The following is a 45,847-nucleotide window of genomic DNA, read 5'->3' on the forward strand; positions in this document are numbered from 1 at the left end:
CGCCCTCGTCAGTGACCGGGTTATAGGCGAACACCCTTTTCCAAGTCAACACCCCTTTTCAAAAATCTGTCACTTTTCTCAAAGGCAAACGCGACACCCTTGTGCGGCAGGGGTTTGGGCATGAAATTTTCGAAGAAAGAGCGTTTCACCAAACGCAACCACATATCACCTCACGCGAAACCGGGGCGCACAAACACGCCCCGGCAGCAGAACGACACTCATCGGCTCCCTTATTTCTGCCAGCTCTTCACCAGCTCGTCGTAATTGACGGTGATCGGCTTTTCCTTCTCGTTCTCGATCTTCAGCTGCGGCGCAAGATTGCCCTTCGAGACGGCATCCTTGTTCCAGTATTCGAGATCGTGTTCCTCAGCGAGTTTTGGCCCCATCTCGCCCTGGACGCCTGCACGCTCCAGACGTTGCAGCACCTTCTCCTGTTCGGCGCAAAGCGAATCCATTGCCTCTTGCGCCGTCTTGGCGCCCGATGACGCATCACCGATCGCCTGCCACCACAACTGCGCCAGTTTTGGATAGTCAGGAATATTGGTGCCGGTCGGCGACCACTGCACGCGCGCCGGCGAGCGGTAGAACTCGATGAGACCGCCAAGGTTTGGCGCACGCTCGGTAAAACTCTTGTGGTTGATCGAGCTGTCACGGATCAGCGTCAGACCGACATGGCTCTTTTTGACATCCACCGTCTTCGACACCACGAACTGCGCATAAAGCCACGCGGCCTTGGCGCGATCGTCCGGCGTCGACTTGAGCAAGGTCCAGGACCCGACGTCCTGATAACCGAGTTTCATGCCTTCCTTCCAATAGACGCCGTGCGGGCTCGGCGCGAAACGCCATTTCGGCGTGCCATCGTCGTTGACCACTGGCAGGCCCTTTTTCACGAAGTCGGCGGTGAAGGCCGTATAGGTGAACATCTGCTGGGCAACTTCGCCCTGTCCCGGCACAGGGCCGGATTCGGAAAAGGTCATGCCATTAGCGGCGGCTGGCGCATAGGCCTTCATCCAGTCGAGATATTTCTGGATGGAATAAACGGCAGCCGGGCCATTGGTATCACCGCCGCGGGCGACGCAGGAACCGACCGGCTGTGATTTCTCGTTGACCTTGATGCCCCATTCATCGACCGGCAGACCGTTCGGCAGGCCCTTGTCGCCGTTGCCGGCCATGGAAAGCCAGGCATCGGTAAAGCGCCAGCCGAGCGACGGGTCCTTTTTGCCATAGTCCATATGGCCATAGACTTTTTTACCGTTCACTTCGCGGCCGGTGAAGAACTCGGCAATATCCTCGTAAGCCGACCAGTTGACCGGCACGCCGAGGTCGTAGCCATATTTGGCCTTGAAATCGGCCTTGTTCTTTTCGTCGTTGAACCAGTCGTAACGGAACCAGTAGAGGTTGGCGAACTGCTGGTCGGGCAGCTGGTAGAGATCGCCATCCGGGGCGGTGGTGAATTTCAGGCCGATGAAATCATCGAGATCGAGGCCTGGATTGGTGACATCCTTGCCCTCGTTCGCCATCCACTTGGTCAGCGAGCGAGCCTGCTGGTAACGCCAATGGGTGCCGATCAGGTCACTATCGTTGACATAGGCGTCATAGACGTTTTCGCCCGACTGCATCTGCGTCTGCAGCTTTTCGACGACGTCGCCTTCGCCGATCAGGTCATGGGTGAGCTTGATGCCGGTGATTTCGGAGAAGGCCTTGGCCAGAACCTTGGATTCGTATTCATGCGTGGTGATGGTTTCCGATACCACCTTGATGTCCATGCCGGCAAAGGGCTTTGCCGCATCGATGAACCACTGCATTTCCTTTTCCTGCTCGGCGCGGGAAAGCGACGACTGGTCGCCGATTTCCGCATCGAGAAACTTTTTCGCCGCGTCCATATCGGCGAATGCCGAGCCGGTCATGGCCAGCAGCATGGCTGCCGTCGTTGTCATAAGATGCCGTCGCATATCAAAGTCCTCCCGGTTGATGCGATGCAGTCACGAACGTCTGGCGGCTGGACCTCCTCCCGCCGCCGGATTTTGAAAGAGCCTCAGACGAAGCGGAATACGCCGATCGCGTAGACCACCGACAGTGCCAAAGCCCACCACAGGCTGGGGCCGCCAAGACCCAGCCATGCGAGATGAATGAAGGCGGCGCCAAGCAGCGAAACGAACAGGCGGTCGCCCCGCGTCGTCTCGAACCGCAGGATGCCGACCCGCGGGCCACCGCCCGGCGAGAAAAATTCCCACACACCCATCGCCGCGATCAGCAGAAAAATGGTGAAGAAGAACAGCGCCGTTGGCAGCGTCCAGGCCATCCATGAGAAGTTCATGACGTCTCTCCGTTCTCACACACGGCCAAGGGCAAAACCCTTGGCAATGTAGTTGCGGACAAAATAGATGACGAGCGCGCCCGGAATGATGGTGAGCACACCGGCGGCCGCGAGCACGCCCCAGTCCATGCCGGAGGCGGAGACCGTGCGCGTCATGGTCGCGGCAATCGGCTTGGCATCCGTCGTCGTCAGCGTGCGGGCGATCAGCAGCTCGACCCATGAGAACATGAAGCAGAAGAAGGCAGCAACGCCGATGCCCGATGCGATCAGCGGCATGAAGATTTTCACGAAAAACCGCGGGAAGGAATAACCGTCGATATAGGCGGTTTCATCGATCTCCTTCGCTACGCCGGACATGAAACCCTCGAGAATCCACACTGCCAGCGGCACGTTGAATAGGCAATGGGCGATGGCAACCGCGATATGGGTGTCGATCAGGCCGAAGGCGGAATAGAGCTGGAAAAAAGGCAGAGCGAAAACCGCTGGCGGCGCCATACGGTTGGTGAGTAGCCAGAAAAACAGGTGCTTGTCGCCCAAGAAACGGTATCGCGAAAAAGCGTAGGCTGCCGGCAGTGCCACCAGAACCGAGATGACGGTGTTCATCACCACATAGGTGATCGAGTTGATATAACCGTTATACCAGGCCGGATCGGTGAAGATGACCGCATAGTTTCGAAGCGTCGGGTTCTGCGGAAAGAGCGTCAGCTGTCCCAAAATCTCGCTATTGGTCTTGAAGCTCATGTTGACCAGCCAGTAGATCGGCAGGGCAAGGAAGATGATGTAAATCGTCGGGATCAGGAAACCGTAACGGGCGCCGCTGCTATTATTGGTCAGATTGCTGTTCATGGCCGGATCCCCTTCACGTCTGCTCGGCATCGCTCTGGGTCATGACAGTGTAGAACACCCATGACAGCAGAAGGATGATCAGGAAGTAGATGATCGACATGGCCGCGGCCGGCCCGAGGTCGAACTGGCCGATCGCCATTTTTACCAGATCGATGGACAGGAAGGTGGTGGAGTTGCCGGGGCCACCGCCGGTGACGACAAAAGGTTCGGTATAGATCATGAAACTGTCCATGAAGCGCAGGAGCACCGCGATCAGCAACACGCGCTTCATTTTCGGCAGCTGGATATGGCGGAAGACCGACCAGCGCGAGGCGCCATCGATGCGGGCGGCCTGATAATAGGCATCGGGAATGGAGACGAGGCCAGCGTAGCACAATAGCACGACGAGACTCGTCCAGTGCCAGACATCCATGACAATGACGGTCGCCCAGGCATGGGCCGTATTCTGAGTATAATTGTAGGAAATGCCGAGCGCATTGAGGACATAGCCAAGCAGGCCGATATCGACGCGGCCGAAGACCTGCCAGATCGTGCCGACCACGTTCCAAGGAATGAGCAGTGGCAAGGCCATCAGCACGAGGCAGACCGGCACGCCGAAACCATCTTTGGGCATGTTGAGCGCGATCAGGATGCCGAGCGGCACTTCGATGGCGAGGATGACGGCGGAGAAGATCAGGTTGCGCCAGAGCGCATCCCAGAAACGCGGCGAGGTGAGGATTTCGACGAACCAGTCGGTGCCGGCCCAGAAGAACTGATTGTTTCCGAACGTGTCCTGAACCGAATAATTCACCACCGTCATCAGCGGAATGACGGCTGAAAAGGCGACCAGAACCAGAACCGGCAGGACCAGAAACCAGGCCTTGTTGTTCCACGTCTTTTCCATGGGTTTAGCCCTCCTGCCCCAAAGTCTGTTTATCGACGCGCCAGCTATCGGCAAAAATGCCGATGGCCTGTTTTTCGAAAGTGACCTTGGCGTCGGTAGGGATTTCGTCGTCTTCCGGCACCACGATGGAGATCGGCTGGCCGCAGAAACTGGCACGCACGATTTTCTGGCGGCCGATGTCCTCGACCTTGTTGACCGTCACCGGCATGCCTTGGCGCCCGAGCTTTACGAATTCCGGGCGGATGCCGAGTTCGATCCTGCCCTCACTCTTTAACAGTGGCGCGTTCGCGAGCGCGATCATCTGGTCGCCGACACGGGCCGTTACTCCCTCCACCGAGGCCGGCATGAAATTCATGCCCGGCGAGCCGATGAAATAACCCACGAATGTGTGGCTTGGCCGTTCGAACAATTCCGCTGGTGTGCCGATCTGCACGATCTGGCCGTCGTGCATCACCACCACCTTGTCGGCAAAAGTCAAAGCCTCGGTCTGATCGTGGGTGACATAGACCATGGTAAAACGCGATTGCCGGTGCAGCCGCTTGAGCTGCGAACGCAACACCCATTTCATGTGCGGGTCGATGACCGTCAGCGGTTCGTCGAACAGAATGGCGTTGACGTTTGCGCGCACCAGTCCACGGCCGAGCGAAATCTTCTGTTTCTGGTCGGCGGTCAGCCGCTGTGCACGGCGATTGGCCATGCCGGCGAGATCGGTCATTTCGAGGATTTCGTTGACGCGTTTTTCGACTTCGGATTCCGGCACCTTTCTGTTGCGCAAGGGGAAGGCGAGATTATCGAACACCGTCATCGTGTCGTAGACGACCGGAAACTGAAAGACCTGCGCGATATTGCGCTCCTCAGTCGAAAGCTCCGTTACATCCTTTCCGTCGAACAGGATACGGCCATCCGATGGCGTGAGCAGGCCGGAAATGATGTTGAGCAACGTGGTCTTGCCGCAGCCGGAAGGGCCGAGCAGCGCATAGGCCCCGCCATCCTCCCATTCGTGATGCACTTCCTTCAGCGCATAGTCTCCGGCGGCCTTCGCGCGCGGGCTATAGGCGTGGCGAATATGTTCGAGCGAGATGCGAGCCATATCGTCCCCTCCCTCACGCCGCGACGGCCGGCGGGGCGACAAGCGCCTTGCCGGTCGATTGGTGGAATGCCATCAGATGGCGGCTGTCGAGATGCACCTCGATCTCTCGGTCCTGCTCGATATCGTGGATGCCGTGCGCCAGCATCACCCAGCGATGACCGGCAAAATCGAGATGGATGAAACTTTCCGAACCGGCGATTTCCGAAACCAGCGTGCGCGCCTTCAACGGCGTGGTGTGGCCATTGGCGGGATGGAGAAACAGGTGGTGCGGCTGGAAGGCCAGCACGACCGGGCCTTGCGCCACTGAAGCAAGCTGCGGCGGCACCGACATGACCGGTTCTCCATTCAGGACAAAACTGTTGCTCGTGCGGACAAGCGAAATCGTGTTGAGCGGCGGATCGGCGAAGGTTTTTGCGGTAACGAGATCGGCAGGCTGACGGTACACGTCCACCGTCCTGCCGAACTGCGTCACGGCTCCCTCGTGCAGGGTCGCGGTATAACCGCCGAGCAGCAGCGCTTCCGACGGTTCGGTCGTGGCGTAGACGAAGATTGCACCGGAGGCAGCGAAGAGTTTTGGCAGTTCCTCGCGCAGTTCCTCGCGCAGCTTGTAATCGAGATTGGCAAGCGGCTCGTCGAGCAACACGAGATTGGCGTTCTTGACGATGGCGCGCGCCAAGGCGGTGCGCTGCTGCTGACCGCCGGACAGATTGAGCGGCGTGCGATCCAGATAAGGCGTCAGCTTCAGAAGCTCGGCCGCCTTCTTCACCTCGCGGTCGATCGTGGCTGTATCCTTGCCGGCAATGCGCATCGGCGAGGCGATGTTTTCATAAACTGTCAGAGCCGGGTAATTGATGAACTGCTGGTAGACCATCGCGACATTGCGCTTCTGCACCGGCACATTGGTCACATCGGCACCGTCGAAAAACACAGAGCCTTCGGTCGGCTTGTCGAGACCGGCCATGAGCCGCATCAGCGACGTCTTGCCGGCAAGCGTCGGCCCGAGCAGGACATTCAGCGTGCCCCGCTTTAATGTCAGGTCGGTCGGGCGGATATGATAATCCCCCGCCACCGTCTTCGACACGTTGCGCAATTCCAGCATACGAACCTAGGGCCTCCCAACCCTCGGATACAAGCGGCAATATCGACGGCCTCAAGCGGCCCGGCGAACTCCCGCCATGTAGTCCTCCAGTTCCGCGGCCTCCTCCGCCGTCAGAAACAATCCCTGCTTGGTGCGGCGCCACAGAACATCTTCTGCCGTGACCGCCCATTCGGTTTCGATAAGCCAGCGGACTTCCGCCTCATAAAGCGTGCCGCCGAAATGCCGGCCAAGCCCCTCGAGGGTCTTGGCGTCGGCAAGCATCACCCTTGCATCGGTACCGTAACACTTGATCAGCCTGTTGGCATGCCGTTTGGAGAGAAACGGATAGGCGGACAGCAGCTTTCGCTCTTCCCCTGCCGCACCCGTTACGGCAAAGTCACCGCCGGGCAGCCTGCTTCCTGCCGTCCACGGCGCGCCCTTGTTGCCGATCGCCTCACCGATCTTTTCCAGCGCATGTTCCGAAAGCCGGCGGTAGGTGGTCAACTTCCCGCCGAACACATTGAGAAGCGGCGCTCCATCGGCATCGACTTTCAGCACGTAATCGCGCGTCGCTTCCTGCGCTTTGGAAGCACCATCGTCATAGAGCGGGCGCACGGCCGAATAGGTCCAGACGATATCTTCCGGCTTTACCGGCTCGGCGAAATAGTCGCTGGCGGCATTGCAGAGATAACCGATTTCCTCCTCGCTGACGCGAACATCCTTCGGATCGGCGGAATAATCGCGATCCGTCGTCCCGATCAGGGTAAAGTCATTTTCGTAAGGGATGGCGAAAAAGATGCGGTTGTCCGGGTTCTGGAAGAAATAGGCGCGCGTATCGTCGAACTTCTTCTTCACGATAATATGGCTGCCTTGGACGAGACGGACATTGTGGACATTGTTGCGTCCGATCGTGCCCGACAGAACCTGATCGACCCAGGGTCCGCCGGCATTGACCAACATGCGTGCCCGGTAATGCGTGGTCACGCCCGCTTGCTCGTCGCGCACTTCGATCTGCCACAGACCGGCTTCGCGTCGGGCGGACAGGACTTTCGCGCGGCTCATGATCTTCGCGCCACGATTGGCAGCGTCGCGGGCGTTGAGCACAACCATGCGGGCATCATCCACCCAGCCGTCCGAATATTCGAAGGCCTTGCCGAACACCGGCTTCAGCGGGCGGCCGGCGGGATCGCTCCTCAGGTTCAGCGTCCTTGTCGCCGGCAGCAGCTTGCGACCGCCTAGATGATCATAAAGGAAAAGCCCGAGCCGGATCAGCCAGGCTGGCCGCACGCCGCCCTTCTGGTAGGGCAATACGAAACGCAGCGGCCAGATGACATGCGGCGCCATGGCCCACAGCACTTCGCGCTCCATCAGGGCCTCGCGCACCAGCCGAAACTCATAATGCTCAAGATAACGCAGGCCGCCGTGAATGAGCTTTGTCGCGCCCGAAGAGGTACCGGAGGCGAAATCCTTCATCTCTGCCAGGGCGACGGAATAGCCACGGCCCGCCGCGTCGCGTGCGATGCCACAGCCGTTTATCCCGCCGCCAATCACAAAGAGATCGAAAACCCTGTCGCTCGACATCGCCCACCGAACCTGCCCACCGTCGCATCGCCGCATATGCCGACAGAGCGCACCTCCTCAACTGTAAAGCGAAAGCAAAACGAATGTCAAATGACGATTATCGATCGCACCAACCGTCAACCGGTTTCCACCAGGCGGATATCGCCTTCCTGGCACATGCGGCGGATTTCCGGTGAGGGACAGCGGTCGGTAATGAATGTATGAACCTGCGATACATGCCCGATGCGGACCGGCGCGGTCCGTTCGAATTTCGACGCATCGGTGACGAGGATGACATGGCGGGCATTGGCGATGATCGCCTGCGCCACCTTGACTTCGCGGAAATCGAAATCGAGAAGAGCCCCATCCGCGTCGATGGCGGATACGCCGATGACCGCGTAATCGACCTTGAACTGGCGGATGAAATCTACCGCCGCTTCTCCGACTATGCCCCCATCCGAGCCACGCACGACGCCGCCGGCAATGATGACCTCTATTGCCGAGAAGACCCTTAAGCGGTTGGCAACGTTGAGATTGTTGGTGATCACCATCAGTTCGTGATGATCAACCAGCGCCTCCCCGACAGCTTCGGTTGTCGTGCCGATATTGATGAAGAGGGAGGAGTTGTCCGGAATGATGTCGGCGGCGGCCTTGCCGATGGCCTGCTTCTGCGTGGCAGCCATCAAACGGCGCGCGTCGTATTTGACATTCTCGTTTCCGCTGGGAAAGACGGCGCCGCCGTGAATGCGGTTCAAGGCCTTCTCGTCGCACAGATCGTTGAGATCCTTGCGAATGGTCTGCGGCGTTACCTGGAAAAGCGCCGCCAGTTCATCGACCAGCACCCTGCCCTTTGCCCTGGCGATCGCCAATATCTCTTCCTGTCGGGACGATAGATGCATTCCCCACCCTTTCGCTATTTTCATTCTAGGAGAAAACGAAACCACGGCAATAGATTTCGTGTGGTCGCTCTCAGAACACCTACCATGTCGAGGCGCGTCACACCGGCGGCAGGTCCGACAACCGTTCCGCGCCAGGTCACCCAGGAATCTTTTGCAGAATGGCCATTGACACGCACGGGAATCAGGCGCAATGCTCCGCCCATGATCACGAACGTATCCACCGCCCGCTCGTATTTTTGGTCCTACCTGTAACAGGCGGCCAGACAGATCATATTGTCACAAAAGCCGCCGTCAGGCGGCTTTTTGATGAAAACAGCGTCCTGACGGCAAATCTCCTACACAAAGCCAGGACCGACACCATGCCAACCCTTACAAATGTCCTACCCGATCCGCTGAAATCGCCGCAGGCCATGCCGACCGGCCAGATTGCCCTTGCCGACACGCCGCCGGCGCGACCATCCGTCATTGCCATTCGGGCTGCGCGTCGCGCCGACCTGCCGCAACTCGGCGAAATGATTGCCGCACTTGCCACCCAACACAATGACGCCTCGGCCATCACGCCGGACATTCTCGAACGCGACCTTTTCGGCTCCGTGCCATGGATCACGGCACTCGTGGCAGATGGCGGCGAGAACCTTATCGGCTACGCCATTCTCGTGCCGCTATACCGCGCCCAGGAAGGCAAACGGGGCATGGACCTGCACCATCTCTTCGTGCGCGAGGGCCATCGCGGCCATGGCATCGGCCATCATTTGGTGACCCGCGCCCGCGATCTCGCTCGCCACGCCGGCTGCGATTATCTTTCCGTGGGCGCAGCCACCGGCAATTTCGCCGCCCACCGCTTTTACGAGCATATGGATTTCAAGCCTCGGCCGGTGACGGGCATGCGTTATACGCAGGCGCTGGTCTGACGAGAGAGCACGCGGCAATCCATCCTGGCGGATTGCCGCGAAGCGCAGAGGCGTTCCAGGTCCCTAGCGTCTCATCCGTCGACTGGTCAGAACGTGACAGTGCTTCGCCTGCTGATTGTTCTCATCGAGACCAATCCTGCCGAGCGTGCGCCGGATATCGCGGCTATTGAGATGGAGGCTGCGGCCGGCCGGGATCGACTGACGCAGGATTTTTCGACACGCGCGACAATGTGGAAGTCAACCGCATGGCGTTCATAGAAGGACAGGCAATCTACTTTTTGCGGATTGCTGCCGATCAAGACACGAAAGGCGCGACGATGCACGAGGCAGGCCGCGCCAAGGTGTCAAGCGCTACGTGCCCGGCACGGCTTGCAGATAGGCGGCGATCGCTTCCAGATCGCTGCGCGGCAGATGGGACAAATTCTTCTGGACCTCCACCATCGACCCACCGACGCTGTCGAAATTGGGCGTGAACCCGGTTTCGAGATAGGTTGCGATCTCATCCGTGCTCCATGTGCTGATGCCTTCCGAGGTGGAATTGATGCCCGGGATGCGACCGTCGCCTTCCGGGTTCGGCCCGCCGGCAAGCCAGTCGCCGGCCTTGAAGCCGCCGAGGGCATCGCGCGGCGTGTGGCATTCGCCGCAATGGCCAGGCCCTTCAACGAGATACTGGCCGCGCTTCACCTGATCGGAAGCATCGACAAGCGTCACACGCGGCGCATCGTTGAAATACAGCCATTTCCACCCGCCGATGGCGAGACGGATGTTGAACGGAAATGGCAGCTCGTGGGCAGGTGCGACATTGCCACTTTTCGGCAAGGTCTTCAGGTAGCCGAACAGATCGTTGACGTCAGTACGGGATAAACGCGCATAGGAACCGTAGGGAAAGGACGGATAGAGATGTTCGCCATTCGGCCCGACACCGCGCGTCATGGCATTGCCAAACTGTGCGAGCGTCCAACTGCCGATCCCCGCCTGCGGGTCGGGCGAGATATTGGGAATATGGAATGTGCCGAAATCGCTTGGCAGGGCGCGCCCGCCGGACATGATTTTCAACGCATCCCCTTCTGCGCCGGCGGCGGCATGACATCCGGCGCAGCCGCCAGCCCAAAACACCTGTTCGCCATGCGCGAGATCCGGACTGCCGAGATCGGCCCAGTGGCCTTCCGGCTGCGGGTCTGGCACGGTCAAAATATATGCGCCGCCCGCAACCACCGCCGCAAGGACGAGCGCTGCGCTCACGATTTTCGCGATGGTCGATGCCATGGCCTTCTCCGGGGCAAGATGTGGCGGCAGCCCGGCAAATACAAATGCGGGCTGCCGCGCGCGATCAACGCTTCAGGCGATAGGTCTGGTGACATTGGCCGCATTCGGCGCCGAGGGTCTTCATGGCGGTGGCCACGGCCGCGACATCCGTGGGCGCGGACGCTAGAACGGCATCGGCATCGGCGGAGAGTTTCAGCGCCTTGGCGCGGAAATCCGATGGATTTTCCCAGATCTTGGGCGAGGCCTCCGTATCGTGACCGCTTTCGCTGCCGACCGGGAACTGGTCCGGGAAAGCCTTGGCGGCGTTACTGATCGTGGTCAGCGCCGTCTTCACCGCCTCGGCATCGAACGGCTTCTGTTCCTTGGCCATGGCCGCGAGCGTGCCCATGGCACCGCCGATCGCCTTCATGCCGGCTTGGCGCTCGACCTGCGGTTCGGCCGCAAGGGCCGCGCTGAAGCCAAGACAGAGCGCGATGGAGGCAGGGGCAAGAGTTTTGATACGCATGTGAAATCTCCCGGTTTGTCGGCCGTCATCGCAGCCGAAGATCTGCTTACGGAGAATGACAAGGCGATGCGACGGAAAGAAGTCACGTTTTTGTCAGAGGATGCAGGAAATGCCGCCTCCCCCCGGACACGCATCGTTCGAGTTGCGGATCCGCTATTGCCGCAGGCGGCTCACGCCCCGAAAACGCCTTCCCGCAGGGTCAGCAGCGAGACAGCCAACAGCATCGATCCGGCGACGCGACCGGTCCAGATGGTTGCTGCCGGGTTCCCGACCAGCGCCGCACGTGCCCGGCCTGCCGCCACTGCAAGCCCACCATAGACCAGGAGTTGGGTCGCCGCCGTCATTGCTGCCATGACGGCTGCCTGCGGCACCAGCGGACCGAAATCCGGCCTCAGGAACTGCGGATAGACAGCAAGCATGAAAAGATAGGCTTTCGGGTTCATCAGGCAGGTCACGGCACCGCGACGGAACGCCTGCCAATGCGAGCGGCTGTCGGCAGGCCCGACGTGATCGACGGTGATGGCGCTGCGGATCAGCACAATGCCGATCCATGCCATGTAGAGCGCACCGGCAACCAGCAGCGGCCGGAAGAGGACCGGCATCAAGGCTGTCAGGAGGCCGACGCCGAGCGCACCGTAAAGAGAGTGAACGAGCCCGCCGAGCATGATGCCGGCGGTTGCAGCCATGCCGGCGGTACGACCGCGACCGAGCGCGTTGGCGAGGACGAAGATCATGTCCATGCCCGGCACGATGATGATGCCGAACAGAAGCGTGAAGAACAGCCAGAGATTTTCGGTATAGGTCATGGAATGGGTCTCCCTGTCGCGGCGAACGTTTGCCGACGGAAATCTTGCATTCCCGGCCGGGTTGACCCTCTATACAACCATGCTCCTGACAGCGTTCTGTCAGGAGCATGGTCGGGGGGACGGAAAATGCGCAAGGCTTCGCGGCTGTTCGAGATCATCCAGATCCTGCGTCTGGCCCGCGGACCGGTAACTGCAGCGTCCATTGGTGGTCAGCTAGAGGTAACCGTGCGCTCGATCTATCGGGATATCGCCGCCTTGCAGGCCATGCGCGTGCCGATCGAGGGCGGGCGCGGCATCGGCTATATCCTTCGGCCCGGATTCACCCTTCCGCCGCTGATGCTGTCGGTCGAGGAAACAGAGGCGATCGTAGTGGCGTTGGCGCTTCTGGAGCGGACCGGCGACAGCGGCCTGAAACAGGCGGCCAAGCAGGTCAGGCGCAAGATTTCGGCCGTGGTGCCCTCGCCACTTGCCGGCACGTTTTCCAGCGACGCGCTGCATGCCTGGGGCAGCGCTATCCCGGCCCCCGATGGGATCGACCTTGGCCTGCTGCGCAAAGCCATTCGCGACGAGCAGAAACTGGCTCTGACCTATCAGGACGAACAGGGGCATCGAAGCGAGCGGACGGTCCGGCCGATCGCCCTGATCTATTATTCGCAAACCGCCAACATCGTCGCATGGTGCGAATTGCGCGCCGCGATCCGCAATTTTCGCTGCGACCGCATCGCGGCATGCCTCCCGCTTGATGCCTTCTTCGTCGGCGAGGGGGAGCGCCTGCGAAGGCTTTGGGTCGAGGGCTGGCAGCCCCGATCATCCTGACGGTCCGGTAGGCATGGAGCGATCGGGATCGAATGCGTCACGGCGATGTCCCGCTTCACCCGAAGGCAAACCGTCAGAGCTGCAGGCTGCGGCTGTCTTCGCGGCCGTAGCCGAGGATCTCGATGCGATCCTCATAGATTTCGACAATCGCAAACGCGTTCTCGTCGCGCGTATCCACCATGCCCTTGAAATTCACGAACCAGGTTTTCCCCAGTTGACCGAGATTACCCCGGTGCTGATGACCGTTCAGATACGCAATGACATTGCTGTAGGACGCAATGAGGGCAGCCACTTCGGCACTGTCCCACAGATTGTGGTCGCCATCGGGATAAAGCGGGTAATGGCCCATCACTACCACCTTTTCGCCGTCCCAGGAGGCGCGATCGAGCACGTCGCGTATCCATTCAAACTGGGTGGCGCTGATGCCGGCATTCCAGTCCTTCGCGTTGACGGCGCCCTTGGCTTCAAGGCCAGCGAGACGGCGCCGGACATGGGCGTGGCGGTCCGCGTTGCCGACCGTTGCAAACACGCTTTCCTCGCAGCCGTCGATGATGACGAAGCGGATGCCGTTGCGCGCGAAATGATGATAGGGCGCCGGCATGCCGAGGACAGCATGAATATGCGGCAGGTGTTCGTTGGCAACGAGGAAGTCATGATTGCCGGGCAGGAACAGACACTCATGGCGGCTTGCGGCAAACAGCGGCAGGATCTTTTCGAAATTCTCGAAGCCCCGATCGATCAGATCGCCGAGCGTTACTACGAAGGCAAGATCCTCATGCTCGAGCCGGGCAAGCGCGGCTGCCACCTTGTCGAGGCTTGCAGAATAGTGACGGTCGCTGGCGGCATTGAACGGCAAGGGAGCGTATTGCGGATCGGCAAGAACGCCAAAGCGAATGAGCGGTATCAGGCGGGACATGCGCGGGACATAGGAGCCGAGCATTACAAGCGTGTGACGGCCGCCGCGCTGTCACCTCCCAAAATGACAAAACCCGGTGCCTTTCGGCACCGGGTCTAGTCAGATCGGAAAAACCCTTGAAATTACTTTGTCGCAGCTTCGTAGCGCTCCAGCACGTAGTCCCAGTTGATCAGGCTGTCGACGAAAGCCTCCAGATATTTCGGGCGGGCGTTACGATAGTCGATATAGTAGGAATGTTCCCACACATCGACGCCCAGGATCGGCTCTGCGCCGTGAACCAGCGGGTTTTCGCCGTTCGGGGTCTTGGAGATTTCAAGCTTGCCGTCCTTGACGGACAGCCACGCCCAGCCGGAACCGAACTGCGTGGTGCCTGCAGCCACGAAATCCGACTTGAACTTGTCATAGCCGCCCAGATCCGAGGCGAAGGCGCTTTCCAGCTTGCCCGGCAGCTTGTTGCCGCCGCCGTCCTTCTTCATCCACTTCCAGAAATGAACGTGGTTGTAATGCTGGGCAGCATTGTTGAAGAGGCCGGCATTGGTGCCGTAGGACTTTTTCACAACCTCTTCCAGCGACAGATCCGCCATCCCGGCTTCAGCGGCAAGCTTGTTGCCGTTGTCGACATAGGCCTTGTGGTGCTTGTCGTGGTGATACTCGAGCGTTTCCTTGGACATGAATGGTTCGAGCGCCTGGTAATCGTAGGGAAGTTCGGGAAGTTCAAAAGCCATGATCTTACTCCTTGGGCCAATCAGCTCGGATAACGGTGAGCGCGAACATAGGAGGCTGGCGGCGCGGTGGCAACGTTTGGCAGCCAAAATTCGCGTGAATATCAACGATCCGCGAGGGCTCAAGGGCCAACCAGGGCTGCTGCGCGATCGGTCTCAACCTACCCACCACGAGCGCTGCATGCGATGTCCTGACAACATTCGGTCTGCAGCCAACCCCGGGGTAAGAGGCAGAGGCAAGAGGGCCGAATCAGGCCACGCTACCGATTTCTGGCCCTCGCCCGTTGATCGGCGTCATGATCCCCCAACTGGCAGGTCATACGCCAGTCGGCCTAACCGTGAGACGACCACAAAAAAGGATAATCAGTCAGCTTTGCGCAGGCTTGCGCGGTTACGACCACGGCAAACTATTTTTTAAGCAATCTATTCGGCTTGCCAAAGGTATTTTCGATGCAGAACCTCGTCCAGGAAAGCGCCCATAGACGGAGTGACACCCCCGGCGACCTGCTCGATGCCTTCCTTCGGGAGCTTCTGGCGCAGCAGTCGGAAGAGGTTCGCCCGGCCGTACCCCACGTCAGTGTTTGCCGGGTTTATGAGAAAGTACGTCAAGAGAGGACATCTGTCGCCAGGCCGGCCCCCGCCATTATGGCCCGCTGCACATCCATCCCCAACGATTGCGAAAACAATCTCAATCCGGTTGACCTTCCTGTCAGTGCAGAGGAACTGAGCGGCATACCGGGCTGCGACCTCCTCTCGCCGCTTCTCGACGCGCCGCCGCAAACCGTGACCGACGCCGGCTGCATTTATCGCGCAGCCGACCTTACCTTGTTCGAACGGCTGACCGGCTACCGGCTTTTGCAACAGGGTCGGGTCTGGCGATCCATCGATGGGGAAGGCAATCGCCCGCCGGCATCGGACCGATTGTTTACGGTTTTGGCCGAAGAAGCTTTCGGAATGGCCGACCGACGGCGCCGCGACCGGGGCCAACCCGATCTCGACCTTGCACCGGCAGACATCGCCACCGCGACCGGTTCGTTGCGCAGCATCGCCGCGCATCTTGATGCGCGTGTCCGCCGCGGATAGGCTGGAAATCGCGGTTCTGGCAGCGCTCGATCGGGATGGAGCTGCCTAGACTGTTCGCCGCGTGACGCAACAACGCGGCGCCCCCTCCCGCCGTCGCCAGTCGTTGCAGACCCGGCGGCGGGAACCTTTCCCCCCGCCGACGCTTGAATCCCCGCCGGAACGACCGGCCGGGAGATGGCGATGTTCGATTTCATGACCTCGGAATTCCTGATCTTTGTACTTATCGGCTTTTGCGCGCAGATCATCGATGGTGCGCTCGGCATGGCCTTTGGCGTATTGACGACAACAAGCCTGCTGGCCGTGGGCGTGCCACCCGCTGCGGCAAGCGCCATGACCCATGTGACGGAATGCTTCACGACCGCTGCCTCCGGCGCATCGCATCTTTATCACCGCAATATCGACTGGCGCCTCGTTCTGCGGCTGGCGCCGGCCGGAATGGTCGGCGGGGCGGTCGGCGCCTACCTCCTGTCGAATGTCGATGGCGAAGCGATCGAGCCGCTGGTGTCAGTCTATCTGATCTGCATCGGCTTTTTCGTTCTCTACAAGGCCTTCAGGCCCAAATGGGCCCGCGATGTCCATGACTGGATCATTCCCTATGTCGGCGGTACCGGCGGCCTGCTGGACGCCATGGGCGGAGGTGGCTGGGGCCCTATCGTTACAAGCACCCTGCTCGGCCGCGGTCACGAGCCGAAAAAGGTCATCGGATCCACCAACCTGACCGAATTCGCGGTCACCTTCGTCATTTCCCTGACCTTCATCCTCGCGCTGGGCTGGTCGGAACTGTCCTCGGCCACCGGTCTCATCCTCGGCGGCATTCTGGCTGCGCCGTTCGGCGCGCTGATCGTCCGGAAGATGCCAGTCAAGCCGTTGATGATCGCCGTTTCCATGATCATCATCGGCACGGCCGCTGTTCGCCTTGCGTAAGTCCGTATATTACGGTTATCTAAAATTTAGGTGATCCCCGTTAGACTTCCGGCACCCGGGAGATGGACAGACGGATGACCACGAGAAACGAGCGCGCGATCCAGATGATGAAGCTTGAAGCGATAAAGGCGGCGATGGACAATCTGCCGGTTGCCGTGGGAGTGGTCGATCTCGACGGCCGGCTCCTGTACGAAAACGCGGCCTTTCGCTCGCTGCACGATCTTGAAAGCAGCTGGGTTACGGGGGCGGAAACCTTCGGCGAACTGGCGGGTAGCAACAGGCTGTCGAACTGGAAAGAGGATCCTGTCGCCTATTTCGAGCGGTTGAAAACAACACTGATGGCGGTCGGGACATTCGAGACGCAGGTGGAGATTGGCGGCAAGATCATCGCCGTGCACGATATCCTGCTGGATGGCCAGTACATTCTCTCCACGCAGCAGGACATTACGGCGCGGATCACCGCCGAAAAGCGCGTTTCCTATCTCGCCCATCACGATCCCCTGACGGACCTTCCCAACCGCACCCATTTTTCGGGACGCCTTGCGAGCTTTATCGAGGAAAGCCGGGTGACACGCAGGCGCTTTGCGGTGATGAGTTTCGACGTCGACCGATTTAAGGACATCAACGATCTGTTCGGTCACAATGCCGGCGACGTGGTGCTGACGGAACTGGCACGTCGGCTGAAACGTCTGCTCGGCGAGCAGGATCTGGCCGCCCGGTTGGGCGGCGACGAGTTCACCGTTTTGAGCGTGGGCGAAAGCCAGCCGGAAGCCGTGACGCGTCTTGCCGAAAATCTGACCCAGGCGATGGAACAGGAGATCGATGTCGAAGGCCGCTCCCTGCGCGTCGGTCTCAGCATCGGCATCGCCATGTTTCCTCAGGATGGAAACGACGCGGCGAGCCTGCTTGCCAATGCCGATGCCGCCCTTTACCGTGCAAAGGCTGAAGGGCGCGGTCGCTTCTGCGCGTTCAATGCCGGCATGGATCGGCGCATGCACGACCGGCGCGTTCTGCAGCAGGATCTGCGCCATGCCATCGCGCGGCAGGAACTGGCGCTGCATTACCAGCCGCAGGCTTCCGTCTCGGGAGAAATTTTCGGCTTCGAAGCGCTGCTGCGCTGGCACCATCCGACGCGCGGTCTGATTGCGCCAGACCATTTCGTACCGCTGGCGGAGGAAACGGGCCTGATCGTCGAAATCGGCCGCTGGGTTCTGCGCGAGGCGTGCCGAGAAGCCGCCAGCTGGCCGAACCGCCTGAAGATCGCCATCAATGTCTCGCCCATCCAGTTTCGCCAGGAAAATCTCGTCGGCGATGTCCACGCGATCCTGTTGCAGACCGGTCTTTCTCCCGAGCGGCTGGAACTGGAAGTGACCGAAGGTGTGCTGGTGCAGGATTTTGCCCGGGCGCTGCAGATCCTGCGCGGGCTGAAGGCCCTCGGCATTCAGATTGCCATGGACGACTTCGGCACCGGCTATTCGTCCCTCTCTTACCTCCAGGCCTTTCCCTTCGACACGATCAAGATCGACAGGTCGTTTACCGCCAAGCTCAATGCCGATGCAAGCGCCGGCGAAATCGTGCGCGCTGTCATCGGCCTTGGTCGGGGCCTGAATATCCCGATCGTCGCGGAAGGTGTCGAGACCGAAGAGCAACGCGTTTTTCTGGAAGAAGCCCAGTGCCAGAACATTCAGGGCCATCTCATCGGCAAGGCGGAACCGATCTCCGAATATTCCGGCCTGACGGGAGCCGAGACAAAATCCGCGGCAGAGCTGTCGGACCAGCTGCAGGCGACGATCACCCATCTTCACCGGCGCTGATCCGTTTCTCGATCTGCCGTGGTCCTGAGCGACGCTCGTCTAAAAGCGTCACGCTCCATGCCTCGCTGGTACAATCACCGAGGCGGCGACGTCCGAAGACGCCGCCAGCCTTTCATGCGGAAGGATCAGGCCGCGGCGCGGCGTGTGCTATTGGCCCAGTCCATGTAGAGTTCCAGGGCCTTCGCGGCGACCGGACCCGGCTGCAATTCGCGCTCCTCGAACCGGTTGACCGGCCCGATTTTCGAATAGTTGCCGGAAGTAAAGATCTCGTCGGCAGTGGCAACATCTTCCACTGTCACGGTCGCTTCCCGCACATCGTAGCCTTCCTGCCGCAACAGGCCGATGATGCGCGACCGGGTGATGCCGGCAAGGAACGTGCCGTTGGCAATTGGCGTGAAGACGACACCGTCCTTGACGATGAAGATGTTGGAAGAGGCGGTTTCGGCAACATTGCCGTTCATGTCGCGCGCAAGGGCATTGTCGAAACCGCGGTTGCGCGCTTCGATGATCATGCGACCGCTATTGGGATAAAGACTGCCGGCTTTGGCAGCGGTCATGGCGACTTCCGGGCTCGGGCGTCGAAACGGCGAGACCGTCAGCGACGACGGTCGGGCCGTGTGCATGGGAGCCTCGAACAGGCAAAGGGCGAACCGTGTGGACTCCGCGTCAGGCGCAACGACGCTGTAGGAAGTTCCATGCTCGGTCCAGTACATCGGCTTGATATAGATGGCGGTCTTGCCATCGAATTTGGTGACGCCTTCGAGCGCCAGCGCCTCGATCTCTTCCGGCGTCTTGGTTGGCTTCATGCCCATGTTGACGGCCGAACGGTTGATGCGCTGGCAATGCAGATCAAGGTCAGGCGAAATGCCGTCGAACCAGCGCGCACCATCGAACACCGTCGAGCCGAGCCACATGGCGTGAGACGTGGGGCCGATCAGCTTCGGGTTGCCGGAAAGCCACTCGCCGTCCACGAAGGTCCAGGTTGTGCTTTTGGGGGAAGTATCGACAGACATGGCATGCTCCTTGAAGTTTGGTGCCCGGAGTGAATGCGCGCCTTGGCAGACAGGTCAAGGCCAATTTTCACGCTCGACGGCGGCGCCGCGCAGAAAATACGGCGCCGGTGCGATATCCGCCGCACCCATCTTTTTCATCGATGGATGCATCACGAGAAGCAATGGTTCGCTCGCGGCAAAAGGCCATCCTGCCGCAACGGGCGTCCTTGCTGCTATTGCGGTTGTGACGGTGAGGGCGACAAAGGATTGGCGGGCGCAGGTTGCGTCTGGCCGGGTTGCACGCTTGGCGGCGCCGGGATGCGGTTGTCGATCAGGAGAATGCTCATGACCATGGCAATCAGAACCGCCAGCAACAGAAACCACGTGAGCCGCATTTTCGAAAATCTCCGGTCTATACCGCCCGCGTTGCGACGGTCATTCCAATTCTCTTTATAAGGGGAAGAGACTTGGGCACCGTTGCGATAAAAAAAAGGAATGTGGCGCCTTCTTTATTAACGGATATGTCGTCCCCGGACCATGACAAAGCCCTACCTCAAAATCATGACCGCTCCCGGCGGATCGCCGGTAAGGGGATCCGCGCGTCCGCATCTTCTTGTGCGTCGCAACAATGGTCGCCGCCGATTGCAGCCCTATATCAGAGGCAGACAGCAGCCGGATGGGACGGAATGCAGAGCGTATTGAAAGAAGGCGAAACGTGCTGGCGGATCGCCACCGCTGAGCGAATGTCGATCATCGTCGACGCTGCCGATTTTTTCCGCGCCGCCAAAAGCGCGATGACCAAGGCGAAACGGAGCATTTTCCTGATCGGCTGGGACTTTGACACCCGTATTCGGCTCGACCCCGAGGGCGACGGGACCGACGACTGGCCCGATCAGCTCGGCTCATTTCTCAACGCGCTCGCCCGCCGCAAGGAAGAAATCGACATCCGCATCCTCAAATGGGATGTCGGCTTGTTGAACTCGATCACCCGAGGCGAGACACCCTTCTACATGCTGCAATGGGTCTTCGACAAACGCATTCATCTGAAACTCGATGGCGCGCATCCCGCCATGTCGGCGCATCATATGAAGCTTCTCGTCATCGACGACCAGGTGGCATTTTGTGGCGGCATAGACATGACGGTCGGGCGATGGGACACCCGTGCGCATGCCGAAAAGGCGCCAGGCCGGCGTTCTCCGATGGGATTTGCGCAGGATCCATGGCACGATGCGACGACATGCCTTTCCGGCCCCGCGGCAGCTGCCCTTGGCGATGTTGCGCGCCGGCGGTGGATGCTGGCGACAGAGGAGGAACTCAATCCGACGACCTGCGACGGCGATCCCTGGCCGGACGGGCTCGACGTCGGGTTTCGCGACGTCAATATCGGCATTGCCCGAACAGCCCCCGAATATCGCGACCGCCGACAGATCGTCGAGATCGAGACCGCAAAACTCGCCATCATTGCGGCGGCAAAGAAGACGCTTTACGTCGAAAGCCAGTATTTTGCCTCCCGCCGCGTGGCGCAGGCCATGGCCGAAAGGCTCAGGGAAGAGGACGGGCCGGAGATCGTGCTGATCAATCCGCAGACCTGCGAGGGCTATCTCGAAGCAAAGGCGATGGACAGTGCCCGTATCCGCCTGATGAAACTGGTGCAGGATGCCGACCGTTTCGGGCGGTTCCGCCTGTACTATCCGGTCAACGACGCGGAAACGCCGATCTATGTTCATGCCAAGATGATGTTTGCCGATGATCGCGTCATCAAGATCGGATCGGCCAATCTCAACAATCGCTCTATGGGCTATGACACGGAATGCGACGTGGTGATCGCCGCGCAGGAGAGTCAGACCGTGCTGCGCGAAAAGATTATCGCCACGCGCGACGACCTGTTGGCGGAACATCTCGGCCGTTCGGCACGAGAGGTGCAGGACGCGATGACGGCGAATGGCGGTTCGATCATTGCAGCGATCGAGGCACTGAACCCATCATCCGGGCGACGGCTGGTGCCGGTTCCGATGCGCGACCTGACACCGGACGAGGAGCTGTTTGCCGAAAGCGACCTGGCCGATCCGGAGCGGCCGGCCGGAAAACGCTATCGCGCCTCACGTTTCCTGAAACGGCATTTCGGCCACAAGCTGAAGAAAGCGCTCTGAAGCGGGTAGCTCTTGCCGTCCACGCGGACGGTGATAGGATCAAACCGGTTTGATCTTGCGTTCGGCTTGGGAATTGCAATGCGCCCCATCCTTTATTCGCATCCGTTTTCTTCCTACTGTCAGAAAGTGCTGATCGCGCTTTATGAAAACAATACGGATTTCGAGACGCGCACGCTTGGCGAAGACGACGGCGCCTATGAGGAACTTGTTGCTCTCTGGCCGGTGAAGCGATTTCCGATGCTGAAGGACGGCGGAAACGTCGTCCACGAGGCCACGACCATCATCGAATACCTGCAGGTGCATCATCCTGGGCCCGTTCGACTGATCCCCGGTGATGACGCTTTTGCCGTTACGGTCCGCATGCTTGACCGTTTCTTCGATAACTACATTTCCACGCCGCAGCAGAAAATCGTGTTCGACGCGTTGCGAGACCCGGATGTTCGCGATCCCTACGGCGTTCGCGAAGCACGCGACATGCTCGATGCCGCTTACGGCTGGCTGGATCGCCACATGGAAAGCCGGAACTGGGCGGCGGGCAACGTCTTTACGCTTGCCGACTGCGCGGCCGCGCCATCGCTGTTCTACGCTGACTGGTCCCATCCGCTTGGGGACCGCTTTGCCCATGTCACCGCCTATCGCGAGCGACTTCTGGCCCGGCCATCCTTTGCCCGCGCCGTCGATGAGGCACGACCTTACCGCAAAAATTTTCCGCTCGGCGCGCCCGACCGGGACTAGAACGTGGGCGGTGTGCAGGCGCTGATGACTTCGCATGGGACCGGACCGACACAGCGAAAACGATGCGGCCTGCGGCTTTCGAAATAATAGCAATCGCCGGGACCCAAAATGCGTCGCTCGTCCCCGACCGTGACTTCCAGCCGACCGCACAACACGATGCCGCCTTCCTCTCCCTCATGAACCAAGGGGACTTTTCCGGTATCGGCACCGGGCTGGTAGCACTCCTTGAGAATCTGTAGGCTGCGACCAAACAGGTTGTCGCCGACCTGTCTGTAGGAAATCGCACCCTTGCCGATCTCCACCAGGTCCTCGGCGGCGTAAAAAACCTGCCGCGACTGTTCAGGCTCGAAGGCGAAAAACTCGGCCATGCCGATCGGCAGCCCATCGAGGATCCGTTTGAGTGCCCCAACCGACGGATTTGCGGCATTGGATTCGATCAGCGAGATCGTCGAATTGGTCACCCCGACACGTTTCGCCAACGCGCGCTGGGAGAGATTGCGTGCCATGCGCAGCTGCCGCAGACGGCCTCCGATATCGAGCGACATGCGTTTCCCCGTTCTCGATGTTCGAAATATTGAAAATATCGCGCTGTTCGGCAATGAAACCGGCAGCTTGCAAGGTGTCAGAAAACGTCTTGTTCGGGAAGGGCAAACTGCCACACTTGCCCGTCATAACGGAGGCGGGCATGGACAATTTCAGCAACAGCAATAGCGTCAATCTCGAGAATTTCTGGATGCCGTTCACTGCCAATCGGCAGTTCAAGGCGGCTCCGCGGTTGCTGGCGGCTGCGGACGGCATGTATTACACCGATATCGACGGCAAGCGGGTCCTGGACGGCACCGCGGGCCTGTGGTGCTGTAATGCCGGCCACGGCCGCCGGAAGATCTCGCAGGCGGTGGAACGGCAGCTCGCCACCCTCGATTTCGCGCCGACCTTCCAGATGGGCCATCCCATTGCTTTCGATTTTGCCGAAAAGCTCGCGGAAAATGCGCCGGGTGGTCCCGCGGCGCAGCTAGATCGTGTTTTCTTCACCGGTTCCGGATCGGAATCTGTCGATACCGCCTTGAAGATCGCCATCGCCTATCAGCGCGCCATCGGCCAGGGCACCCGCACCCGGGTGATCGGGCGTGAGAAGGGCTACCACGGCGTGGGCTTCGGCGGCATTTCCGTAGGGGGCCTTGTCAACAACCGCCGTGTCTTTCCGCAGATCCCTGCCGATCACATGCGCCATACGCTGGATAGCGAGCGCAACGCATTCAGCAGGGGCCTGCCGGCGCACGGCGCGGAACTCGCGGACGATCTCGAGCGGCTGGTCGCGTTGCATGGAGCCGAAACCATTGCCGCCGTCATCGTCGAGCCCATGTCGGGTTCGGCCGGCGTCATCCTGCCGCCGAGGAATTATCTCGAAAGGCTGCGGACCATCGCCGATCGACACGGCATCCTGCTGATCTATGACGAGGTGATTACCGGCTTCGGCCGGCTCGGCACGCCCTTCGCGACAGATTACTTCGGCGTCGTGCCCGATCTCGTGACCACAGCCAAGGGCATTACCAATGGCACCATTCCGATGGGCGCCGTGTTTGCCCGCCGCACTGTCCATGACGCCCTGATGAGCGGTCCGGAAAACGCCATCGAACTGTTCCACGGCTACACCTATTCCGGCCATCCGGTGGCCTGCGCCGCGGGTCTGGCAACAATGGAAATCTACGCGGAGGAAGGGCTTTTGACCCGCGCCGCCGACCTGGCAGCAGATTGGGAAAACGCCCTGCATTCGCTCAAGGATGCGCCCCATGTCGTCGATATCCGCAATCTCGGCCTGGTGGGCGCGATTGAGCTCGCGCCGCAAGAGGGTGCAGCGGGAGCCCGCGCCTATGATGTGTTTGTCGATTGCTTCAACAGTGGGCTGCTGGTCCGCGTGACGGGCGACATCATAGCCCTGTCGCCGCCGCTGATTGTGGAGCGCGAGCAGATCGGCACGATCGTCTCGATCATCGGCGATGCGTTGCGGCGCGTGGCTTAAGCGCCGCCGCTGCAGACCGGATAGAGCCGCTATCGGCGTCACCTATGGTTTTCGCGGAAAACCCTGGACGGTTATGGCATCACGACCGCCCCTCGTCTAAGAATACCGCGAAACGCCTTATCGAAGTCCGAGGTCATGAACGATAACGTCATCAAATTCCGCCGGAAAGAAGCGCCGAAGCCACCGCGGCAGACACCGCCATGGATGCGCAAAGCATTGATTATTGGCGGTGCGGTCGCCGCCTTTGTAGCCGCTTTCGCCTATTTTTACGTGACCGGCGATCCGTCGAGCATGACCTCGGATCTCGCGCCCTTGCGGTAATCCGCCAGGTGACGCCGATTTGACCAACATTCCCCTGGTGCATCGTTGGTAACGCGTAAGGAAATTGCGGGTTATCTCGAGCGGCCGGCCCGCAGGCGAAAATCTTCCTCCATGCCGCCAGTTTCGATCGCAAAGGTCAGTCGACACCTGGCGCCGGAACGCGCCAGCACGTGGTCGATTCTGCCGTTCAATTGTCGTTCTACCAGCCGTTGGATCAGGCCGGCGCCTTGGCTCGGCAGGATGTTTTCGTGCACGGGCGGTCCGTCCAGTTCCGCCCAAAACAGGGTCAGTTCGTGATCCGCCAGCGACCAGGCGATCTCCACCCGGCCAGCCTTGACCGAAAGCGCGCCGTGCTTCAGCGCATTGGTCGCAAGTTCGTTGATGACGAGGCCGAGCGCGGTCGCTCGCATCGGCTGCAGCATCACGGTTGGACCGGTCAGCGAGAACGCCCGGCGCTCGGCCGTCATGTAGGGCTCCACTTCGATCTCGATCAGGCGGCGCAGATCGATGCTGGCATTATCCTTGGCCCCTCCGTCAAGCAGGTCATGAATCCGGGCAAGCGCACATATGCGCCCTGCCAGTTCGTCGCCGAGAGGGCGCGGCAGGGTCAGACGGGCAAGGCTCCGCACGCCCATATAGGCATTCTTGACGCGATGGCGCAGTTCGTCCCGCACGAGTTCGGCTTCGCAGACGGCCTGCGTCAACGCGGAGATCAGGCGGACGTTTTCAAGCGCCGTGGCGGCTGCGTCAGCCAGGGATTCAAGAAGCTCGATCTCGTCGTCGCTCGGGCGGTAGGTCGACGCCCAATAGGCGCCGATCGCCGCGATGGGGTCGTTACGGCGCACCGGCGTCATCAACACCGCCCGCACGAACGTATTCTCGTAAAGCTCGAAAGGAATACGCGGATCAAGCGCGATATCGGGAACGACGACGGTTTCGCGGTTGAGCATCGCCCAGCCGCTGATGCAGGCAGACATCGGGAATTTCTGCCCCTTCCACAAAGGACCGATCGCATCTTCCTCAAGGTAATGGCAAAGATCGCCCTCGCGACGGATGATTGCAATGCCCTCGCAACCCAGAAGGGCGCGCGCCGATGTGCGGACGGTTTCGACCACGTCGTCGACCGAGTTCGCACCGGCCAGACGGCCGATCGCCCGCGTCAGCTGTCCGAGAGGTGTGCATGCATGATTGCGATCGATGCCCTCGCCCATTGCTGGTCTCCCTGCCCGCCCGGTATAGGAAGCGGAAGGGTCGCACATCTGCGTCTATTAGCAAATCAAAACATTGCGTGATGCGTGCGGCCACCGGTATGAATGGTAAGCAGAGCCTTGCTGTCGGACTTGACCTCGCATATCTGCCGCGTTCTTGTTGCGCGACATGACGAAAGGATTCGGGAGGCCATGGCGATACAGCAACCATCCGAAAGGTTTCGGGCTCCCGTCATCGTGATGGGCGTCTCTGGAAGCGGCAAGAGTTCGGTCGGCATCCTTCTCGCCCGGATGCTCGACCTTCCCTATGTCGAAGGCGACGAACTGCATCCGAAAGCCAATGTAGAGAAAATGTCGAAAGGCATACCGCTGACGGACGAGGATCGCTGGCCGTGGCTGGATCTCATTGGCGAGCGATTGGCGCAAGGCGCTGCCGACGGTATCGTCATCACTTGCTCCGCCCTTAAGAAAAGCTACCGCGATCGATTGAGGGCCGCGGCCGGCGGTCGGCTGGCCTTCGTGTTTCTCGATGGAACGAAGGAATTGCTGGTCGACCGAATGGGGCACCGCACCGGCCATTTCATGCCGCTCAGCCTTCTGGACACGCAGCTGGCGACGCTGGAGCGGCCCGACAGGGAAGACCGCGTGGTGGTCGTTGATATCGACGCGACGCTCGAGACGATTGCTCAGGCTGCCGCCAAGGGCCTTGGCGCCCTGAATTGGGCGTGAAGTCGACACTGACCGGCGGTCGCTGCCGGTAATACGGCCCGTTCTGGAAGTTTATGTATGCCGTTTCGCTTCGTTCACACTGCCGATATCCACCTCGATTCGCCGTTGCGTTCGCTGGCGCTGCGAAACAGCGAACTTGCCGAACTGATCGGCAACGCGACCCGCAAGGCATTCGTCGCCATCGTCGATCTTTGTCTTGAAGAGCAGGTCAATGCACTGGTTATCGCCGGTGACCTTTACGACGGCGACCAGACATCGATGAAGACGGCACGGTTTCTCGCCGGGCAGATGGAGCGGCTGCATCAGGCCGGCATTGCCGTCTACACCATTCGTGGCAACCATGATGCGCTGTCGCGCATCACCCAGGAACTGATCTTGCCGCCGAGTGTAAAAATCTTCGGTGGGCGGGCGGAAGCCGTCGAACTCAAGGGCGATGGGCTGTCGGTTGCGATCCAAGGCCTGAGCTTTGCAAGACCCCAGGCGCCGGATCCGCTTTTGCCGAAATACCGGCCTCCGATCGCCGATGCGGTGAATATCGGCATCATGCATACCAGTCTCGCCGGCGCGCCCGGCCATGACGTATACGCGCCGTGCAGTGCCGCCGATCTGCACGCGGCCGGTTTCGATTACTGGGCGCTTGGCCACATTCACCAGCGCAGCCAGCATGTCGGTCCCCGCACGGTCATCATGCCGGGCATGCCGCAGGGCCGCGACATCAACGAGGCAGGGGAAAAGACCGTTTCGCTGGTCACGATTGCGGACGACCGCACGGTCACCGTGGAAGAACGGCTGACCAGCATCGCGCAATTCGAGCGCATCGGCGTCGATCTGACCGGGATCGACCAATGGCGCGATGCCGCCGCCGTCATAGAGGCGGCGCTTGCCACGCAGCGCGAGACAACTGCCTCCGCCCATCTTGTGGCGCGTCTTCGGCTGACGGGCGAAACATCGCTTTCCTTCCGGCTGCGGCGCGATATCGACCTGATGATGGCGGAGGCCGAGCAGCGCGCCGAACGGCTGGGCGATACCTGGATCGAAAAGCTGGAAATGGACGTGCGACCACCTGGCGTGACGCTGCAGACGACTGCCGACCCGGTGACGGAACTTGGCCAGTTGATTCGTGCGGAAGTCATTGCACGCGCCGGTTTTCGCGACGATATCACCGACATCGTACGCGACATGCTGGCCGACCTGCCGGCCGAAAGCCGCCACTTCGCCGGGGATGACGAAGCCGGCTTTGCCCGCTTCGTCGATAACCTTCTGGTGACGGGCGCCGACGACATTACCGCCCACCTGAGCGGTGCCGAACGGGACGATACCTGATGCGCCTCAACCGTCTGGACCTTACGCGTTACGGCAAGTTCACCGATCACGTGATCGATTTTGGCAAGGCCCAGCCCGGCCAGCCGGATCTGCATATCGTCTACGGACTGAACGAGGCCGGCAAATCCACCACGCTTGCGGCATATCTCGACCTTCTGTTCGGCATGCATCCGCAGACACCCTACAATTTCCTGCATCCCTATAGCGCAATGCGGATCGGCGCCCAGCTTGAGATCGACGGCGTGGCCCACGATCTGGCGCGGCTGAAGCAGCGAAACGGCAGCCTCATCGACGGTCGCGGTTCGCCGGTCAACGATGCACTGCTGGTCGGCGCGCTAGGCGGCGTGACACGGGACGCCTACCGGACGATGTTCTCGCTCGATGACACATCGCTCGAAGAAGGCGGCAACGCGATCATCCAGAGCAAGGGCGAATTGGGCGAACTGCTGTTTTCCGCCAGCTCCGGCCTTGCCGGCATCAGCAAGGCTCTGGCGGCGGCCGGCGAGGAAGCCGCCGGTCTGTACAAAAAGCGATCCTCGACCTCGAAGATGGCGGAACTGAAGCGCACGCTGGAGGCGCTGAAGACCGAGCGCAATGCGATCGACACGTTTGCGGCGGCCTATGCCAGCCTGAATGCCGGCCATGAACAGGCGAAATCAGCCTATGACGGCGCTGCCGTCGCGCTGGCCGCGGCTCGCACCCGCCACGCCGCCTTGACGCGGATCCTGACGGCATTGCCACTCTCCTTGCAGCTTGCCGGGCTCGATGCGGATCCCGCCAACGACACCGAATGGCAACGCCCGCCGGCGGAATGGTTCGTACTCCTGCCGCAGCTTGTCCGCGACGAGACCCGATTGCAGGCGCTGTTGCAGGAAAAGGATCGCGGCATCGAGCAGTTGCAGCGTGAGATCGACGCCATTGCCGAAGATGCGCAGGCGCAGCTGATTGCGCTCCAGGAGAAGACGCTGGTCGATGGTCTCGCCCGCTTTCGCGCGGCACAGGCGGATCTTCCCCGCCGCCGTCAATCGCTGGCCGAACAGGACGGCGCTTTGGCGCGCCTGCTCGCCGATCTCGAACGTCCGGCTGGTGACGATGCCGAAAGCCTGCTGCTGCCGGCCTCCACAACGGCAATCATTCGCGACCTGATCGAAAAACGTTCCGGTATCGATGCGCAGCTGACATCGGCGACACGCGAATTGAAGCGGAGCCGCGATGCGCTGGCGCGACTGCAGGATGCAGACGCCGCTCCCGGCGCGTCCTTCGAAGATATCGATGATGTGGCAATCGAGCGGCTTGAGGCGGCCCTTGGACGCCTGACCGGTTCCGATCTGCCGTCCCGGCTGTCGCTGGAGGAACGGGGCCGCACCCAGATGCGGCGCCGGCTGGAAAGCTGCGTCGCCGCGCTTGCGCCGTGGTCGGGCGATATGGCGTCGCTCGCCGCCATGCCGAGCGTCGATGCGCGCCAGATTGAGACGTGGCGCAGCCAGGCAATGGCCATCGAACGGCGGCTGAACGAACATCGCGGGCGCCTGCGCGAAACGGAGACCGAGCAGGTTTCCATGCAAGCGCGCCTTTCCGCCTTTCATGCTGGCGGCGCGATCGACGACGGCGAAGCGCAGGCTGCGCGCATCGCCCGCGACGCGGCGTGGCAGGCGCATCTGGCCGCCCTTGATGGCCGGACCGCGGCCCTGTTCGAAGAGGCGATGCACAAAGACGACGGCATTTCCGCCGGTCGCCTGGCGCGCGCGCATGACCTGGCGGAACTGCGGCAGCTGACGCGCAGAATAGCAGAAAACGACGCAGCCATCGCGCATCAGCGTCATCTGCTCGCCGAAGCGGAAGCGGAGCTGGCGGCACTCGCTGAAAGAATTGCCTCGCTTCTGCCCGAACAGGCCCTTGACGATCACGATGCGATGGCCCGCCTTGCGGCGCTCGAAATGTGGCTTGGCCGCCGAACGGAGGCGCTGTCAGCCTTCACGCAGCTGCAGCAGATCGAGGCGGATATCATCGACATTCGCGACGAACTGGACGCCATCAGCAACGCACTGCTGGCCGCGCTTGCCGAAGCTGGCGCGCACGGTCTTCAACAGTCGACGCCGACCGAGCTTGCCCGCAATGCGGCCGATTTCGTCGCCCGTATCCGCTCAGGCGCGCATACGAGGGCGGCGTTCGAAAAGACCGTGACCGAGGCGCAACGCGATATCGCCGAGCGCCAGCGTGACCACGATGACGCGCAGGCAGCCGCCGATGCATGGGAAACCGCGTGGCAGCAGGCCTTGTCGAAGACCTGGCTGACGGACCATGCGGATTCGGTCGTCGCAACTGGAAAAATTCTGTCCCTGCTGTCGAATCTTCCGGTCATCCTCAAGGACCGGGACGATCTTGCCCAGCGGATCGGGGCGATGGAGCGCGACCAGACGCAGTTTCGCGACGATATCGCCGCGCTGCTGCGCAAGCTGGACGATGACGGCATTGTCGATGACCCGATGATCATTGCCGGTCAGCTACTCGATCGGCTCAGCGTGGCGGCCCGCGAGCAACAGGCTCGCGCGGCACGACAGGAGACACTCGAAAAAATGCGGGCCGAGCGCAACGAACTGGCTGGCGAACTGGCCGTGCACGACGCGCAGAAAGCAAGAATCACCGCCTATTTCGGCACCGACACGCTGGCGGCCGTCGAAGTTTTTCTGGAACAGGCCAGAACGCGCGACCGGATCGAGACGCAAATCGCTGACCTCAAGGAGCAGATCGCTCGTAGCATGCAGGTGGCGCGTTTCGAAGACGCTGCAGAGATGCTGGCGGGTATCGATGCCGAGGCGACCGAGCGCGAAGCGGAGGAACTGTCCGCCCGGATCGGCGACCTGACCGACAGGACGCGCGAACTGTACGCCGAGATGACACGGGCGCGCGATAAGCTGGATGCCGTGGGTGGCGACGACGCGGTGGCACAGATCGAGGCGAGACGCCGCACTGTCCTGCTGGAGCTCGAGGATCACGCGACCCGCTATTTGACGCTGCGCACCGGGATTCTGGCGGCCGAACAGGCGCTGCATATCTATCGCGAGAAGCATCGCAGCTCGATGATGGTGAAAGCCTCCGACGCGTTCCGCCTGATTACCGGCGGCAATTATTCGGGCCTTGCCACCCAGGTGGATCGCGATCGCGAGATCCTGATCGGGGTGGCGCGCGACGGCAGTTCGAAGATCGCCGACACGATGTCGACCGGGACGCAGTTGCAGCTCTATCTGGCGCTTCGTCTTGCCGGTTACGAAGAGTTCGCAGCGGTGCGCCCTTCCGTGCCCTTCATCGCCGACGACATCATGGAAAGCTTCGACGATCCGCGCTCCGAAGAGGTTTTCCGTCTTCTCGGCGCGATGTCGAAGGTCGGTCAGGTGATCTATCTGACCCATCACCGGCACCTTTGCGACATCGCAAAATCCGTCGTGCCCGAAGTAAAGATCCACACACTGCCATGACCCCGTAGCGCCGCACGCAGCCGCGATCGACCGGCGGCCTGGAGCCTCCTTTCCGCCCATGAGACGCATCTTCCGGCCTGAAATGAACCGGCGATCGCCCGACGAAGCGTCGGCGTGTTCGTTCCGCGAAAACCCCTGCTGCGCAACGGTTTTTCCGCAAAGGCAGGTAAGAAAGAACAACCCGTGGCGGACGTTCCGTCACGTCAATTGGGATTTTTTTATGGACTTTTTCGGTATATCGTCCTAGATAGATCTCGTCTTCGACATTTTTTCGGCTTCGCGGAGCGGAAAACCCTCACGGCACGCGTGTGATTGCTACGGCCGACAATGGATATACGCGAAGTATAGTCCGTGTGTCGGCATCTATGCTGATCGATAAGACGCCGCGTGCAATACGATAGAATATAAAACTTGCGGAAAGTTTAGCATCGCTGCTCTTTCCGGAGGATTTATCAGCATAGGAGCATGCTCGCGCTATCGAGCCCGGGCCCATAAATGTATGGCTTTTACAACTGAAAATGACGTGTCGGCAGAGCCGGCTTCGACCAAGATCAGTATCAACAACGTCTACAAGATTTTCGGCGAGCGCCCCGACAAGGCGCTGGACATGGTCCGCGCCGGCAAGACGAAATCGGAAATTCACGCCCAGACCGGCTGTTCGGTCGGCGTCAACAATGCCACATTCGACATCAAGGCCGGCGAGATCTTCGTCATCATGGGCCTGTCGGGATCCGGCAAATCCACCCTTCTTCGCCTTTTGAACCGTCTGATCGAACCGACTTCGGGCTCTATCGAAATCGACGGCAAGGACATCACCAGAATGTCGCGCAAGGAGCTGATCGACGTGCGTCGCCGCGAGATCAGCATGGTGTTCCAGTCCTTTGCGCTTCTGCCGAACCGTACCGTTCTCAACAACGCCGCCTTCGGTCTTGAGGTCGCGGGCATTGGCGAGGCTGAGCGCAAGGAAAAGGCGATGGCTGCACTGAAGGCTGTCGGTCTCGACGGCTATGCCGACAGCATGCCGGATCAGCTTTCCGGCGGCATGAAGCAGCGTGTGGGCCTTGCCCGGGCACTTGCCAGCGAACCGACCGTGCTTCTGATGGACGAAGCGTTTTCCGCGCTCGACCCGCTGATTCGCACCGAAATGCAGGACGAACTGGTGCGTCTGCAGGCCGAGCATAGCCGCACGATCGTCTTCGTCAGCCACGACCTTGACGAGGCCATGCGCATCGGTGACCGTATCTGCATCATGCAGAACGGTAATGTCGTGCAGGTGGGCACGCCGGACGAAATCGTCATGAGCCCGGCCAATGACTATGTCCGTTCGTTCTTCCGCAATGTCGACGTCTCCCAGGTCTTCAAGGCCGGTGATGTTGCCCGCAAGACGCAGATCACCATCATCGAGCGTCAGGGCACGACGGCTGCGGCAGCCCTTGAGCGGATGAAGAATTTCGACCGCGAATACGCGATCATTCTTGGCCGCGACAAAACCTATCACGGCGTCGTCAGCCAGTCTTCGCTGGTCGAAAAGATGCGTGACAAGGTGGCCGACCCCTATCGCGGCGCCTTCCTCTCCGAGATCGAGCCGATCCCGTCGGACGAGTCACTGTCGAACGTGCTCGGCAAAGTGGCGGCCAGCCCATGGCCCGTTCCGGTCATCGACGAGAACAAGCGTTATGTCGGCTCCATCAGCAAATCCATGCTGCTCGAGACGCTCGATCGCGCCTCCTGATCGCTGCCGCGTCGCCTCTTCCTCTAACCGGCCCATAACCGGAGACAGACATGAATTTCGATATTGGTGACGGCATCGATACAGCCGTCAATTACGTCCTCGACAACTTTTCGCCAGCTCTGGATTTCATCGCCGCGATGATCGGTTTCGTGACAACCGGCATCCAGAACATCCTTGTCTCGATCCCGATGCCACTCGGCATCGCCATCTTCGTTGCCCTGTCGCTTTGGCGCGTCGGCCTCGGCTTCGGCATCCTCACCGGTATCGGTCTGTGGCTGGTCAGCCATATGGGCCTCTGGAGCCCGATGATGGAGACACTGGCACTGGTCATCGCCTCTACCCTGATGGCGATGCTCATCGGCCTGCCGCTCGGCATTGCCATGGCCCGCAAGGACTCCGTCGCCGCGATCGTGCGTCCGATCCTCGACCTGATGCAAACCATGCCGGCCTTCGTCTACCTGATCCCGGCGGCGATGTTCTTCGGTCTCGGCGCCGTGCCGGGCGCGATCGCCACCGTCATCTTCGCCATGCCGCCGGTCGTACGCCTGACCAATCTCGGCATCCGTCAGGTGCATGAGGAATTCATCGAGGCCGGCAACGCCTTTGGCTGCACGTCAGCGCAACTGCTGTTCAAGGTGCAACTGCCGAATGCCCTGCCCTCGATCATGGCCGGCATCAATCAGACGATCATGCTGTCGCTGTCGATGGTGGTGATTGCCTCGATGATCGGCGCCGGCGGCATCGGCAACACGGTTCTGACCGGCATCCAGCGCCTTGACGTCGGCACCGGTTTCGAAGGCGGCCTCGCCGTTGTCATCCTTGCGGTCATCCTCGACCGTATCACCCAAAGCCTCGGCCAGAAGGACGCCGCCTACAAAGCGCCGTTCTGGAAGGTGCTTTTCAGGAAGAACGAGCGCGGAGAACTGGCAACGGCCACCGCCTGAGCCAGACCTGCGCCACCATGCGGGTGCTGAACCCGCGATCACAAACCTCCCATAAGGAGAACGCATGTTGAAAACGCTTTTCACCGCAGGCGCCACGCGTCGTGCCACCCTGGGCGCAACCCTCGGCCTCGCTGCCGCTCTCGTTGCAGGTTCTGCCCTGCCGACGATCGCGCAGGAGACCAAGACGGTCAAGCTCGGTTATGCCGCCTGGTCCGACGCCGAATTCGTCACCAAGCTGGCCGCCAAGCTGATGACCGACAAGCTCGGCCAGAAGGTTGAACTGGTGCAGACCGACGTCGCGCCGCTTTATCAGGGTGTGAGCCGCGGCGATATCGATGCGATGATGATGGCCTGGCTGCCCCAGACGCATGCCGATTACTTCGACAAGGTGAAGAACCGCGTCGAGACGCTCGGCACCGTTTATGAAGGCGCCAAGCTCGGATGGGTCGTGCCGACCTACATCCCGGAAAGCGAGATTGCTTCGATCGAGGACCTGAAGAAGCCTGAGGTTCAGGAAAAGCTTGCCAAGACGATCCAGGGCATCGATCCGGGCGCTGGCCTGACGCGCCTTTCGCAGCAGGCTGTGAAGGACTACGACCTGAGCGACTACAAGCTGCAGATTTCCAGTGAAGCCGGCATGCTGACGACGGTTGACCGTGCGATGCGTGGCGAAAAGTGGTTCGTGGCAACCTCGTGGAGCCCCCACTGGATGTTCGGTAAATACAAGCTCCGCTACATCGCCGACCCGAAGAAGTCCTTGGGTGAAGCCGAGCATGTCGACGTTCTTGCCTCCAAGGATTTCAAGTCAGAGAACCCCAAGGCCGCGGCATTCCTGTCGCGCATGAAAGTGCCGCTCGATGACCTCGAAGCCGCGATGTTCAATGCACAGGAAACCTCCTACGACGAGGCTGTAGCCAAGTATATCGAGGATCATCCGGATCAGGTGAAAACCTGGGTCGGCGAACAAGGCTGAATTTGCCGTCTTTGATGGATTGACGAGGGCCTTGCCGGATCTGCGGCAAGGCCTATGCCATAAGACGCGACGGCTGTGGATGGGAGTGCTTGATGCCTCAGGACCGGAGCAAACCGCATTTTTCAGCCGACGACACGATCGGCGGCCGCATCTCGCTCGCCCGCGACGCGATCGATCTGACGCTCGACGAGGCGGCCGATTTCCTGATGGTGTCCGCCTGGACGTGGGCGTCCTGGGAAAACGATCGCGCAACGCCGCCTACCGACCGTCTGCCGCTGATGGCGCGGCTTCTCGAGGTCGGCCCGACATGGCTTCTGACCGGGTACGGCAGCGGGCCACGCTGGCCCTGATCGACGGACCGCAACGCCGCCGTTAACGCAAGCGCATCGCCGCCTCGCCGCCCCTCGGCTCTTACTCGCTTGAGAATTTGACCGTCACGCCGCGCTGGCGAAAATAGGCCTGCATCAATTTTCTGCCGGAACGGTTGTTCTGCACCAGCCGCGCCGGGTCGAACATGGCTTCCTTGGCGCCAGCGCGCGCAAGCGCTGCCTTGAGCGTGGCGATATGCTGGTCGAGATCGACATTGTCCGCCCGCAGGGATTCGTAGATGCGGTCCGTTGCGTCCGCGACTGTCGGTTCACTCACTGTCATACTCCGGCTGTGTCTCTGGTCTCTTGAGGTTGGTCTATTGGGCCGAAAAACGCGCCCGTCAACAGAAAAGGACCGGTTGCCACGGCGACTTGGTCTTGTGTTCATGCGAAGCGGAAAGCTTGAGGCACCGTTCGCGGGGTTATGCCGGGCCGATCTTTGCCTCGGCGAGAATGCTCAGCCCGCGCGCAAACTTGCTGGTGTCTCCGCCCACCTGTTGCATCTGCCAGAGATTGTCGCTGAGATCGGCGTGCTTGACGCCTGCGGCCAACGGGTTCTTGATGGAGCGACGAACGAAATCGAAATACTCCTCCTGCGGACGGATGCTCATGGCATCGACGGCGTCGATTACGGGTTGCGAAAAGCCTTCTTCACCAAGCCGCGCCAACGTCCAGCCGGGACCCTTTTCGACCACGTCGTGCAGCCAGGCAACAATGGCCGCCTCCTCGCCGCTCACCCGTTCGGCGACGCGGCGAACGTGATCGATGAAAGGACCGCCGGTCTTGCTCGACTGGCCGCTATGCGCCTCGTGGGCAATTTCCTGCGCTCTTTTCAGGGCCTGTTGCGTTGACAGTGGCATGGCCGGGTTCCCTTCCTGGCTTAAGGTCCAGCGGGATCCATTTCACTCTCACGGGCCAGAATCAATCCTGATAATCATCTTGAAATGCAATAGTTGGCATGCTAACTAATCGACATACATTGTTAGCGCGCTAATTATCAGTTGACCAAATGAAAAACACCGAAGCACAATCCGAGTTTCTTGAAGCCCTGACCAAGGCCAGCCGCAAGATCCGCACCGCGTTCAACCAGCGCGTCACGGCGCATGGGTTGACCTATCCGAGGGCCCGCGCGCTGTGGCGCCTGGCAGAAAAACCGGACATGGCGCAGACGGAACTCGCGTTCGAACTGGAGCTGGAACAGGCCACGACCGTACGTCTGCTCGACCGGATGGAGGAGAATGGACTGATCGAGCGCCGGCCCTCCCAACATGACCGCCGCGTGAAGCGGATTGCGCTCACCAGCCATGGCGAGGAACAGGCCACCATGGTCCGTTCGATCGCAGACCAGATGCGTCAGGAAGTGTTTGCCGATATCGATAAGGACGATCTGCGCGAGTTGACCAAAGTGCTACAGTCCCTGAGCGGTCGCGTTGCCGACCTGGAGAACCTGAATGTCTCCGCGTAAAGCCGCTACGCCTCAGCCCAGCGAGGAGATCGGCGGCGGCGTTTCGGCGTCCCCGGAGCCTGACACGCAGAGTGACACGAGCGGGCACAAGGACGGGGACACCCGCATGGAAAATTCGTCCCGCCAGGACGAAGAAGATGAGGCCGTAAAATTGCCTGGTTCAGCGCCGGCACCCTCTGCCGTGCCGGCACCGCCCGCCTTCGTCCCCAAACCGCCCCTGATCGCCCTCGGCTATATGCTGGCCTCCCTCATCGTGGCACTGACACAGGGGCTCGGCCTCTCCTTTCTGACGGTCAACCTTCAGCAGGTCGCCGGCCCGCTCGGGGTCACGACCAACGAGGCGGCATGGCTGATGGCCGCTTATGTATTCCCGAATGCGAGCCTCGGCCTGTTTCTCTTCAAGATCCGGGCGCAATACGGGATCCGCAATTTCGCGGAGATCGCCATTGTCATTTACGTGCTGGTATCGATCGCACACCTGTGGGCGAACGATTTCACCTCGGCGATGATCCTGCGGTTTTTTGCCGGGGCTGCGGCGGCGCCGCTGTCGTCGCTCGCCTTTCTCTACATGATCGAAGTGTTCCCGCCGCAGCAGAAGCTCACCATCGGCCAGGCGCTGGCGCTGACGGCGATCGCGCTTCCGACACCGGTGGCCGGGCTGCTTTCGCCGGGCCTGCTCGATCTTGGAGATTGGGCGACGTTCAACATGCTGGAACTTGGCTTGTCGTTGATCTCGCTCGCTTTCATCTACCTCCTGCCGCTTACAGCCGCGCCGCGGATGAAGGTGATGCAGTGGATGGACTATGTCAGCTTCACCTTCCTTGCCATCTCAATGGGCTGTTTTGCCGCTGCATTGACGCTCGGCCGTCTCTACTGGTGGACCGAAGCGCCCTGGCTGGGCTGGATGATGGCGGTCGGCGTGGCCTCCGGCATGATCTGCGCGGTCATCGAGCTGAACCGTCGCAATCATCTGATCGATATCCGCTGGATCACGTCGCGGGAAATCATCCATTTTGCCGGCATTCTGCTTCTGTTCCGCATTCTCCTGTCGGAACAGTCGAGCGGTGCCATCAACATGCTGCGCCAGCTCGGTCTGCTGAATGATCAGTTGCAGGGCCTTTACTGGGTCATCCTTCTGGGATCGCTTGGCGCCGGCGCTTTCTGCGCCTGGCTTTCGCGGCCCGGACGGGCGGAGATCATCCATGCGACCTCGCTTCTGCTCTTGGCCATCGGCAGCTACATGGACAGTCACTCGACCGTGCTGACCCGACCCGAACAGATGTATTTCAGCCAGTTCCTGGTCAGCTTCGCCATGGGATTGTTCCTGCCGCCGGCAATGGCAGTCGGCTTTGCAGCGGCGCTGCAGCGCGGGCTGGTCTACATCCTGAGCTTTCTGGCGGTGTTCCTCGCCACCCAGAAGGTTGGCGGCTATCTCGGCAGCGCGCTGTTCGGTTCTTTCGTGACCTGGCGCGAGCAGTTCCACTCGTTCCGCATCATTTCACGGCTCAACCCGACCGACCCCATGCTGACGGCGCGATTGCAGCAATATGGTGCCGCCTTCGCCAGGGTGACGCAGGACGGCAATCTGCGCAGCATTCAGGGCGCAAGCCAGCTGTCCAAACTGATCCAGAGCCAGGCTTATGTGCTCGCTTATAACGACGCCTTCCTGATGACGTCGATCATGGCGCTTATCGCGCTTGCCTGTCTGTGTGTGCACATGGCGTGGCGACACCGCCCCCTGTTCCTGAAGCCACGTTCGGCCGCAACGCCCGTGGCCGTCAATTCCTGATTTCAAAGACAACCACCTCAAGAAGAACAAGACAATGAACGCCCTTCGCTCTCTTGCCACCTATGTGGCGCTTCTGACCGGTGCCGCCGGCATTCTGGTGATCCTCTATACCTGGCAGCTGCCGCCCTTCCACAACTCGGTCCAGACGACCAGCGACGCTTATGTGCGTGGCCAGGTCACCCTGCTCAGCCCGCAACTGGCAGGCTATCTCGTCGAGGTGCCGGTCCAGGATTATCAGAAGGTCAAAGCCGGCGACCTGATTGCCCGCATCGACGACCGCATCTTCACCCAAAAGCTGGAACAGGCGAAGGCGACGCAGGCGCAGGCGGAAGCCGCGCTCGACAATTCGCAACAGAGCCAGAAGACGGCCGAGGCAAAGATCGTTTCCGCCAAGGCGGCCGTTGAAAGCGCCCAGGCCGCGCTCAATGCCGCCCGCCTTGCCAACGACCGCACCACAGCGCTTCTGGAAAAGAACATCGCCACCCAGAGCGAGTCGGAAAGGAACCGCGCAACCTATAACCAGGCGGTCGCCGCCGTGCATCAGGCGCAAGCGGCAGAACAGGTGGCACAACAGGATCTCAACACCGTCATCGTCAGCCGTCGATCGCTGGAAGCAACCGTCGAAGGTGCGAGAGCCGCAGTCGAACTGGCCAGGATCGACCTGCAGAATACCCGCATCACCGCGCCGCAGGATGGGACGCTCGGCGAGGTCGCGGGCCGCCTCGGTCAATATGTTTCGGCCGGCACGCAACTGACCTCGATCGTTCCCGATCACACCTGGGTCGTGGCCAATTTCAAGGAAACACAGCTGGCCGGAATGGCTGTAGGCCAGAAGGTGGCGTTCACCGTCGACGCGCTTGGTCACCGCAGCTTTACCGGCCATATCGAACGGTTTGCGCCGGCGACCGGCTCGGAATTCACCATCATCAAGGCTGACAACGCTACCGGCAACTTTACCAAGGTCGCGCAGCGCGTCCCGGTGCGCGTGGCGATCGATGCCGGGCAGTCCCTGTCGGAGAAACTCGTGCCCGGCATGTCGGTGATCGCCAGTGTCGATGTGGCGCAGGGCAGCACCGACATGGCGAGCGCTGCGAAGAACTGATCCACCACCGCAAGAAAGAGCCCCGCATCGGTTAACCGGTGCGGGGCTCGTTCATTTGTTCACGCGTCAGTGCGTGGCATGTGGCGCGCCGCCTTTGCGGGCCGGATCGCGGGTATGGTGGCTATCGCGCTCGCCGCCACCGCCCGAGACTTTGCTCCTGGCGCGGACCTCGCCGTCGGCCGGTGGCTTGTTGATCTCAAGCGGCGCCTTGGCGTTCTGCTTGGACGAGCCCGGACCGCCCTGACGGATACTGGCTGGCGTTTTGGTCGATGTGCTCATCGTGGCCTCCTCTTCCTTTCGTCCTATCGGTCCTGCTGGTAACCCTGGTGGGTCGTGTTCACCTTGGTATTGCCCTGCTGGCCCTGCTTTGCCGGATTGCCGACGGATTTGGCCTCGACGGTTCTGACATCGGAATGGCTTTGCTCACCTGCGCCCTTGTGGCTCAGGTTGTCGACGGGTGTCGGGGGAAGTTTGCTACCCATTGGGGGTCTCCTTCTTCTCACGCTAACAGGAAACCTAATCAACGCCCGGCGTAGATGTTCCAATAAAAAACGGGGCCGGACTGGACTGTCCGACCCCGCCTTGAGAATGTATCCGTCGTCTGCCCGCTCAGGCGGCACGGTTCCGGTATGCCGCTCCGGGTGCTCCCTGGTTCATGTCGAAGCGAGACAGCAGCGCCGAGAGCCGGGCGCTCTCATCGGCCAGTCCGGCGCCGGCCGCGTTCATTTCCTCGACCATGGCGGCATTCTGCTGGGTCACCTGATCCATGTGGTTGACCGACGTGTTGATCTCGGTAAGGCCCGATGCCTGTTCGCGGGCGCCAACGGCGATGGCATCCATATGCTGATTGATCGAGGACACGAGATCGGCGATCTCCTTGAGGCCGTTGCCAGTATCGTTGACCAGCGTCACACCCTGCATGACGGCTGCCTCCGAATTGCCGACCAGCGTCTTGATCTCCTTGGCGGCGTTGGCGGAGCGCTGGGCAAGCTCGCGCACTTCCTGGGCGACGACAGCAAAGCCCTTTCCGGCTTCCCCGGCGCGCGCAGCCTCGACACCGGCATTGAGCGCGAGAAGATTGGTCTGGAACGCGATGTCGTTGATGACACCGATGATCTGGCCGATCTGGACGGAAGCCGCCTCGATCTTGCCCATCGCATCGATGGCATTCGCAACCACGGAACTCGACGTGCCGGCCCGCGTGCTGGCGTGACGGACCATTTCGCGCGCTTCGGCGGCCCGTTCCGAGGTCTGCTTGACGTTGGTGGTGACCTCCTCCAGCGCGGCGGCCGTCTCTTCAAGCGACGCGGCCTGCTGTTCGGTGCGCTTTGCGAGCTGGTCGGAGGCCGTCGAAATCTCGCCGCTGCCGCTGCGAACCGTCAGAGCTGACTTGGCTACCCCTTCCAGCGCTTCGCGCAGATGGCGGACCGAGCTGTTGAAGTCGTGACGCAGGGCTTCGAACTGCTGTGAGAACACTTCGTTGATCTCACACAGAAGATCGCCGGCTGCCAGACGCCGCAGGCCGGTGGCAAGACCGGATGTTGCCTGTGTCAGCCGCGCTTCGGCCTCGCTTTCGGCACGTTTCTGGAATGCGACGCGCTCGGCCTCGGCCGCTTCGCGGGACCGGACGGCATCGGCTTCCAGTTCGCGGTTGTGCAGCGATGCTTCGCGGAACACTTCGACCGCACGCGCCATATCGCCGATCTCATCCTTGCGAGCGGCACCGGCAATGGTGACAGACAGATCGCCGGCGGCCAGCTTGCGCATTGCGCCGGTCAGCGCGGTGATCGGATTGGCGATACGGAAGATGATGGTGGAGAATCCGACCACCGACAGTGCCAGCGCGACGAGCGTGGCAGCGCCATAGACGAGGATGGACCGGAGCGAGGCTGCGGCATTGGCGGCCGTCAGGGCCGTCATCTCCTTCAGCGATGCGGATGCAATGTCAGCAAGCGAGGCCTGCGCCGGTGCAGCCGGCTTGCGCCAATCATCGACATTCATGGCGAATGGCTGGCCGGCCTGGAACTGCTTGATGGCGGCTGCCTTCTGCTCGGCATAGGCGCCGGAAAAATAGGTGTTCTGCGCGACCCTGTGCAGATCGCGGATCGCGGCCGGCGTGGTGTCGCTTGCTACGATCTGCGAGATCACGTCCCAGGCCAGAAAGACGCGCGCATCCTGCACGGCGAGTTCGGCAAGCTTGTCGGCCGCGAGCGGCTGTTTGGAGATGATCGCGCCAATGATGGAGGAATTGGCAGCGCCGAGTTGCGTGCGAGAGGTCCAGGCCAGCGAGCGCAGCTGGGTAAACATGATCATTGCCGGGCCGCGGGCATTGATCACCGCCTCGACCTGATAGGATGCCTTTTCGAGATCAGCCAGCATCTGGTCGGCCAGGGTGAGCGCGCCCTTGGCAATGGCGGCATCGCGGTCCTTGACCGGCATGGCGAGCGCTGCGTCCACTTTGCTGCGCATATCCAGCCATTTCGTGTAACCGTCGAGGATCGGCCCGAGCCCCGCTTTCAGGCTCGCCGGCTCGACCGTATCGATCACCGCCCCGGCAGCCTTGAAGCCGGCATCGAGATCGCGGCGCCCGTCATCGATATTCTTACGGGTCGAGGCCATGTCGGCCGGTTCAAGCTTGGCGGCCGAACTGATGGCGCCGCGCTCGCCACGCAGACCCAGAAGGGCATCAAACAGCGCCTTGTCGAGCGATGCGAGATGCGCAAGCTGGCTGGAAACGCGTTGCGTCTCGATCTGCCGCAGCAATTGCTGGGCCATGAGGCCCATGACGGTGAGGCTGAGAACCGCGAAAACAGCGACCAGCAGATTGCGAACCGAAAGTTTCATGACAATGTCCCCAAGGGGACCGGCGCACAGTACCCGTGATCTGGGCCGATCCGATATCCATCGCGAACCGTTGTCGATCCGCCTTGAAGATCAATGTTCAATATTGACTAAATTTCCGCTAATCTACGCTCCACACAAAGATATAAATTCGATTTCTTTTTGTGCGACGCAGCATTTTTACTGCGGCGCCGAAGTATAAATGATTGTCGGATAACGGCTTGCTAGGGAGAACGGAAGCTCGGAGATGATCAGCCGGTAGAACCGCCAAACCGCCGCAGCGCTTCCTGAAACAGGTCGGCATCGACATTCCCACCCGATGCAATGGCGATCAAGGTGTCGGCCGCGATCGCCTCGGGCCGAAAAAGCGCTGCAGCGAGCGCCACCGCCGAACCCGGTTCGATGACGATTTTCAGTCGCAGGAAGGCAAGGGCCATGGCCTGCATAGCTTCGTCATCACTGACGATGAGGCCCGAGCCGCACAGGCGCTGCATCACCGGCAGAGTGATTTCGCCCGGCGACGGGCTGAGCACCGCGTCGCAGATTGATCCGGTCATACCGGCATTGTGCTCGATCCGACCGGAAACCAAAGAGCGTGCCGTATCGTCGAACCCTTCCGGTTCTACCGTGCGTACCGTGAACCCCGGCGCGACCGCTTCCAGCGCCAGTGCAACGCCGGAACTCAATCCGCCGCCGCCGCAGGGCACGAGAACCTCCGCCACGGCAATGCCCATGTCACGCGCCTGTTCGGCGATCTCAAGCCCGACCGTGCCCTGTCCGGCAATCACCTGCGGATCATCGAACGGGCGCACCAGCGTCAACCCCCGGTCGCTCACGTAATGTTGCGCGATCTCGTCGCGATTCTGCGTGGCACGATCGTAGAGCACCACATCGGCACCATAGGCGCGAGTATTGTCGATCTTGATGCGGGGTGCATTCGATGGCATGACGATCACGGCCGGTATGCCATGCATGCGGGCGGCAAGCGCCACCCCTTGCGCATGATTTCCCGAAGAGAAGGCGATCACGCCCTTGTGGCGGGCCTCCTTGTCGAGCGCTGAAATCGCAGACCAGGCCCCGCGAAACTTGAACGATCCCGTCTGCTGCAGGCATTCGGCCTTCACGAAGAGACGCCGTCCGGCAATTTCGTCCAGAAAGGGCGAGGATAGAAGCGGCGTGCGGACGGCATGGTTGCCCATCCTGTCTCTCGCCGCGTGGATCATTGCGATGTCAGTCATGGGTACCCGGAAAATTTCACTGAGCGACAGACGGCCGAACGATTGTCATCGCCAGGCTACGGTATGCAAGCACCGCAGTACACTGTGGGGCCTCGCCCTTGCGCTGGCAAGCGGGAAATCAACCCTGACGGGAGAGATTAGGCGATCCGGTGATAGCCACGTTTGAAATAAACCAGCGCCTCGTCCTCCGCCGCGCCGATGCGCATGCCCAGAACCTGGCAGAAGAGAACGTGATGCGTGCCACTGGCGACCGCATTTTCGATACGGCAATCAAAGGACACCAGGGCATCCTTCAGCACCGGGGCGCCACTATCGTCCGCCGTCCAGTCGCCGGCTGCAAACCGGTCGTCCTGAGGCGTTGCGCCCCCGAATGCGCGCGACAGCGCCTCATGCCGGGCCGAAAGCGTGTTGACGCACAAAACCTGGTTTTCCTCGAACAGGCCGGCGACCGAGCTTGCGCGGTTGAGGCAGACGAGAAGCGTCGGCGGTGTATCGGTAACGCTGGTGACGGCGGAGGCCGTAAAACCGGCGCGTCCGGCGGGGCCATCGGTGGTAACCACATGCACGGCCGCCGCAAGTCGGGACATCGCATCGCGAAAAGCCAGTCTTGCCGTCTCTTCATCCTCCTGCAGCGTCATTCCAACTCCAAATTCCGTTACACACGCGAAAATCCCGCGTGGCGAAGCGAGAAGGCGATCTGTCGCGCCCGTGTCATACCTACCGCCCACGGCGAAAAGCGCAATAGACCGACTGAGACCCGGGCAGGTTTTCACGCTTGGCCGTCGTCATCCGTCAAACGGCGGCAAACGGCGGCCGCTGCTGACGCATCGACGACGTCACGCCGGCCCGAAAACCGACCAGCCGGTGCGCGCGGCCAGCATTTCCAGCGCCAGCGAACCCAGCAGCGAATTGCCGTTGTGATTGAGCCCCGGCGACCAGACCGTGACGGCCGCCTTTCCCGGTGCAACGGCTAAAATCCCTCCGCCGACACCGCTCTTGCCCGGCAGACCGACGCGATAGGCGAACTCGCCGGAACCGTCATAATGGCCGCAGGTCAGCATCAGCGCATTGATGCGTCGTGCCCGCTGGCTGGATACGACCGAAAGACCCGTCAGCGGATTCGTGCCTCCGGCGGCAAGAAACAGGCCGGCATGGGCAAGCTGGGTGCAGGTCATGGCCAGCGCGCAGTGATGGAAATAGACGCCGAGGACATGGTCGACCGGGTGGGTAAGTTTGCCGAACGCGCGCATGAAATTGGCAAGCGCCGCATTGCGGAAACCGGTCGCTTCCTCCGATCTTGCCACTGCCGGATCGATGACGATGGTGTCGTCATCGGCCAGATAGCGGACGAAACGAACAATCTCCCCGATCGCCTCGCGCGGCGTGTGACCGGCAAGAACCAGATCGCTGACGGCGATCGCCCCAGCATTGATGAAAGGGTTGCGCGGTTTCCCGCCTTCGTTTTCGAGCTGGACGATGGAGTTGAAGGCAGAACCCGACGGTTCGCGGCCCACACGGTTCCAAGTGGTCTCGCCGTGCTTGCCGAGCGCCATCGTGAGAGTGAACACTTTGGAAATGCTCTGGATCGAAAAGGGCTCGTCGCTATCGCCGACCCTGTGGACGGCACCATCGACGGTAATTAGCGACATGCCGAATTTCTGCGGGTCGATATGGGCAAGATGAGGAATGTAATCGGCGACCCGGCCCTCTCCCAGACGCGGGGAAAGCTCGGCATGGATGTCATTGAGGATGGCCTGCAGATCCGCCATGAAACGCGTCCCTTCGTGAACCCGTGCGGCCAAGATCGGCCAAGCATAGGATGCCGTTATTGGCCGATCGCCGGCGGTTGCGCAACCGGGTTGGCGCTGATCCGCGGCGCGACGCACCCGAGGCACGGTTATTGTTGCAAGGGGCCGAGGCTGTGTAAAAACGCAATCCTGATGTAGAATCATCTTCGTCGATCGGAGGTGGCAATGTCAGGCTATATCGAAGGCATCAGTCGCGA

At 61.0% G+C, this 45,847-nt stretch carries 43 protein-coding genes; 19 read left to right on the forward strand and 24 right to left on the reverse strand.

Annotated features, from left to right (window positions below):
• Positions 1-230: 230 nt before the first annotated feature.
• From ACQKKX_RS20205 to ACQKKX_RS20240, 8 genes are all read right to left on the reverse strand, one after another.
• A complete protein-coding gene (locus ACQKKX_RS20205) occupies positions 231-1,952 on the reverse strand; it encodes an ABC transporter substrate-binding protein (protein ID WP_427573353.1) in 1,722 nt (573 codons plus the stop codon).
• Between the two features lie 83 nt (positions 1,953-2,035).
• The gene (locus ACQKKX_RS20210; RefSeq protein WP_427573356.1) at positions 2,036-2,317 is read right to left on the reverse strand and encodes a DUF2160 domain-containing protein; all 282 of its coding nucleotides are present in this window, start codon (positions 2,315-2,317) and stop codon (positions 2,036-2,038) included.
• 15 nt (positions 2,318-2,332) lie between these two features.
• Positions 2,333-3,163 carry a carbohydrate ABC transporter permease gene (locus ACQKKX_RS20215; protein WP_427573358.1) on the reverse strand — a complete coding sequence of 277 codons (831 nt, stop codon included), beginning with the start codon at positions 3,161-3,163 and terminating at the stop codon, positions 2,333-2,335.
• Between the two features lie 13 nt (positions 3,164-3,176).
• Positions 3,177-4,046: a carbohydrate ABC transporter permease gene (locus ACQKKX_RS20220; protein WP_427573361.1), complete on the reverse strand. Its 870-nt coding sequence runs from the start codon at positions 4,044-4,046 to the stop codon at positions 3,177-3,179.
• Between the two features lie 4 nt (positions 4,047-4,050).
• Positions 4,051-5,136, reverse strand: coding sequence for an ABC transporter ATP-binding protein (locus ACQKKX_RS20225; protein ID WP_427573364.1), 1,086 nt, complete (start codon positions 5,134-5,136; stop codon positions 4,051-4,053).
• 13 nt (positions 5,137-5,149) lie between these two features.
• Positions 5,150-6,235 (reverse strand): ABC transporter ATP-binding protein, encoded by a 1,086-nt coding sequence (locus ACQKKX_RS20230; protein WP_427573366.1) that lies wholly within the window; start codon positions 6,233-6,235, stop codon positions 5,150-5,152.
• 51 nt (positions 6,236-6,286) lie between these two features.
• Positions 6,287-7,795: a glycerol-3-phosphate dehydrogenase gene (gene glpD / locus ACQKKX_RS20235; RefSeq protein ID WP_427573368.1), complete on the reverse strand. Its 1,509-nt coding sequence runs from the start codon at positions 7,793-7,795 to the stop codon at positions 6,287-6,289.
• A 116-nt stretch (positions 7,796-7,911) separates the two neighbouring features.
• Positions 7,912-8,673: a DeoR/GlpR family DNA-binding transcription regulator gene (locus tag ACQKKX_RS20240; protein ID WP_427573371.1), complete on the reverse strand. Its 762-nt coding sequence runs from the start codon at positions 8,671-8,673 to the stop codon at positions 7,912-7,914.
• Between the two features lie 410 nt (positions 8,674-9,083).
• On the opposite strand from ACQKKX_RS20240, the gene ACQKKX_RS20245 reads away from it, so the two are divergent.
• Entirely contained in the window at positions 9,084-9,584 is a 501-nt protein-coding gene (locus ACQKKX_RS20245) for an N-acetyltransferase family protein (RefSeq protein WP_427573455.1), read from the forward strand.
• A 351-nt stretch (positions 9,585-9,935) separates the two neighbouring features.
• On the opposite strand, the gene ACQKKX_RS20250 is transcribed toward ACQKKX_RS20245, so the two are convergent.
• The 3 genes from ACQKKX_RS20250 to ACQKKX_RS20260 all read right to left on the reverse strand — a co-directional run bounded on the left by ACQKKX_RS20250 (position 9,936) and on the right by ACQKKX_RS20260 (position 12,161).
• A complete protein-coding gene (locus tag ACQKKX_RS20250) occupies positions 9,936-10,850 on the reverse strand; it encodes a c-type cytochrome (protein ID WP_427573373.1) in 915 nt (304 codons plus the stop codon).
• Between the two features lie 64 nt (positions 10,851-10,914).
• Complete coding sequence (locus ACQKKX_RS20255; RefSeq protein ID WP_427573376.1) at positions 10,915-11,355, reverse strand: c-type cytochrome; 441 nt, start codon at positions 11,353-11,355, stop codon at positions 10,915-10,917.
• Positions 11,356-11,525: 170 nt separating this feature from the next.
• Positions 11,526-12,161, reverse strand: a complete 636-nt coding sequence (locus ACQKKX_RS20260; RefSeq protein WP_427573379.1) for a LysE family translocator — start codon at positions 12,159-12,161, stop codon at positions 11,526-11,528.
• 126 nt (positions 12,162-12,287) lie between these two features.
• On the opposite strand from ACQKKX_RS20260, the gene ACQKKX_RS20265 reads away from it, so the two are divergent.
• Entirely contained in the window at positions 12,288-12,977 is a 690-nt protein-coding gene (locus tag ACQKKX_RS20265; protein WP_427573382.1) for a helix-turn-helix transcriptional regulator, read from the forward strand.
• Between the two features lie 73 nt (positions 12,978-13,050).
• On the opposite strand, the gene ACQKKX_RS20270 is transcribed toward ACQKKX_RS20265, so the two are convergent.
• Complete coding sequence (locus ACQKKX_RS20270) at positions 13,051-13,893, reverse strand: metallophosphoesterase (protein ID WP_427573385.1); 843 nt, start codon at positions 13,891-13,893, stop codon at positions 13,051-13,053.
• A 122-nt stretch (positions 13,894-14,015) separates the two neighbouring features.
• Positions 14,016-14,618 carry a superoxide dismutase gene (locus ACQKKX_RS20275; protein ID WP_427573387.1) on the reverse strand — a complete coding sequence of 201 codons (603 nt, stop codon included), beginning with the start codon at positions 14,616-14,618 and terminating at the stop codon, positions 14,016-14,018.
• A gap of 447 nt (positions 14,619-15,065) precedes the next feature.
• Between ACQKKX_RS20275 and ACQKKX_RS20280 the strand changes: the two genes are divergently transcribed.
• The 3 genes from ACQKKX_RS20280 (at position 15,066) to ACQKKX_RS20290 (ending at position 18,436) form a co-directional block, all read left to right on the forward strand.
• Complete coding sequence (locus ACQKKX_RS20280) at positions 15,066-15,698, forward strand: hypothetical protein (RefSeq protein WP_427573389.1); 633 nt, start codon at positions 15,066-15,068, stop codon at positions 15,696-15,698.
• 192 nt (positions 15,699-15,890) lie between these two features.
• Positions 15,891-16,622: a sulfite exporter TauE/SafE family protein gene (locus tag ACQKKX_RS20285; protein WP_427573458.1), complete on the forward strand. Its 732-nt coding sequence runs from the start codon at positions 15,891-15,893 to the stop codon at positions 16,620-16,622.
• 74 nt (positions 16,623-16,696) lie between these two features.
• A complete protein-coding gene (locus tag ACQKKX_RS20290; RefSeq protein WP_427573391.1) occupies positions 16,697-18,436 on the forward strand; it encodes a putative bifunctional diguanylate cyclase/phosphodiesterase in 1,740 nt (579 codons plus the stop codon).
• Between the two features lie 125 nt (positions 18,437-18,561).
• Here the strand turns inward: ACQKKX_RS20290 and ACQKKX_RS20295 are convergent, their stop codons facing one another.
• A complete protein-coding gene (locus ACQKKX_RS20295) occupies positions 18,562-19,449 on the reverse strand; it encodes a branched-chain amino acid aminotransferase (RefSeq protein WP_427573394.1) in 888 nt (295 codons plus the stop codon).
• 665 nt (positions 19,450-20,114) lie between these two features.
• Between ACQKKX_RS20295 and ACQKKX_RS20300 the strand changes: the two genes are divergently transcribed.
• Both ACQKKX_RS20300 and ACQKKX_RS20305 read left to right on the forward strand, forming a co-directional pair.
• Entirely contained in the window at positions 20,115-21,578 is a 1,464-nt protein-coding gene (locus ACQKKX_RS20300) for a phospholipase D-like domain-containing protein (RefSeq protein ID WP_427573396.1), read from the forward strand.
• A 78-nt stretch (positions 21,579-21,656) separates the two neighbouring features.
• Entirely contained in the window at positions 21,657-22,313 is a 657-nt protein-coding gene (locus ACQKKX_RS20305) for a glutathione S-transferase family protein (RefSeq protein ID WP_427573399.1), read from the forward strand.
• Here ACQKKX_RS20305 and ACQKKX_RS20310 read toward each other — a convergent pair.
• On the reverse strand, positions 22,310-22,858 hold the full coding sequence (locus tag ACQKKX_RS20310) for a cupin domain-containing protein (RefSeq protein ID WP_427573401.1): 549 nt from the start codon (positions 22,856-22,858) through the stop codon (positions 22,310-22,312). The genes ACQKKX_RS20305 and ACQKKX_RS20310 overlap by 4 nt on opposite strands.
• Before the next feature lie 140 nt (positions 22,859-22,998).
• On the opposite strand from ACQKKX_RS20310, the gene ACQKKX_RS20315 reads away from it, so the two are divergent.
• Positions 22,999-24,333, forward strand: coding sequence for an aspartate aminotransferase family protein (locus tag ACQKKX_RS20315; protein WP_427573403.1), 1,335 nt, complete (start codon positions 22,999-23,001; stop codon positions 24,331-24,333).
• A gap of 135 nt (positions 24,334-24,468) precedes the next feature.
• Positions 24,469-24,654, forward strand: a complete 186-nt coding sequence (locus tag ACQKKX_RS20320) for a hypothetical protein (protein ID WP_427573405.1) — start codon at positions 24,469-24,471, stop codon at positions 24,652-24,654.
• 71 nt (positions 24,655-24,725) lie between these two features.
• On the opposite strand, the gene ACQKKX_RS20325 is transcribed toward ACQKKX_RS20320, so the two are convergent.
• Entirely contained in the window at positions 24,726-25,865 is a 1,140-nt protein-coding gene (locus ACQKKX_RS20325; RefSeq protein WP_427573407.1) for a sensor histidine kinase, read from the reverse strand.
• Positions 25,866-26,054: 189 nt separating this feature from the next.
• On the opposite strand from ACQKKX_RS20325, the gene ACQKKX_RS20330 reads away from it, so the two are divergent.
• The 7 genes from ACQKKX_RS20330 (at position 26,055) to ACQKKX_RS20360 (ending at position 35,389) form a co-directional block, all read left to right on the forward strand.
• Positions 26,055-26,591: a gluconokinase gene (locus tag ACQKKX_RS20330; protein WP_427573409.1), complete on the forward strand. Its 537-nt coding sequence runs from the start codon at positions 26,055-26,057 to the stop codon at positions 26,589-26,591.
• 57 nt (positions 26,592-26,648) lie between these two features.
• Positions 26,649-27,914, forward strand: a complete 1,266-nt coding sequence (locus ACQKKX_RS20335) for a metallophosphoesterase family protein (RefSeq protein WP_427573412.1) — start codon at positions 26,649-26,651, stop codon at positions 27,912-27,914.
• Entirely contained in the window at positions 27,914-31,390 is a 3,477-nt protein-coding gene (locus ACQKKX_RS20340) for an AAA family ATPase (RefSeq protein ID WP_427573415.1), read from the forward strand. The genes ACQKKX_RS20335 and ACQKKX_RS20340 overlap by 1 nt, the downstream gene beginning before the upstream one ends.
• A gap of 499 nt (positions 31,391-31,889) precedes the next feature.
• Positions 31,890-33,122 (forward strand): glycine betaine/L-proline ABC transporter ATP-binding protein ProV, encoded by a 1,233-nt coding sequence (gene proV / locus ACQKKX_RS20345; RefSeq protein ID WP_427573417.1) that lies wholly within the window; start codon positions 31,890-31,892, stop codon positions 33,120-33,122.
• Positions 33,123-33,172: 50 nt separating this feature from the next.
• Entirely contained in the window at positions 33,173-34,066 is an 894-nt protein-coding gene (locus ACQKKX_RS20350; protein ID WP_427573420.1) for an ABC transporter permease, read from the forward strand.
• A 64-nt stretch (positions 34,067-34,130) separates the two neighbouring features.
• Positions 34,131-35,039, forward strand: a complete 909-nt coding sequence (locus ACQKKX_RS20355) for a glycine betaine ABC transporter substrate-binding protein (protein ID WP_427573422.1) — start codon at positions 34,131-34,133, stop codon at positions 35,037-35,039.
• A gap of 92 nt (positions 35,040-35,131) precedes the next feature.
• Positions 35,132-35,389 (forward strand): helix-turn-helix domain-containing protein, encoded by a 258-nt coding sequence (locus tag ACQKKX_RS20360; protein WP_427573425.1) that lies wholly within the window; start codon positions 35,132-35,134, stop codon positions 35,387-35,389.
• A 61-nt stretch (positions 35,390-35,450) separates the two neighbouring features.
• Here the strand turns inward: ACQKKX_RS20360 and ACQKKX_RS20365 are convergent, their stop codons facing one another.
• Complete coding sequence (locus ACQKKX_RS20365) at positions 35,451-35,684, reverse strand: hypothetical protein (RefSeq protein WP_427573427.1); 234 nt, start codon at positions 35,682-35,684, stop codon at positions 35,451-35,453.
• 145 nt (positions 35,685-35,829) lie between these two features.
• Positions 35,830-36,267 carry an HD domain-containing protein gene (locus ACQKKX_RS20370; RefSeq protein ID WP_427573429.1) on the reverse strand — a complete coding sequence of 146 codons (438 nt, stop codon included), beginning with the start codon at positions 36,265-36,267 and terminating at the stop codon, positions 35,830-35,832.
• A gap of 149 nt (positions 36,268-36,416) precedes the next feature.
• On the opposite strand from ACQKKX_RS20370, the gene ACQKKX_RS20375 reads away from it, so the two are divergent.
• Genes ACQKKX_RS20375 through ACQKKX_RS20385 form a run of 3 tightly spaced genes read left to right on the forward strand, consistent with a single transcriptional unit; the run spans position 36,417 to position 39,763 of the window.
• On the forward strand, positions 36,417-36,872 hold the full coding sequence (locus tag ACQKKX_RS20375) for a MarR family winged helix-turn-helix transcriptional regulator (protein WP_427573432.1): 456 nt from the start codon (positions 36,417-36,419) through the stop codon (positions 36,870-36,872).
• Positions 36,859-38,661 carry an MFS transporter gene (locus ACQKKX_RS20380; protein WP_427573435.1) on the forward strand — a complete coding sequence of 601 codons (1,803 nt, stop codon included), beginning with the start codon at positions 36,859-36,861 and terminating at the stop codon, positions 38,659-38,661. The genes ACQKKX_RS20375 and ACQKKX_RS20380 overlap by 14 nt, the downstream gene beginning before the upstream one ends.
• Before the next feature lie 34 nt (positions 38,662-38,695).
• Positions 38,696-39,763 (forward strand): HlyD family secretion protein, encoded by a 1,068-nt coding sequence (locus ACQKKX_RS20385; RefSeq protein WP_427573437.1) that lies wholly within the window; start codon positions 38,696-38,698, stop codon positions 39,761-39,763.
• Positions 39,764-39,829: 66 nt separating this feature from the next.
• On the opposite strand, the gene ACQKKX_RS20390 is transcribed toward ACQKKX_RS20385, so the two are convergent.
• The 6 genes from ACQKKX_RS20390 to ACQKKX_RS20415 form a co-directional block, all read right to left on the reverse strand.
• Complete coding sequence (locus ACQKKX_RS20390) at positions 39,830-40,042, reverse strand: hypothetical protein (RefSeq protein ID WP_427573440.1); 213 nt, start codon at positions 40,040-40,042, stop codon at positions 39,830-39,832.
• Positions 40,043-40,065: 23 nt separating this feature from the next.
• Positions 40,066-40,245: a hypothetical protein gene (locus ACQKKX_RS20395; RefSeq protein ID WP_427573442.1), complete on the reverse strand. Its 180-nt coding sequence runs from the start codon at positions 40,243-40,245 to the stop codon at positions 40,066-40,068.
• 127 nt (positions 40,246-40,372) lie between these two features.
• Positions 40,373-42,607, reverse strand: a complete 2,235-nt coding sequence (locus ACQKKX_RS20400; RefSeq protein WP_427573445.1) for a methyl-accepting chemotaxis protein — start codon at positions 42,605-42,607, stop codon at positions 40,373-40,375.
• A 248-nt stretch (positions 42,608-42,855) separates the two neighbouring features.
• Complete coding sequence (locus ACQKKX_RS20405; RefSeq protein WP_427573448.1) at positions 42,856-43,842, reverse strand: threonine ammonia-lyase; 987 nt, start codon at positions 43,840-43,842, stop codon at positions 42,856-42,858.
• 137 nt (positions 43,843-43,979) lie between these two features.
• Positions 43,980-44,480, reverse strand: a complete 501-nt coding sequence (locus ACQKKX_RS20410; RefSeq protein WP_427573450.1) for a flavin reductase — start codon at positions 44,478-44,480, stop codon at positions 43,980-43,982.
• 198 nt (positions 44,481-44,678) lie between these two features.
• Positions 44,679-45,611, reverse strand: coding sequence for a glutaminase (locus tag ACQKKX_RS20415; RefSeq protein WP_427573452.1), 933 nt, complete (start codon positions 45,609-45,611; stop codon positions 44,679-44,681).
• Positions 45,612-45,847 lie beyond the last annotated feature (236 nt).

The organism is Neorhizobium sp. NPDC001467 (assembly GCF_050275975.1).
In the GTDB taxonomy this organism is placed as follows: Bacteria; Pseudomonadota; Alphaproteobacteria; order Rhizobiales; family Rhizobiaceae; genus Neorhizobium.

What these genes read in the sequence shown, in the direction of transcription:
- ACQKKX_RS20405 (WP_427573448.1), bottom strand. Translation starts at nt 43,842, where the DNA reads ATGACTGACATCGCAATGATCCACGCGGCGAGAGACAGGATGGGCAAC.
- ACQKKX_RS20285 (WP_427573458.1), top strand. Translation starts at nt 15,891, where the DNA reads ATGACCTCGGAATTCCTGATCTTTGTACTTATCGGCTTTTGCGCGCAG.
- ACQKKX_RS20260 (WP_427573379.1), bottom strand. Translation starts at nt 12,161, where the DNA reads ATGACCTATACCGAAAATCTCTGGCTGTTCTTCACGCTTCTGTTCGGC.
- ACQKKX_RS20295 (WP_427573394.1), bottom strand. Translation starts at nt 19,449, where the DNA reads ATGTCTGTCGATACTTCCCCCAAAAGCACAACCTGGACCTTCGTGGAC.
- ACQKKX_RS20415 (WP_427573452.1), bottom strand. Translation starts at nt 45,611, where the DNA reads ATGGCGGATCTGCAGGCCATCCTCAATGACATCCATGCCGAGCTTTCC.
- ACQKKX_RS20300 (WP_427573396.1), top strand. Translation starts at nt 20,115, where the DNA reads ATGCAGAGCGTATTGAAAGAAGGCGAAACGTGCTGGCGGATCGCCACC.
- ACQKKX_RS20380 (WP_427573435.1), top strand. Translation starts at nt 36,859, where the DNA reads ATGTCTCCGCGTAAAGCCGCTACGCCTCAGCCCAGCGAGGAGATCGGC.
- ACQKKX_RS20250 (WP_427573373.1), bottom strand. Translation starts at nt 10,850, where the DNA reads ATGGCATCGACCATCGCGAAAATCGTGAGCGCAGCGCTCGTCCTTGCG.
- ACQKKX_RS20240 (WP_427573371.1), bottom strand. Translation starts at nt 8,673, where the DNA reads ATGCATCTATCGTCCCGACAGGAAGAGATATTGGCGATCGCCAGGGCA.
- ACQKKX_RS20210 (WP_427573356.1), bottom strand. Translation starts at nt 2,317, where the DNA reads ATGAACTTCTCATGGATGGCCTGGACGCTGCCAACGGCGCTGTTCTTC.
- ACQKKX_RS20255 (WP_427573376.1), bottom strand. Translation starts at nt 11,355, where the DNA reads ATGCGTATCAAAACTCTTGCCCCTGCCTCCATCGCGCTCTGTCTTGGC.
- ACQKKX_RS20315 (WP_427573403.1), top strand. Translation starts at nt 22,999, where the DNA reads ATGGACAATTTCAGCAACAGCAATAGCGTCAATCTCGAGAATTTCTGG.
- ACQKKX_RS20330 (WP_427573409.1), top strand. Translation starts at nt 26,055, where the DNA reads ATGGCGATACAGCAACCATCCGAAAGGTTTCGGGCTCCCGTCATCGTG.
- ACQKKX_RS20355 (WP_427573422.1), top strand. Translation starts at nt 34,131, where the DNA reads ATGTTGAAAACGCTTTTCACCGCAGGCGCCACGCGTCGTGCCACCCTG.
- ACQKKX_RS20410 (WP_427573450.1), bottom strand. Translation starts at nt 44,480, where the DNA reads ATGACGCTGCAGGAGGATGAAGAGACGGCAAGACTGGCTTTTCGCGAT.
- ACQKKX_RS20310 (WP_427573401.1), bottom strand. Translation starts at nt 22,858, where the DNA reads ATGTCGCTCGATATCGGAGGCCGTCTGCGGCAGCTGCGCATGGCACGC.
- ACQKKX_RS20340 (WP_427573415.1), top strand. Translation starts at nt 27,914, where the DNA reads ATGCGCCTCAACCGTCTGGACCTTACGCGTTACGGCAAGTTCACCGAT.
- ACQKKX_RS20370 (WP_427573429.1), bottom strand. Translation starts at nt 36,267, where the DNA reads ATGCCACTGTCAACGCAACAGGCCCTGAAAAGAGCGCAGGAAATTGCC.
- ACQKKX_RS20350 (WP_427573420.1), top strand. Translation starts at nt 33,173, where the DNA reads ATGAATTTCGATATTGGTGACGGCATCGATACAGCCGTCAATTACGTC.
- ACQKKX_RS20220 (WP_427573361.1), bottom strand. Translation starts at nt 4,046, where the DNA reads ATGGAAAAGACGTGGAACAACAAGGCCTGGTTTCTGGTCCTGCCGGTT.
- ACQKKX_RS20375 (WP_427573432.1), top strand. Translation starts at nt 36,417, where the DNA reads ATGAAAAACACCGAAGCACAATCCGAGTTTCTTGAAGCCCTGACCAAG.
- ACQKKX_RS20215 (WP_427573358.1), bottom strand. Translation starts at nt 3,163, where the DNA reads ATGAACAGCAATCTGACCAATAATAGCAGCGGCGCCCGTTACGGTTTC.
- ACQKKX_RS20275 (WP_427573387.1), bottom strand. Translation starts at nt 14,618, where the DNA reads ATGGCTTTTGAACTTCCCGAACTTCCCTACGATTACCAGGCGCTCGAA.
- ACQKKX_RS20360 (WP_427573425.1), top strand. Translation starts at nt 35,132, where the DNA reads ATGCCTCAGGACCGGAGCAAACCGCATTTTTCAGCCGACGACACGATC.
- ACQKKX_RS20320 (WP_427573405.1), top strand. Translation starts at nt 24,469, where the DNA reads ATGAACGATAACGTCATCAAATTCCGCCGGAAAGAAGCGCCGAAGCCA.
- ACQKKX_RS20385 (WP_427573437.1), top strand. Translation starts at nt 38,696, where the DNA reads ATGAACGCCCTTCGCTCTCTTGCCACCTATGTGGCGCTTCTGACCGGT.
- ACQKKX_RS20205 (WP_427573353.1), bottom strand. Translation starts at nt 1,952, where the DNA reads ATGCGACGGCATCTTATGACAACGACGGCAGCCATGCTGCTGGCCATG.
- ACQKKX_RS20335 (WP_427573412.1), top strand. Translation starts at nt 26,649, where the DNA reads ATGCCGTTTCGCTTCGTTCACACTGCCGATATCCACCTCGATTCGCCG.
- ACQKKX_RS20390 (WP_427573440.1), bottom strand. Translation starts at nt 40,042, where the DNA reads ATGAGCACATCGACCAAAACGCCAGCCAGTATCCGTCAGGGCGGTCCG.
- ACQKKX_RS20325 (WP_427573407.1), bottom strand. Translation starts at nt 25,865, where the DNA reads ATGGGCGAGGGCATCGATCGCAATCATGCATGCACACCTCTCGGACAG.
- ACQKKX_RS20305 (WP_427573399.1), top strand. Translation starts at nt 21,657, where the DNA reads ATGCGCCCCATCCTTTATTCGCATCCGTTTTCTTCCTACTGTCAGAAA.
- ACQKKX_RS20270 (WP_427573385.1), bottom strand. Translation starts at nt 13,893, where the DNA reads ATGTCCCGCCTGATACCGCTCATTCGCTTTGGCGTTCTTGCCGATCCG.
- ACQKKX_RS20400 (WP_427573445.1), bottom strand. Translation starts at nt 42,607, where the DNA reads ATGAAACTTTCGGTTCGCAATCTGCTGGTCGCTGTTTTCGCGGTTCTC.
- ACQKKX_RS20230 (WP_427573366.1), bottom strand. Translation starts at nt 6,235, where the DNA reads ATGCTGGAATTGCGCAACGTGTCGAAGACGGTGGCGGGGGATTATCAT.
- proV (WP_427573417.1), top strand. Translation starts at nt 31,890, where the DNA reads ATGGCTTTTACAACTGAAAATGACGTGTCGGCAGAGCCGGCTTCGACC.
- ACQKKX_RS20280 (WP_427573389.1), top strand. Translation starts at nt 15,066, where the DNA reads ATGCAGAACCTCGTCCAGGAAAGCGCCCATAGACGGAGTGACACCCCC.
- ACQKKX_RS20225 (WP_427573364.1), bottom strand. Translation starts at nt 5,136, where the DNA reads ATGGCTCGCATCTCGCTCGAACATATTCGCCACGCCTATAGCCCGCGC.
- ACQKKX_RS20395 (WP_427573442.1), bottom strand. Translation starts at nt 40,245, where the DNA reads ATGGGTAGCAAACTTCCCCCGACACCCGTCGACAACCTGAGCCACAAG.
- ACQKKX_RS20265 (WP_427573382.1), top strand. Translation starts at nt 12,288, where the DNA reads ATGCGCAAGGCTTCGCGGCTGTTCGAGATCATCCAGATCCTGCGTCTG.
- ACQKKX_RS20290 (WP_427573391.1), top strand. Translation starts at nt 16,697, where the DNA reads ATGACCACGAGAAACGAGCGCGCGATCCAGATGATGAAGCTTGAAGCG.
- glpD (WP_427573368.1), bottom strand. Translation starts at nt 7,795, where the DNA reads ATGTCGAGCGACAGGGTTTTCGATCTCTTTGTGATTGGCGGCGGGATA.
- ACQKKX_RS20245 (WP_427573455.1), top strand. Translation starts at nt 9,084, where the DNA reads ATGCCGACCGGCCAGATTGCCCTTGCCGACACGCCGCCGGCGCGACCA.